The following is a 56,435-nucleotide window of genomic DNA, read 5'->3' as shown; positions in this document are numbered from 1 at the left end:
AGGTCCATGTCTACAACAGCGCCGGGCATGTCCAGCTGATCGCCGACCTGCAGGGGCTGTACACCAACGAGCTGGCGAACGGAGTCGACGACACGCTTGCCCCCTCCGGCGCACCGTTCGTGGCGACCGCGCCCACTCGTCTCCTCGACACCCGCACGGACCTGGGCGCTTCCGCGAAGCCGCTCGGCGCGAACGGCACCCTCACCGTGAAGCTCAGCAAGGTCCCGGCGGGAGCCACCGCCGTACTGGTCAACCTCACGGGCGTCGCCCCGACCGCCGACACCCACCTGACCGCCTACGGCGACGGCACCCTGCCGACCGCGTCGAACGACAACCTCACCGCGGGCCAGACCCGGCCGGTTCTTGCCGTGGTCCCGGTCGGGACCGACGGCTCCATCCGCATCCACAACGCGCTCGGCTCGGTCGATGTCGTCGCCGACCTGGAGGGTTACTACGGCTGAGGCAAGAGCCCCCAGCCCAAAGTCCGCGAGGACACGGCCTTTTGCCTGGGGGCCTGCCCGGAACATCATCCGAGCGGCGGGTCCATGACCCGCCGCTCGGCGCGAGGTCCCGCATGGGCAGACGCGCGCTCGTACGAGGCGCCACCGCCACCGACACCGCCACCGCCACCGACGAGGCAACGGCATCCCGTGCACTCTCGACGGCGCGCTTCAACCGGCTGAGGAGCCCTGCCCTCCAGCACAGGGAAGCGACACCACAGACACGTTGCGCGGCTCCGTGCCCATTGCGTGCCCTTGAGGGCGGACAATCACGGTCACAAGCCGCATACGCGCAGGTCAGGTCATCCAGCTCCTCAAGCTCCGTCGCTTCCCAGGCTGAGAGCGCGAGTTCGGACCGTCGGGCCCCTTCTCGGCGTACCGCTGGTTCGAAGCGTGCCGCAGCGGGCGGGCGATAGCCGATGAGGGGCCAGTGACCGCGACGAGTGCCCCGTGCGCTACGGTGACGTGTTCATGTCGCGCACCTTTGGGGGGTTTGATGCGGCGAACCACAGCAGCCGCGAGTGTCGTCACCGTACTCGTGCCGCTTCTCCTGGCCGGCGCTTCGACCGCGTCGGCCTCGGCCAAGGGGTCGCTCACCGTCAGGACGTTGGACCGGAGCGGCAGGGCGGCCTACGCCCAGGTGGCGGTCTACAACACGAAGACGAACGACTTCCGCTACATCGACAGCAACAAGAAGACGTCGCTGCCCAACGGTAGTTACGAGCTGGTCACATCCTTCGTCGGCGGCAACAGTGTGGATGCCGCTGTCGGCGGTCACAGTGTGAAGGTCTCCGGCGCCACGACGACCACGTTCGACGCCCGGAAGGGCCGTGCGGTAAAGGTCTCGCTCAGCCCGAACCCGGGCGGCGGGTACGACCACATGGTCAGCGCGGCCGTCTGTGCCACCGACAACAGCCCCGCGAACATGAGCATTTCGACTGAGGCCGGGGACCTGTACGTCATTCCGAACAGCAGCCAGGCGTACGAGCTGTCCTACGGCACCACCTACGCGCCGCAGTCGACGACCGGCGGGGACTTCTGGCTGGCGTCCGCCACGCACAGCCGCGGCGTGCCGTCCGGGGTGTCCGCGACGCTCAGGAAGTCCGGGCTGACCACCCTCAAGGTGTCCGCCCGTTCCGGCCCCGACAGCGGGCAGGCGAGGTTCTCGTTCAACGGCGAGCCGACGAGCGGCTACGACTGCTCGGCGTCCATGGACATCCTCGACTTCCAGCGCGACCTGCCCAACTCCTTCAGCGTCCATGTCCCGGCCGGTCAGTGGGAGGTGGGCCAGGAGGGCCACGACTTCATCTACGACGGGTTCCGCAAGTACGCGGCCGGCAAGACCACCTCGCTGACCCTCGGCCACGCGGTCTGGGGGCCAGGCGGGCACCTGCCGTACACCTGGTACCACCAGCTGTACTTCGGGGGCGACAACCCGTTCGCCGACCCCGAGTTCACGGCGGGTGGAGTCCTGGCCTCCGGCACCGTGAAGCTGACCCACGCGGGCAAGACGCTCTACTCGCACAAGTACAGCCCCTCGCAGGAGATCGACGCGCAGCCGCGGATCCCGGGGTCGGGCTGGTACACGATCACCGAAACCGGCCACCGGGCCGGCCTGCCGTCCGGTTCGCTGTCGACCTCCTCCAGCCTCTCCCTGCACTTCTACGCCGACGCCGGCAAGAACCAGCAGATCCGTGACTACATCACCCGGTTCTGGCCCGAGGCGCTGAACTCCAGGAACCAGGCGGCTGCCGGGTCGACCACGACCGTCGACCTGGGCATGCAGCGCCTCGGCACGGACGACAGCACGATCGGCCGTCTGTCGGACAGCGTGAAGTCCGTACGTGCCTGGTACACCACCGACAGCGGCGCCCACTGGACCGCCGCCACCGCGAAGCTGTCCGGCGGCAAGTGGACGGTCGCCGTCCACAACCCGGCCTCCGGCCGTGTCGGCCTACGCTCCACGGTCACCGACACCCACGGCGACAGCTCGACCACCACGGTGTACAACGCGTACGCCGTGAGCTGAGCGCCACCACACCTGCCGCCGCACCAGCCGTCATGGTGGTGGCGGCAGGTGTGACGGCAGGAGCGACAAGAAACATAAATGTCATGCACATGGCCCACCTGCACATGGCCCACGTTCCGGTGACCTCGCTCCTTCTCCCCCGCCGAAGGTCCGGGAAAGCCGGATGACCAGAACACGCGGCAGGCCCACACCCACGATCCCACCGCCGCTGGACCCGGGTCCCGGACCTGCCGACTGCGGGGTCTTCGAGTGTGGACGCGAGCACGGTTTCGGCGTGAGAGGGCAGTGCCACGTCGTTCCGTGGCCGGAAGAGGAGCGCCGCATCGCCGGGGCCGGTCATCCCGGCCGCATGTTCCGGCACCCGGGGGAGGGCGACGCGTTCGTCGCGCCCCCGGTGATGGCATCCGCCCCGGTGGCGGGATCGGGCGGGGCCACCTCGCGTGGGGCCGGCCTGGAGCGGCTGCTCCTGACCGGCCCCACGCGACGTCAGCTTGCGGCGGGGACGGGGGCGTGGGTGGTGGGCACGGGTGTCTCCGTCGGATCGGGCTCGGGTGTCACCGCGGAGGGAGCCGGGGTGGGGGCGTAAGGGATCTCTCCGCGCAGGACGGCCCTGGCGCGGTCCTCGTCCAGCTCGCCCTCCCAGCGCGCGACGGCCAGGGTGGCGACGCCGTTGCCGACCAGGCTGGTCAGGGCGCGAGCCTCGGACATGAACCGGTCGACGCCGAAGATCAGTGCCAGGGCGGCGGGCGGGACGTGCGGCACGGCGCTGAGGGTGGCGGCCAGGGCGATGAAGCCCGAGCCGGTGACGCCTGCGGCGCCCTTGGAGGTGAGCAGCATGACGGCGAGCATGCCCAGTTGCTGGGTGAGGCTGAGGTCGATGCCGAGGGCCTGGGCGAGGAAGACCGAGCCCATGGTCAGGTAGATGGCGGTGCCGTCGAGGTTGAAGGAGTACCCGGCGGGCAGCGTGATGCCGACGACCGGTTTCGAGGCGCCCGCGTGCTGGAGCTTGGCCATCATGCGCGGCAGGACGGGCTCCGTGGAGGAGGTGCCCAGGACGATCAGCAGCTCTTCCCTGATGTAGCGCAGGAAGGGCAGCAGCCGCAGTCCGTTCAGGCGCATCACGGTCCCGAGGACGACCAGGACGAAGAAGAGGGCGGTCAGCCAGAACGAGCCGACCAGCAGCGCCAGGTGGCGCAGGGTGCCCAGGCCGTAGTGGCCGATGGTGAAGGCCATCGAGCCGAACGCGCCGACCGGAGCCAGCCGCATGATCCAGCGGATGAGCGTGAACAGGACCGTGGAGAACTTCTCGACGCCCCGGGCGATGCCCAGGCCGGCCTCCCCGCTGGCGTGCAGGCCGAAGCCGAACAGCACCGACACCAGCAGCACGGGCAGGATCTCGTTGCCGGTCAGGGCGCTGACCAGGGTGGCCGGGATGGTGGCGAGGAGGAAGGCGGCGAAGCCCTCGTGGGCCGTGGTCGCCTCCGGTGGCAGGCCCTTGGTGGACAGGGTCGAGAGGTCGATGTGCAGGCCGCTGCCCGGCCTGACGACGTTGACGACGACCAGGCCGATCACCATGGCCACGGTGGTCAGCACCTCGAAGTAGACCAGCGCCTTCAGGCTCACGCGGCCGACCGCGCGGGCGTTGCCCATGGAGGCGATGCCGTGGACGACCGTGCAGAAGATGATCGGTGCGATGAACATCTTCACCAGCGCGATGAAGCCGTCGCCGAGCGGTTTGAGGTCGGCGCCGACGGATGGCCACAGCCCGCCCACGGCGGCGCCGAGCAGGACGGCGATCAGGCACTGGACGTAGAGGTGGGACAGCATCCGGCGGATGCGGCCCGGTGGCGGGGTGACGGTACCCGGGGCGGCGTCGTTGCGGCTCATGCGGGGCGTCCTTCCAGGACGGGAACGAGGAGTTCGGCTCGGGCGATACGCCGGGCGGCGCGGTGCAGCAGCACCGTGGGGGACGCGCCGTCCGGTGCGGGGACGGCTCGGGTGGTGATCACGCCGGCGGGGGTGCCCAGGCGCAGCGTGCCGTCGGCGGTCCCCCGGGCGACGCGGTGGGCGAGGGTGCCGGGGGTGGCGGCGGCCGTGGCCAGGGCCACGGCGGAGGTCAGGCCGATCGCCGGGTGCGGGGCGTGCATGGAGACCATGCGCACGGCGAGGTCGTACTCGTCCTGGTTGACGAGCGTGCCCTGGGTGGTGCGATAGGGCGCGGGTCGGGCGACGATGCCCACCTTCGGCACCGCGTGGCTGACCGGATCGCCCTCCCGGGCCAGGCCCATGGCCAGCGCCGCCTGGCGGCGCAGCAGGGTCAGCGCGGGCACCGCGGCGGCGAACGCGGTGAGGGATTCCGTGCCGTCGAGGCCGAACGCCTTGGCCTCGAACAGTGCGGCCGGAGCGCCGGCGTCCACCAGGGACGCCTCGACGAGGCCCTCCGGGCCGGTCAGCTCGTCCAGTGCCCGGCCGGTCGGCAGTGCGCGGCCGGTCGTCGAGCCCGCCGGGTCCTGGAACCCGAGCAGGACCGGCACGCCCGGCGCCGAGGTGCCCGGGACCATGGCCGTGCCCTCGTCCGGGGCCACGCCCGCGGGGGTGGGGATCGTGCCGGTGAGGCGGGCCCCGGTGTTGACGTTGAGCATGTGGACGGTGGTGGTGTCCGACGTGATCGGCACGAGACGGTGGTGGACGGCGTACAGGGCCACGGCGGTGGCGCAGTTGCCGCAGTTGCTGGCCCACTCCACGCGCTCGTCGCCGATACCGACCTGCGCGAAGGCGTACTCGACATCCACACCGGCCTGGGTCGACGCCTGTACGACGGCGGCCTTGGAGGTGGTGGAGGAGGCACCGCCCACGCCGTCGATCTGACGGGGGTCGGCGGCGTTGAAGGCGGCGAGCAGGAGGCCGTCCACGTCCACGCCCGTGGCGGCCACGTCGCGCTGGTCGAAGATCCAGCACTTGCTGGTTCCTCCGCGGATCATCTCGCCCTGCAGACGCAGCACAACCGACTCCTCACAGCCAGGGAAGGGGAAGCCCGCCGGCGGTCTCGCCGTGCGTGGTGTCCTCCACGGTGAGTTACGGGAGTGTGAAGTACAATCTCGAAAAACTGGATGGCTATTAAGCTGAAGTGAAACCAGGAGGTGGCGGCATGCTCGACGTCCGGCGCATCCTGTTGTTCACGGAGGTCGCCCGGCGCGGCTCGGTGACAGCGACCGCCCGCGCCCTCAACTACACCCCGTCGGCGGTGTCGCAGCAGGTCAGCCGCCTGGAAGCGGAGGCAGGACAGCCCCTCCTCGAACGCCACGCCCGGGGCGTCACCCTCACCGACGCCGGACGGGCGCTGGCCGAACGAGGGCAGCGGATCGAACGCGAACTGCGGGCCGCGGAGAACGAACTCGCCGACTACGCGGGCCTGCGCGCGGGCACGCTGCGCGTCGGAACCTTCCCCACGGTCGGCGCCTCGCTCCTCCCGCAGGCCGTGATCGCCTTCCGGGACGCCCACCCCGACGTCCGGCTGACCGTCCGCAGCGCCCGCATCGCCGGGCTCTGGACGATGCTGGAGAACCGGGAGATCGAGATGTCCCTCATGTGGGACTACGACTGGAGCCGCATCGACCGGGAGGACATCGTCATCACCCCTCTCCTCGACGACCCTCCGGCCCTTCTCGTCAGCGACCACCATCCACTCGCCGGCCGCGACGCCGCCTCGCTCGCCGACTTCGCCCACGACCCCTGGATCACCCGCGCCGACCATCACCCGGTGGCCGAAGCCCTCGTCCGCGGCTGCCGCGCCGTCGGCTTCGAGCCCCACATCGCCTACGAGGCCCACGACTACCAGGAAGCCCAGGCCATGGTCGCCGCCGGCATCGGCGTCGCCCTCGCCCCGACCCTGGCCCTGGAGGGGATCCGGCCCGGCGTGAACGCCCTGCCCCTCCAACCGCCGGCCCCCATCCGCCGCATCCTCCTGGTGCGCATGGCCGACCACTCCCTCACCCCGGCCGCCCTGACCTTCGCCGGACTCCTCCGCGACGCCGCCGAGGCCCGAACCCCCTGACGCCGGCACGTCTTCGGTCGAAAAAAATTCTCTGGCTCTTCGCGGCAACCTTTTCGGCCTCGCGGACCACTCAGCGTTGTCCGGCCAAGTGGTCCGGTCAGATGCCACGGTTGAAAGAGAGCACAGGCATGCCCCGTGAACGACAGCCCAGACATGTCTCCAGCCCACCACCCGCATCGGTCGCGTCCCGCGCCGACGGTCACGCTCGCGGTGGTCGTCCCAGGCATCGTGGCCGTCGGTTGCTCGAGCGTCGGGGCCTGTGGGCGGCCCTCGTCACGGTGGTCGTGGCCGGCTCGGCCGTCGTGGTCGGCCAGGCTTCGGCGCAGCCGAAGACCCTGGATCTGAAGAAGTGGTACGTGCTGGTCAACCGCAACAGCGGCAAGGTGCTGGACGACCGCGCCTCCGCCAAGAACGACGGCGCGGCGGTGGTGCAGTGGAGCCGTCACGGCGGCCCCAACCAGCAGTGGCGGTTCATCGACGCGGGTGACGGGTACTACCGGCTGCAGAACCGGAACTCCGGCAAGGTGCTGGACGACCTCGGCTGGTCGAAGACCGCCGGCTCCGCCCTCGTGCAGTGGAAAGACCTGAACGGCGCCAACCAGCAGTTCAAACTGGCGAAGTCCTCGGACGGCTACGTGCGTCTGGTCAATCGCTTCAGTGGCATGGCCGTCGATGTCCACAACGCCGCCAAGGCCGACGGGAGCGGTGTCGTCCAGAACCGCGACCGGGGCGGTGCCGATCAGCAGTGGAAACTCGTCCCGGCCGGGAGTGTCGGCAGCTCCCCGTCGGCCACGCCTTCGTCCGCGCCTTCGTCCACGCCTTCGTCCTCGCCGTCTTCCGTGGCCGGTGGCGGCAGCTCGACGACACGCTTCCTCGGCAGCAGCACGGTGCTCATCGGCGGCTCGATGTCCGACGCCTCGGCGGCCGCCGCGCCGTTCGACGTGCGGTACGCCTATGTGCACAGCCAGCCCGCGCCCTCCTCGGACTACTACACGGCAGCGAAATGCCAGGACGGATGGTCGGGCTGGTGGGGCTGCTGGAACGGCAGCACCACGGCGCCCGGCACTTACGTGACCTGGCGGGACGACGTGGTGTCCCAGGCGACGTACAAGGGCAGCGCGCGTCCGCAGAAGATGCTCTGGACCTGGTACTCGTTGCGCGACCTCGGGGACGCGGCGGGCGAGGGCGACGGTCCGGGCGAGGTCAAGGCCATCAACCGGACCGACCTGCTGACCCGTTACCTGAACGACTACCGCTTCTTCCTCCAGAAGATCGGCAAGACGCAGGCCGCGATCGACCTCGAACCCGACTTCTGGGGCTACGTCCGCTCGCTCGGCGATCCGCACCAGGTTGCCGCGCAGGTCAAGAGCTCGAATCCGACGGACTGCGGATCGCAGGAGAACAGCGCCACCGGGCTCGCCCAGTGCCTGATCTCGATGGCGCACAAGTACGCGCCGAACACCGAGGTGGGGATGCACCTGTCCTGCTTCGACTGGGAGACCAACACGCAGGCTTGCGTCACGTCCTACGAGAACTTCGGCGCGAAGAACGCCGACTTCCTGGTCAGCGACGTGTCGGACCGCGACGCGGGCTGGTACGCGCAGGCGGCCCACGGCGGCCGTGACACCTTCTGGACCGACCAGAAGGCCGCCACCACGCTGAAGTTCTGGAAGACGATGGCCGAGTCCGTGGGCAAGCCCGTGGTCCTGTGGCAGATCCCCGTGGGCAACATGGCGCAGAACAACACCCTCAACCACTACAAGGACGACAAGGTGGACTGGTTCTTCGCCCACATGGACCAGGTCGCGAACGCCCACATCGCCGGCCTGTTCTTCGGTCCGGGACAGCAGGAACAGACCTCGGTCGAGACCGACGGCGGAAACCTGATCAACAAGACGATCGCGTACCACAACTCGGGCGGCACAGCACTCAAGTAGGCGAAGCCGACGAGTGCGCCCCCATCTCTTCGATGGGGGCGCATTTCTTGTCACGGTAGGGGACTTGCCGGGGTTCACCGGGTGGGGACGAATCCTCCCCGGACCGACGCGGAGCCGCCCGAACCCCGTGCGTCGACGCGGTAGCCGTCGCCCGCGACACTGCGCACACTGGTGCCGTTGTTGAACTGCGCGGCGAACTCGTGGTTCCCGGCCGGCACGGTCCGGCCCGGCTTGAGGACCCAGAGGTAGACCAGCGTGCCGCCGGCCTCCTGCGTGGTGACGGTGAAGTCGGTACTCGGCAGGGTCTGCCAGGTGCCGGTGTTCTCCACCCCGCCGGTCTGCGCGATCCGGATCTCGATCGTGAGCGAGGTGAGCGGCTGGGTCGTCCTGAGGGTGAGGTCGCTCTGCGTCCAGTAGGCGTTGCTGCGCGCGTCCACCGTGCCGGCCGACGACAACGGTCCGTTCCGGCTCTCGTCGGTGGTCGGCGACGGACTGGTGGCCGACGGAGTCGGGCGCGCGCTGCCCGGGGTGGTGGTCGGGGCCGGCGCGACCGGGGCGGGGTGGGCCGGTGTCGGGTGCGGGGAGCCGACGGTCGGGGACGGGCTGGCAGGCGTGGTCACGGTGGGCGACGGCGACGGCGACGGGGACGCGACGATGGCGGCGACGGCCAGGCCGCCGGTCGCCAGGAGGCCGGCGGCGGCGAGCCCGGCGAGGGCGACCCTGGTCCCGGACCTCGCGAACGGCCGCGCGCGGTGACGGACGGCGGGGCCGGCCATGCCGCGCTGCACCCGGGCCAGCATCCTCGCGCGGTCGGGCCGGTGGGCCTCGGCGGCCTCGCGCAGCTGACGGTCGATGTCCTCGTTCACCGGTTCCTCCTCCCTGGCACCAGGTCCCCGGCCGCTCGTGCGCCCAGTATCCTTTCCAGCTCGGCCATTCCCTTCGAGGTCTGGCTCTTCACCGTGCCGACCGAGATGCCGAGCGTCGCCGCCGTGTCCTTCTCCGACAGGTCGAAGGCATGCCGCAGCACCACGCAGGCGCGCTTGCGGAACGGCAGCCGGGCGAGCGCCGCGCGGACGTCCAGCACGGCCGCCGTGTCCGGCCCCTCCACCTTTTCGGGGCTGCGGGACCAGAACAGCGTGATCCGGCGTCGCTCCCGCACCGCGCTGCGGATCCGTCCCCGCGCCAGGTTGGCCACCACACCGCGGGCGTAGGCGAGCGGGTGGTCGGCCTGCCGCAACCGGTCCCAACGCTGCCACAAGGCGACCAGGGCATCCGCCGCGAGGTCGTCCGCCGCGTCGGTCTCGCCGGTCAGGAGGTGTGCCAGACGGGCGAGTTCGGCATAGTGGCGTTCGAAGAATTCGTGGAACTCCGCGGACGCGTCATCGAGGACCATCCCCCGGTCGCCCTCTCCTGGCAATGATGTGCGCGTTGGTTGCGCGTTTGACAACGGGGAGCGCAGCCTAACAGCGCCCAACCCGGGATTCGAACAGCGGTCGTAATCGGTTGCGGGGCGGTGAAGGCCGACCGACGGTCTGGTCAATGCCGGGCGAACCGGACGCCGGTCGGTTGCGCGGAGTGCTTCGTTTCCCTCATGCCCGTCCATCCGGTGGTTCGACTCGGCCTTCCGGCCCCGGTTGCCTCCCAGTTGCCGCAGCGGACGAGAAGGTTGCCGCCCTTCTCCGGGTTTTTGAGATCCCGGTGGCCGGCGGCCGGTCTTCACGTCCGTAAGGATCACCAGCACTTCAGGAAGCACCTCGACTCGATGAAGCGATCTTGGCACCTTGTCCTGGCGTCGGTACTCGTCGCGGGAGCCGTCACACCGGTGGTCGCGGCGGGCGCCGCGGTCGCCGCGGACGGCGACATCACCCCGGCCGTCCTGGCGAACCGCGACGTCGTCCTGACCGGCGACGCGGTCGTGCGCGTCCCGCCGGGAACCCACACGTACACCGGCGTGATCAGCGGTGAAGGCGCCCTTCGCGTGTCCGGCACCGGCACGCTGGTCCTCGCCAAGGACAGCACCTTCACCCTGCCGCGCTCCCGGCAGCACCGGCGGGTCCGGGTCCCGGGCGGCAACCACCCGTACGTCGTGGTCGGCAGTCCCGACGAGCCCGCGGTCACCGTGGACGCGGGGGCGACCCTCCAGTACGGCACCGGCGGTACGACCGGCCTGATCGGGTCCTTCCCGTACAACACGCCCGGTTACCAGCAGAACCAGGACAACATCCGGGTGGACGGCACCCTGCGTCTGTCGCTGACCCGGCTGTTCAACCTGGGCGTCATCAGCGGCTCCGGCCTGGTCACCCAGCCCCGGAACATGTGGGGAACGCTCCAGATCTGCGGTACCAACCCGTTCTCCGGCATCTTCGACAACGGCACCGGCGTCAACTTCGCGAGCACCACCTGTGCCGCCGCACTGCCAGACGCCCGCTCCGTCGTCAACCGCGGGTCATGGATCATCGACACCCCGCTCGACCACACGGTCGTGGAGCGGCAGAACTTCTACAGCCACGAGTACGGCAACGACGTCAACGTGCACTCCCGCCCGGGCAGCAAGGTGATCCTCACCGGCGTCTACAGCTGGAGTGACAGCGGCGACGGGACGGCGCCGTCGCTGAGCGACCCCGGACTGAACTGGCGGCCCGTGGCCCACCAACTGAACAAGCGCGGCACCAACATCGAGGGCGCCGACGTCCAGTGGGGCGACGGGACCACGCACCAGATCTTCATGCCCGGCACGGCGCAGACCGTCTACATCAACCTGCACGCCAGACGGCAGCGCTCCCGGCTCACCTTCGACTACGACGGACCGGTGACCCTGGGCGCGCCCATCGGCGGCGGCATGTATCACGACACCCTCGGCGCTCCCGGCGCCGGGGACGTCGTCATCGCCGGCACCAGCGGCAACGACGTGACCTTCGCGGCAGCGCAGTACTACGACGGATCCACCACCATCGACAGGAACGCGACCCTCCGTCTCGGCTCCGGGACCGCGGGCGGCGACGGGAGCCTCCACACCGGCGGAGCCCTCGACAAGGTGATCGACGACGGTTCACTCGTGGTCCGCAACACCAGGACACCCACCACCCTCCCGGCGGTGACCGGTGCCGGATCGCTGACGCAGAGCGGAGCCGCCGCCACCACCGTCACCAGCGCCGCCCACACCGGCAACACCACCGTGGCCAAAGGCAGCCTGATCGTCTCCGGGACCTCGCTGCGGACATCCGGCCGGGTCGCTCTGACCGGTTCCTCGGCCGTCCTGGATCTCAGCAAGGCACGCGACACGACCCTGCGCAGACTGCGGGTCGTCACCGGTGCGAAGATCCTCCTTCCCCGGAACTCCCCCGAGCTGACCGTCGGTCCGACGACCGCGAAAGTCTCCGGTACCCGTCTCGCCGTCGGCGGGGCGCACTTCTCCGTCAGCCGGGCCGGCGCCCACACCGTGCTCACCGCTCTCCCCTCCGCCGCCGCGACGACACCGGCGCCCTCCCCGTCCCGGACCGGCCGAGCGGCCACCCCCCTGGGCGCCGCCACCGGCCCCAGGACGGACACCGGCACCGTGGCGGACACCGGCAGCAACGTCGGTGCTGCGTGGGCCGTCACGGGACTGGCGGGCGTCGTTCTCACCGGCGTCGCCGCGGTCTTCGCCTTCGTGCGCGTCCGCTCGCGTCCGCGTACGTCCCCGCGTCACGCCCGCTGATCCCCGGCCGCCACGGTTCCACCGGCCCGCCCATGGCTGTCGGCGCTCACACCCTTACGATGACTTCGCTGCCCCGGTGTGTGCGACACCGACGGCGATCGCCCGAGGGCCCCCGCGACCAGGCTCGGCCGGCGCGAGCGGGGTCGTACCCGCGTCAGGTCGGAGGGAGACCCGATGCCACGGCATGCCGCGCCCGCCGCTGATGTGATAGCCGCGGCCCGGGCCGGCGATCGCGGCGCCCTGGAAGAGCTCAGCTCCCGGACGCTTCCGCTGGTCCACAGCGTCGCGGCGCGCGCGTACCCGTACCGCGACGACGTCGACGACATCGTCCAGGAGACGATGATGCGCATCCTGCGCGGCATCGGGGGACTGGAACGCCCGGAGGCGTTCCGGTCCTGGGTGGTCACCATCACCGTGAACGAGGTCCGCGACCACCTCCGCAGACGCGGCAGGAGGGAGACGACGGGAGCGGCGTTCGACGCGGCCGAGCACCGGCCCGACCCGGCCGCCGACTTCGCCGAGGGGGTCATCCTCGACCTGCGGCTGTCCGGGCAGCGCGAGGAGTCCGTGCGCGCGACCCGTTGGCTCGACGAGGACGACCGGGAACTGCTGTCACTGTGGTGGCTGGAGACGGCCGGCCGGCTCGTCCGCGCCGAGCTCGCCTCCGCCCTGGACCTGACCGGTCATCAAGCCGCTGTACGGGTGCAGCGCATGAAGGAGCGCCTGCACACCTCCCGCGTCATCGTCCGGGCCCTCGCGGCCAGGCCCGCCTGCGGGGAACTGACCCGGCTGACCCTGGACTGGGACGGGGCCCCCAGCGGCCTGTGGCGCAAACGCCTCGGCCGCCATGTGCGGCAGTGCCCGCGGTGCCTGCGCCACGAGGAAGGCCTGCTGGCCCCGGAAGGACTGCTGGCGCCCCTGGCCCTCCTGCCCCTGCCGGCGGCACTGCTGGCCTGGCGCCCGTGGCTGTCCGCGGGAACGCACACGGCGGCGGCCGGCCAGGCCGGCAGCACGGCCACTTCAGGCAGCGGGGGGTCCGCGACGGCGGGGACGGCGGGGCCCGCAGGGACCGCGGGGACCGCAGGGACGAGCCTCACCGTGAAGGCCGTGGTGGGGGCGGCGAGTGCGCTGCTCGCCGTGGGCGGTGGCGTGCTCGTGCACGCGGCCCCGTGGTCCAGCCCGTCGGTGCGTCCGGCCACCGCCCCGACGGCTTCCGGCCGCCCGGCACCCGCGCCCTCGCCCACCGCGGCCTCATCGGCATCGGCTTCGGCATCCGTGGCCGCATCACCGTCACGGTCGGCACCGGTACGGGGACCGGCCGTCTCGCGTCCCTCGCCCCGGCCGCGGTACGGGTCCGTGGTCGACGCCGTGGACAGCGCGCCCCCGCCGGACCGGCCGCCCGCCGCACTGCCCCACCGCCCGGGGACCACGGTGACGATGACGGGGCTGAAGAGACACCTGGACGGCTACCAGCTCGTCCACCGCGGGGACACGGTGGTACTGCGCGGGAAGGGCTACTTCACCGTCCACTGGGACGTGATGTACGGGCTGCGCCCCGGGCTGCTGACCATGCCCTCGTGGACCGGCCTGCGAGGACGGCTGTTCCACGTGGCCTCGGGCGGCGGCCACCGCATGGACGACCGTCAGCCGGGCGCGCCCGCCGACGGCACCTGGATGGGCAACCGGCAGCAAGGACTGGTCACCCTGCCGCCGGGAGCCCAGCAGATGTGGCAGAACGAGTACTACTACCTCGACGGCAGCGTCACACTCCACCTCAACGAGACCCAGGCCGACTACAACCTCGACGTCCTGCCCTCCTCCTGGCAGGAGACAGCCGACGACATCGCGAGTCCGCCGACCCCGCGCTCCGCCGACCGCGAACGGTACGGACTCGTGCGCGACACCGGCCGCGACGACGCCCCCGTACCGCAGTACACCACCCGCTCCACGCCGGCCGACGCGGGCACCGTGCCCCAGCGCTCCGTCGTGTCCTGACCCTGCCGAGTCGTGCCAGGGCGTCGAGGAGGCGCTCGGCCTGCGCGTGGAACAATATCTGTTCCCGTCAAATGAGAAATAGGAGCGGGGTGCGGCGAGTATTCCTCGGCCGCCCGGCGGAGCGGAATTGTTCACCACGCGCGGTCGATCGCCCCGTGCTACTGTCGAACGCGGTTGCAGGTGTGGTTGCCAGACGGTTTTTCCGACGGCTGATCATCACGGCGACACGGAATGCGCACAGTGTGCATTCCCGTACTCCGCCCTCCGAAGGGGAAACAGCATGGCTACCGGCACCGTGAAGTGGTTCAACGCGGAAAAGGGCTTCGGCTTCATCGAGCAGGACGGCGGCGGTGCCGACGTCTTCGCCCACTACTCGAACATCGCCGGCCAGGGATTCCGTGAACTCCTTGAAGGCCAGAAGGTGTCGTTCGACATCGCGCAGGGCCAGAAGGGCCCGACGGCCGAGAACATCGTTGCCGCCTGACGCACCGGCACTGCCGCAGTACTTCGCAGCTGGGGCCCGCACCTGGGGGTGCGGGCCCCAGCTCGTTCGTTTCGGCTCCCAAGGGTATTCGGATTCGATTCCCCCTGCCATTTTTCGACCCGTTCTCGCGATTCTGCACCGGAATCGAGGAATGGTCCGCATGAACCGCGTACCCACCGTTTGAGGGTCCGCCGCAAGTGCCGCAAAGGCCGCCGTCAAGCCGACCAACCCTGACCGAAGGAGACACCTTTGACGCCGGCCCGGACGCAGTACGGCACGCCGCACCCCGCTCCCGAGGCCGCGGTCGAGGACATCGAAGGGCACGGGCCCCGGGTGTGTGACGACATGACCGTCGAGGTGGCTCTGGCTGTCATGGCGAGTGCCCGGGTCGAGTACCTGGCCGTGTGCGACGGGGACGACGAGAGCACAGCTCTGGTCAGCCTGGCCCGGCTAGCCGTTCTCCGCGACAGTTCGTCGTACACGGACCGGATCCGTCTTCGGGACGTCCTCGGCGGATCGCTGCCCTCGTCCGGCGGCCGCTCGGGCGGCGTCGGTGAGCACGGTCGGGTTCCGGGCGCAACCGCCCTCTCGTGCTGATCCGTTAGGGCGCGTTGCGAACGTCCCGTCGTCCGCCCGGAGGGCGGGCCGCGCGGCGTCAGGTGTGTGCTCTGGGGGTCCCCCGGCCGGAGGCTGGGGGAGTGCTGGGCCCTGACCCACGTACTTGATGTACGTGGGTCAGGGCCCGGTGCGGCGAGTGGGGGTCCCCCTCCCCGCGACGCCCCCTGCACGGCGTCATGAGCCGGGTCCTCGCCCGGTACCCGCTCGGCCGCGGCCGCCACCCCGGTGGGGTCTCACTGCTCGAAGTGGATGAGATCTCCGACGGTCCACGCGCTGACGTCCTTGATCGCGACCCGGTACATGCCACCCGTCTCAGGGATCCCGAGGCTGCCCTGCAGGATCCGGGCGAGATGGAAGTGCAGATGCGTGGGCGCCTCGCCGCGCCCGGACCGGTTCCCTCGCGGACCGCGCGCGAAGACGTCCGAGAACGGGCCGAGGCGGTCCGAGTCCTTCAGGACCTCCGCCACCCGCTCCCGCCACACGGCCTCGGGAGCCAGCCGGCCGGTGATGACGGCGCCACCGACGACCACGGTCAGCGACATCTGATTGCTTCGCTCGGACTCCACCGCGGCGGAGATGGCGACGAGCAACTCATCGGGGTTCGACATGACAGCAGAGCTTATGCGGCCCACCCCCACTCGGTACCCGCAGGTGGCTTCCGGCCTCCGGTGAGGGCTGCTCACGCAGAGTTCCTGCTCCGCCGGAAGAGTGAAATCTTCTCTTGCGGGAGTAGATTTTCGTTCGTGGCGTGGGTATGCTCCTACTCGTAGACACGGTCGACGAGACCCGCCAGACACGAACTGGCGGGTGGCTGGATACGAAGTGCTCAGGCCGGTGCGGCTCTTGAATCAGGAGAGCCGCACCGGGCGGCAGACGCCATCAGGACCGCCCGGCCCGAGGAACACTCGGATCGGGTACCGCAAGACCCCGGAAGGGATGGTGGTCCCCGGTCAAGCAGCTGCGATCCCCCCGCACCCCCCTCTGCCGAGCCGGGTAGCGGAAACAGAAGGTCGGCACAGCAGTAGGGCCGACAGATGGTGTTCAATTTCCCTTCGGGGCCCTGGTGCCGCACGGCACCAGGGCCCCTCGACGCGTTGCACAGCGAGGTGACATGACATCGGACAACCCTCTGAATGATCGTCTGGACGACGACGACTACCCCGCGTACACGATGGGCCGGGCGGCCGAGATGCTGGGCGCCACCCCGGCCTTCCTCCGAGCGATCGGTGAGGCCCGGCTGATCACTCCGCTCCGGTCGGAGGGAGGACATCGCCGGTACTCCCGCTACCAGCTGCGGATCGCCGCGCGTGCCCGGGAGCTCGTCGACAAGGGGACTCCGATCGAGGCCGCGTGCCGCATCGTCATCCTGGAGGACCAGCTCGAGGAAGCGCAGCGCATCAACGCCGAGTACCGGCGTGCCGCCGGTGAAGCGGCGGACCGTGCCGGCTCCGGCTCCGCCTGAACACGCGGGCGCGTGGCCGTATCCCGGAACGCCGTCCTGCGGCCGAGGGAGAGCCCGGCTCGGAAAGCCGTCGGCCCGCCGCCGAACCGCCCCCGCCCTCACCCGCCAGGGCCCACATACGCCCAGCACGGAGCCCGTCCGCGCAAGCGCTGACGCCGCCGTCCGCGCCCGCCCGGATGGTGTTCTCGACGACAGACTGGACGTGACGGCCTCGCTGCCGCCGACCGTCCTCAAGGTCCTGCCGCCGGCCCCGTACCGAGTGGGAGATGCCGGAGGGCCGGGACCGCACGGACGGCACACGACAGACCGCGGTTCCGACGGAATTTTCTCTCTGTGTGATCGCCTGAGCGCTCTGGGTTGGTGGTGAACCTCCGCCGGGACCGGTGGATGCCCCGTAGGGGGATGCAGGTGTCACAGGACCATCAGCAGCGTACGAGGGAGCAGGGGGCGTCCGCGCAGCCGGACGCCGCGCCGGACGCCGAGGACCGGCCCGCCGGGATCGACGCGCTGGGTGAACTCGCCCTGGAGGCGGAGGCGGCCATAGCCCGGCTGCGGCAGTCCCTTGCAGCTCTGCCCCGGCCGGGCTTCGCAGTGGCCGAGGGACAGCCCCTGACCGCGGAGGACCTGCACCTGCTTCTCGCCCAAGTGCCCGTCTCCGGGCCGGTACTGGAGATGCGTCCGGGCTCGGGGGTGCGGCCCGAGCAGCTGGCGCGGCTCGACGACTTCGACCCGGACCTGCGCGAGGAACTGAGGCTGCGGGAGGAGCGGGGCGGACTGGTCAGGACCATGGAGACGCTGCCGGGCTGGTTCCTGGTCCTGGGCGACACGCTCGCCCTGGTGCCGTCCGGGCAGGGGTACGACGACACGGACACCGGTGAGGTGTCTGGTGCGCGATCCCGCGGTGGTCGGCGTGGTGCGCGCCGTCTTCACCGACTACTGGCTCCGGGCCCGTCCGTTCTCGCAGGGCCGCTGGCGCGGGTCGCAGCTCGAGGACGTCTCCCAGGAGGTCAACGCCGTCATCATCCGGATGCTGTGTACGGGCGCCAAGGACGAGCTCGTCGCCAAGCGCCTGGGCATGTCCGTACGCGCCCTGCGCCGCCGCATCGCCGACATGCTGGGCGGGCTGGGGGCGGCCAGCCGCTTCCAGGCCGGGTTCGAGATCGGTCGTTCCCTCGGGGACCAGGCGATCTGCGACGCGGAGCGCCGTCCGGACGACGGTTTCGGTATCGTCGGCTGACCGTCAGGTTGCTGACAGTCAGGAAGCTGAGGTCCGGCCCGGTGGATTGAGCCGCCGCGTTCCAGCAGGATGAACAGCGGCGCGTCCTCAACGTTCCTGCACGATCCATCGGTGACGCGGGCACCCGACTTGAGGGCCGACGGGGCAGCGCGCGCAGCACGACGGCCACCGCCGGAACACCGGGACCGCTCCGGCGCACCCCGGCGGCAGGACTGCCTCGGCCTGCGGGACCTGTCGCTCAGGGCGGAGCAGAGCGCGGCTCTCGACAAGCAGTCGACGCAGCATGTCGTGGTTCTTCCTGCCCAGCGTCGAGACGAGCCGCGCATCGACCGCTCGCTCGCGCTCAAGAGCCACCTCGGCCGCCGTCTCATCCCCGCGGGTCATGTCGACGGTACCTTCGCGAAGCCGTCCTCCCGGCAAACCGCAGCACATGGAGCCGAACCCCGGCGCCACACGGCGCTCCGCCGAACGGCGGCCCCGGTATCCGCCGATCGGGGTGCGTGGGCCGCGTGCCGCTACGCCGCGCGGGGGCCCGAGGCGGAGCTCTGTTCCTCCTCGGGCCAGAAGGCTTCGTCCTCCCCGAAGTCCGGGGCTCGGAAGGGGGTCGTCGTGGGAGCCGTCGATGTCGGCGCGGTGTAGCGGGTCTGTTCTTCCAGGGCGGAGAACAGCGAGGTCAGATCGATGAGGGGGCTCGCTTTCGGGGGCGGGGACAGCGGTCCTACAACTTGGTCATCTTGGCGTAGGGGCTCAGGATCCGTACTTGCTCCGAGCCGAAATTCACGAGTACCGCGATGCCGTCCTCGATGCCGACCACCCGGCCGAGGCCGTGCACATCGTGAGTGACCTGGTCACCCACGGCGAAGTGCTTGGGAGACGGCGTGGCCGGGGCCTTGAAGGGACTGGTGGGCAAATGACGCTTCGGTGCAGCAGGCTTTGTCATGTTGCCCCTAGTATGCGCCTACGGACCGCGCCGATGGCTGCCTCGCTGATTGTCGACTTCACCACTCTCAGGCAGGAGCCGAGTCATACGGCGGACGCACATCCTTGGAGGCAATACCTCGTGCTGATCGCTCAGCGTCCCTCGTTGACCGAAGAGGTCGTCGACGAGTTCCGCTCCCGGTTCGTGATCGAGCCGCTGGAGCCGGGCTTCGGCTACACCCTCGGCAACTCCCTGCGCCGTACCCTCCTGTCGTCGATCCCGGGTGCCGCTGTCACCAGCATCCGCATCGACGGTGTCCTGCACGAGTTCACCACCGTGCCCGGCGTCAAGGAGGACATCACCGACCTGATCCTGAACATCAAGCAGCTGGTCGTCTCCTCGGAGCACGACGAGCCGGTCGTGATGTACCTGCGCAAGCAGGGTCCGGGTCTGGTCACCGCCGCCGACATCGCGCCGCCGGCCGGTGTCGAGGTGCACAACCCCGACCTGGTCCTCGCCACGCTCAACGGCAAGGGCAAGCTGGAGATGGAGCTGACGGTCGAGCGTGGCCGCGGGTACGTCTCCGCCGTGCAGAACAAGCAGGTGGGCCAGGAGATCGGCCGTATCCCGGTCGACTCGATCTACTCGCCGGTGCTGAAGGTCACGTACAAGGTCGAGGCGACCCGTGTCGAGCAGCGCACCGACTTCGACAAGCTGATCGTCGACGTCGAGACCAAGCAGGCGATGCGTCCGCGTGACGCCATGGCCTCCGCCGGCAAGACGCTGGTGGAGCTCTTCGGTCTCGCCCGTGAGCTGAACATCGACGCCGAGGGCATCGACATGGGCCCGTCCCCCACGGACGCCGCCCTCGCCGCCGACCTGGCGCTGCCGATCGAGGAGCTGGAGCTCACGGTCCGCTCCTACAACTGCCTCAAGCGCGAGGGTGTCCACTCGGTGGGTGAACTTCTGGCGCGTTCGGAGGCCGACCTCCTGGACATCCGCAACTTCGGTGCGAAGTCCATCGACGAGGTCAAGGCGAAGCTGGCCGGCATGGGCCTGGCCCTGAAGGACAGCCCGCCCGGATTCGACCCCACGGCCGCTGCCGACGCCTTCGGCGCCGACGACGACGGCAGGACGGGTTTCATGGAGACCGAGCAGTACTGAGCACAGCGCCCGGGTCACGGGGAGCGGGGCCGGGGCGTCGTTCACGTCGCCGTGTCGAGGGCCTGATCGGGTTCGACGCGCCTGCCGCGGGGCCGTGAGGGGTGGCGGCGCCGGTCCCGTACCGGCCGGAGCAGGACGTATGCCGTGGAGACGATGACGAAGCCCAGGCGGATCAGGCCGCGGGCCGCGTCGTCGGGGACGACGAAGACCGTGCCGTACAGGGTGATCAGGCCGATCCAGCTCCACCAGGGCACCAGGCGCCGCTGTCCGATCACGTCCCACAGCAGGGTGCCCAGCAGCACGGAGGCGGTGTAGTACGTGTAGACGCTGGGGTCCAGGGCGATCCGGGCGTCGGCGCCGAGGAGGACGACCGCGGGCCAGCGGCCTCGCCAGACCGCCACGCACCCCAGCGCCAGCCCCAGCGCGGCCTGCGCCGGCCGGTCCCAGGGAGGGGTGCGCGGATCGTCGACGCCGAGCCAGTGCAGCGCGGACGCGGGCTGATTGGGGATGGTGAACTGGGCCGCGGTCAGTGACTGCGGGGCGTTGAGGAGGAACGGCAGCCAGGCGAGCGCGACCAGCGCCGCGCACCACAGTCCCGCGCGCAGCCACTGCCTCCTCGGCAGGGCGAGCAGCAGGGGCAGGAAGGTCAGCGCGGTCGGTTTCGAGTCCACGGCCAGGGCCAGCAGGGCGCCCGTCGCGGCGGGGTTGCCGCGGGTGAGGGCGCCCACGGCGAGGGCCGTGAAGAAGAGTGCCAGGACGTCGTCGAGGTGGCCGAACCGGACCGCGACCTCGATCCACATCGGGATGAAGGCCAGGCCCGCGATCAGCACCCGTTGGCGCAGCCGCCGGTGGTTGGTGCCGGTGCCCAGGAGCTGCCAGGCGGCGCTGCGCCCCGCCACCACCAGGATCAGCAGACCGAGCAGGGACATCAGGCCGGCGGCCAGTAACTGGCCGGCGGCCTCGGGCAGGGGGTCGAACAGGCCCGCCGCCAGGAAGCTGACCGGGCCCATCTGGAGTTCCGGGTGGTGCGCGTACAGGTTCAGGCCGCCGTCCGCCCTGCCCGAGCCCGCGTAGAGCAACTCGCCGCCCGTGCGCAGGTAGTGCCAGGAGAACCCGCCGTGCGGCTGGACCACCACGAACCAGAGGGTGGTCCAGGCGGTGAGCAGCAGCAGGTGTACCCGCTGGCTGATGGCCGACACGCTTTCTCTCACTTCCGGTTCTTGTCGCCTCGCTCGTTTCCCCCGGCGTCATGCGCCCCTCTCTGAGATGGCCGGAAGGCAGGACAGGTTCTCGAAGTGAGGTAAGAAGCGGCCGACCCCAGCCACGGGCCACGGGCCACGAGGGTGTGGGTGTCGCCTGGGCGAGGCGGGCGAGGACGACTCCATTGGGTGCTGTCCGGCCCGGTCACCTCGTGGTCGCTCACCCTCACCTCGGTCCAGAGCGGCGCGAACGGCCGAGGCCGATCGGCCCGGGAGCCGGAGCCGTTCGGCCCATGGCGGGGGCGTCGGCCGGGGACGAGGCTCGGATACGAGCGGCGAAGCCGCAGGACGGGGGCCGCCTCGTACGGCGGGACCCTCCACGAAGCCCCGGTCGCGGGCCGGAACCTGTTCCCCCTCATCGTGCGGCGACGCCCGGGACCGCGTCGCGTGCCCCTCACAGGTGATCCGTACGAGGCGCGGCCGTCCCTCTCGCACCTTCCTACGGCGCGAGAACAGGCAAGAAAGGTTCAGCCATGCACACTCAGCGCGCGAAGCGCCTCTTCGCGGCCGCCGCTGCCGGCGCCCTGCTGGCCGGCGGAGCCGCGATCGGCGCGGCCGGGACCGCGGTGGCGGCTCCGGCTCACGATTCCTCCTATTCCCACCACTTCAACCGTGACTGTGGCGACTGGTGGGGCAACGACTGCTACGGCGGTGACCACGGCGGTTACGGCGGTGACCACGGTGGCTACGGCGGTGACCACGGCGGCGGTGGTGACCACGGTGGCGGTGGTGACCACGGTGGCGGTGGTGACCACGGTGGCGGCGGCGACCACGGCGGTGGCGGAGGCCACGGCGGTCGTTGACCGGATGACGCAGAACGCGGTGTGCGGTGCCGGTGACGGTGCCGCACACCGCGCCGCGTCGGCCCCCGCGGCGGCAGGCCCTACGCTGATCCCCGTGAGGCAGGCAGGCGCGGGGAAGGACGAGCGGAGATGACGCCCCTGAGCAGCGGCGACCCGCGCTCCATAGGCGGGTACACCCTTCTCGGCCGGCTCGGGGCGGGCGGCATGGGGGTCGTCTACCTGGGGGTCTCCGCCTCGGGACGGCAGGTCGCGGTCAAGCTCGTGCACGAGCCGTATGCCCAGGAGGACGAGTTCCGGACGCGCTTCCGGCAGGAGATCGCGGCGGCGCGCAGAGTGAGCGGCGCCTTCACCGCGCCGGTCCTGGACGCCGACCCGGACGCCGACCGGCCGTGGATGGCGACGCTCTACGTGCCGGGGCTCAACCTCGCCCAAGTCGTCGAGCGGGACGGCCCGCTGGGCGGACCGGAGCTGCGCGCGCTGGGGCTGGGGCTCACCGAGGCGCTGCGCGACATCCACCGGGCGGGCCTGGTGCACCGGGACCTCAAGCCGGGCAACGTCCTGATGACCGGGGACGGTCCCCGCGTCATCGACTTCGGCATCTCGCGGGCGGCCGACAACCAGCGCCTCACCACGACCGGGCAGATGATCGGCACCCCTCCCTTCATGTCGCCGGAGCAACTGTCCTCCCCCCGGAACGTCACCCCGGCCTCGGACGTGTTCTCGCTGGCGTCGCTGCTGGTGTTCGCGGCCGTCGGCACCGGGCCGTTCGACGCCGACAGCCCGTACATCACCGGCTATCAGGTGGTGTTCGGGACCCCGGACCTCGGCGGGGTGCCCGAAGCGCTCCTGGGTGTCGTCGAGCGCTGCCTGGCCAAGGAGCCCGCGGCACGGCCGGAACTGACGGACGTGCACCGCATGCTCAAGGAACTGCCCGAGTCCGACGCCGCCTGGTCCCGCACGCCCCGGCCCCCGAAGCGCCGGGCCCGTCCCGCGGCGCAGGGCGCGGCCACCACCGTGCCCCGCACCGGCGGACGGCGCCGCGCCCGGCTGCTGCTCACCGGGCTGGGTGCGGCGCTGGGCGTCACCGTGCTCGGGGTCGCGGTGGCCGCCTTCGGGTCGGATCCGCAGAGCACCGCCGCCACCGCCCGTGCCGCGACGCTGCCCGACGGCTGGCGCCCGTGGCAGAAGCAGCTGCGGTACGAGGTGCGGGGCGTCCCGCTCGACTACGGCGGCCCCGGATGCGTCACCGACGAAGGCGCCCTGTTCTGCGGCGGTACCGGCTTCACGGCGGCCAGGATCGACCCGGCCTCCGGCCGCACCCTGTGGCGCAGCGGCACCCGCCCGCAGGGGGCGCAGCCGGTCGGCGTCCGCGGCGGCCTGGTCTACGTGTACGAGGAACCGGACGACCGGACCAGGCGCGTGGTCGCCCTCGACGCCGGTACCGGGCACCGGCGTTGGCAACGCGACATCAGTCGTTCCGAGGACGCGGTGCTGTACGGCGGCGGCCTGCTGACCCTGTCCCCCGACCAGACGTCGTTCGTGGCCTACGGACCCTCCGGAAAGGAGCTGTGGCGGGCGCCCTCGCTGGACGAGTACTGCACGCCGTCGGCGCTGGGCGGCGTCCCCTACGCGCTGTGCTCGCGGGGCACGGAACCCGGCCAGGCCCCCGTCGAGCTGATGAGGATCGGGCCCGGCAGCCTGAGCGAGACCGCCACCCTGCCCGAGAAGGCGCAGGCGCTCGGTGCGGTCGGCGGGCAGCCCCTGTTCCTCGCCCCCCAGACCGCCGAGGACGTGTACGAGTCCGGGTACGAACGGCCGTACAACGCGCTGCTGCGGGTGGTTCCGGAGACCGGGCAGGTCAGGCGGACACCGCTGGCCCGTCCGCTGACCGGCGCGGCCACCCTCGTGGACGGCGTCGTCTACTTCGTCCGGTCCGACGGGTCGGTCACCGCGGTGTCGGCGGACAGCGGCAGGCAGCTCTGGCAGCGGGTGACGGACGTGGAGAGCCTGTCCGCGCCCGCGGTGTCGACGACGTACAAGCGGGTCTACTTCGCCAACCGCTTCGGCCGGCTGCTGGCGTTGGACAGCCGCACCGGGGCGGAGATCTGGCGCACCTCGGCGCTGGCCGACCCCGGGGACAAGGCGCAGGCCGATCCGCCGCGCGTGCTGCTGGTCGGGGACGCGATCGTGGCGATGGCCGGCGACACGGCCTTCTCACGGAGCCCGGCCGGGCCCGGCTGACGGGCCGTCCGCGTGCCCGCCGCTCGTCACGCCCGGTGACCGGGCCGGAACGTGCTGCGTCCGTGTGGTGCGTCGCGCCGTTCGAGGGGTGATGTCGCCTGACGCCTTTGGTGTTATATGAGCGGTATGCACCCACAGCTCCGGCGGTTGTGGTCCCGGCACGGGATACGCAGCGTCGCCGGCCAGATGTTCGGTCTGCAGGTCGCGGTCGTCCTCGTTCTCGTGGCGGCGGCGGTCGTCGCGCTCCTGCTGGAGTCGCGCAGCGATGCCGAGCACGAGGCGCAGAAGCGCTCACTCGCCGTGGCGGCCTCCGTCGCCTCGGACCCCTCGGTGCGGCGGGCGCTGACGGACGGCGGTCGTCCGGGCGCCGTGCTCCAGCAGCAGGCCGAGGAGACCCGCAAGCTCTCCGGCGTGGACTTCGTCGTCGTGATGAGCCCCACCGGCATCCGCTACACCCACCCCGACCCCGCCCGGATCGGACAGCACTTCATCGGCAGCATCTCGGCGGCGCTGCACGGCGGCGTCGTCACCGAGACGTCCGCCGGAACGCTGGGCCCCTCCGTGCGGACGGTGGTCCCCGTGACCGGCCCCGGGGGGAAGGTGGTCGGGCTGGTGGCCGCGGGCATCACCGTCCACCGGGTGACGCTGGCGGCCGGCCGGGAGATGCCGCTCGTCCTGACGGCCGCGGGCCTCGTGCTCACGGCGGCCACCGGGGGGAGCGCCCTCATCGGCAGGCGCCTGAGCCACCAGACGCACGGTCTCGGACCGGTGCAGATGACGCGCATGTACGAGCACCACGACGCCGTGCTGCACGCGGTACGCGAAGGTGTCCTCATCGTCGACCCGCGGGGCCGGCTGCTCCTGGCCAACGACGAGGCCAGGCGCCTGCTCGGGCTCGGGGCCGACCTGGAGGGCCGGCCCGTCACGGACCTCGGGCTCGACCCGGTGGCCGAGCAGCTGCTGCTGTCCGGGAGGGTGACCACCGACGAGGTGATCGAGGTCGGCGACCGGCTGCTGGCCGTCAGCCAGCGCCCCGCGGCCCCGGCGGAACCGGCCGGCTGGGTCGCCACACTGCGGGACACGACCGAACTCAGCGCCCTGATGGGCCGGGTGGAGCTGGTCCAGGGCCGGCTCAGGCTGCTGTACGACGCCGGGATACGCATCGGCACCACCCTCGACGTGCACCGCACCGCCGAGGAACTGGCGGAGTTCGCCGTGTCCGGGTTCGCCGACCACGTCACCGTCGACCTGACGGACGCCGTGCTGCACGGCGAGGAACCCACGGCCCCGGACGCCGTGGAACTGCGCCGGGTCGCCCTGGGCGGTGCCCGGCCGGACATACCGTTCTACCCGGCCGGTGACCTCGTCCGTTTCGGCGCCTCGACCCCGCAGGCGGCGTGCTTCGGTTCCGGGCAGCCGGCGCTGGAGGCCGACCTGGCGGCTTTCTCCGGCTGGCAGGCACAGGACGCGGACCGCGCCCGGCGACTGGTGGCCCACGGTGTCCACTCCATGGTCACGGTGCCGCTGCGGGCCCGCGGCGTGATCCTCGGCGTGGTCACCTTCTGGCGTTCGAAGGAGCCGGCGGCCTTCACCCACGAGGACCTCTCCCTGGCGGAGGAACTGGTCGCCCGTGCGGCGGTGAGCATCGACAACGCCCGCCGCTTCGCGCGGGAGCACGCCATGGCGGTCACGCTGCAGCGCAGCCTGCTGCCGCACGCCCTGCCGGAGCAGAACGCGGTCGAGGTGGCGCACCGCTACGTCCCGGCCGAGGCGTCTCTCGGCGGTGTCGGCGGCGACTGGTTCGACGTCGTCCCGCTGCCCGGGGCGCGGGTCGCCATCGTGGTGGGCGACGTCGTGGGACACGGGCTGCACGCCGCCGCCACCATGGGCCAGCTGCGTACCGCCGTCCAGAACCTGTCCACGCTCGACCTGCCGCCCGACGAGCTCCTCTGGCACCTGGACGAGCTGGTCACCCGCATCGACCAGGACCGGGAGGGGGACGGCGGCACACCGACGCTCACCGGCGCCACCTGCCTGTACGCGATCTACGACCCGGTCTCCGGCCGGTGCACGATGGCCAGGGCGGGCCACCTGGAACCCGTCCTCGTGCACCCGGACGGCCACGCCCGCCTGTCCGGGGCGGCGGCCGGGCCGCCGTTGGGTCTGGGCGGGCTGCCGTACGAGAAGACCGACGTGCTCCTGCCCGAGGGCAGCAGCATCGTGCTCTACACCGACGGTCTGGTGGACGACCGGCGGCACGACATCGACGAGCGCATCGAACGGCTCCGCCGTGCCGTCGAACCGGCGGGGCGCACGCCGGACCAGATCTGCCGGGCGGCGATGGACACCATGCTGCCCGGACCGCCGCGTGACGACGTGGCCCTGGTCGTGGCCCGTACCCGGCTGCTCGACGAGGAGCACACCGTGTCCTGGGAGGTGCCGTCCGACCCGTCGGCGGTGGCCGGGGTGCGTGCGGCCGCCGCCGGGGTCCTGCGGGACTGGGGTCTGGAGGAGGAGGCGTTCACCCTGGAGCTGACCCTCAGCGAGCTGGTCACCAACGCCATCCGGTACGGGAGAGGCCCCATCGGTGTCCGGCTGATCCACGACCGCAGCCTCATCTGCGAGGTCTCCGACGGCAGCAGCGTGTCCCCGCACCTGCGCAGGGCCACCAGCATGGAGGAAGGCGGCCGCGGCCTCTTCCTGGTAGCCCAGTTCGCCGACCGGTGGGGGACCCGCTACACCGCCGAGGGCAAGGTCATCTGGACCGAACAACGCCTCGCCGCACCGTCCTGACGCGTGGTCAGGGCCCGTCGGCGGCGGGGCCGTCCGGGAGGATGGGGAAGATCTGGTCGAGGCCGACCATCCTGAGCACGCGCAGGGTGTGGGCGGGGACGGCGGCGAGTGCGATGCCGGCCCCGGCGGCGAGCGCGTGGTTGCGGGCGGCGATCAGGGCGGTGATGCCGCTCGAGTCGCAGAACTCCATCCCGGCCAGGTCCAGGACCAGGTCCTGGCCCGGTCGCAGCGGGAGGGCGGCGACCAGGTCGCTCAGGCGGGCGGCGGTGGCGTGGTCGAGTTCGCCGAGGACTTCGAGTACCGGGCCCGCCGGGGTGTCGCGGGTGGTGAGGTGCAGAGGGCTCATTTCGTGTTCTTCGTGGTGGGCGCGGCGGTGGGGACGCCGAGGGCGAGCAGGGCGGTGTCGTCGTCGAGGCCGTCACCGAAGCCGTCCAGCAGGCCGGTCAGGGCCTGGACGACGGCGCCCGGGGACCGTCCGGCGTGGTCGGCGACGAAGGCACGGAGCGCTTCGTCGCCGTAGAGGGAGCCGCGGTCCGCTCCGGTCCTGGCCTCGGTGACACCGTCGCTGTACAGGAGGAGGGTGTCCCCCGGCCCCAGGGTGGTGGTGGCGGTGGCGAAGTGCGCGGCCGGCACGATGCCGACCAGGAGGCCGCCGGGGGTCGGCAGGAAGTCGGCGGTGCCGTCCGCCCGCAGCACGAGGGCCGGGGGGTGGCCTCCGGAGGCGAGGGTGACGGTGGCCCGTCCGGTCGCGGGATCGGGCTCGGCGACGCCGAATATGGTGGTGCAGTAGCGCGGATCGCCGCCCGTGTACCGCTCGTGGAGCACCTTGTTGAGGGTGGTCAGGGCGGTGACCGGGTCGGGGTCGTGCAGGGCGGCCGCGCGCAGGGTGTAGCGGGTCAGCGAGGTGACCGCGGCGGCCTGCGGGCCCTTGCCGCACACGTCGCCGAGGAAGAAGCCGAAGCGCTTGCCGTCCACGGGGAACAGGTCGTAGAAATCGCCGCCGAGCCGGTCGGGGGAGGCGGCGCGGTAGTGGGCGGCCGCCTCCATGCCCGGCACCGGGGGCAGGGAGTCGGGCAGCAGCGACTGCTGGAGGACGGCGAGGGCGTCCTGCAGCCGGGCGCGGTCGGCCTCGGCCTGTTCGCGTGCCTCCTCCGCCGCGCGGCGGGCGCGCAGCAGCTCCTCCTCGTAGGCGCGGCGGTCCCGGGCGTCGAAGACGGTCGTACGGATCAGCTGGGGCAGGCCGTCCTCGCCGTGTTTGACCACGGACGACACCAGCACCGGCATCCGGGTGCCGCCGGGCTGCCTGAGCTCCAGGGCGATGCCGCCGATCTCGCCCCGCATCCGCAGCAGCGGCGCGAAGTGGGTCTCGTGGTAGAGCCGGCCGCCCACGGTCAGCAGGTCGGTGAACCGCATCCGGCCCACCACCGCCTCCCGGTCCAGGCCGAGCCAGCCCAGCAGCGTGGCGTTGATCTTGGCGATGGTGCCGTCCATCAGCGTGGACAGGTATCCGCACGGGGCGTTCTCGTAGAGCTCCTCGGCGCTGTCCTCCAGCAGGGCGGCGAACGCGGCGTTCGCGGCCTGCCTGCCGTCCGCGTCCTGGGGGTCGGGCTGCTGCTGCCCGGCCCGGCACATCATCGCAGGCCCGCGAGGAAGGCGATGATCGCCTGGTTGGTGGCCTCCGGTGCGGACAGGTGCGGGCAGTGCCCGGTGGCGTCGAGGGTGACCAGCGTCGACCCGGGGATCGCCCGGTGCACGAAGGCGCCCACCTCGCGGGGCGCGATGGCGTCCTCGGTGCACTCCAGTACCAGCGTCGGCACGCTCACGGTCTTGAGGTCGTCCCTGGAGTCCGAGAGGAACGTGGTCCGGGCGAAGACGCGCGCCATGTCCGGGTGGGTGGCGCAGAAGCTGTTGGCCAGCTCCTCCCCCAGCTCGGGGCGGTCCGGGTTGCCCATGATCACCGGTGCCGTCGCCGTCGACCAGCCCAGGTAGTTCGACTCCAGCGAGGCCAGCAGCTCGTCGATGTCGTCGGCGGTGAAACCGCCCCGGTAGCCGTCGTCGTCGATGTACCGCGGCGACGGGGCGACCATCACCAGGGCACCGATGCGTTCCGGAGCCAGACCGGCGGCCAGCACCCCGATCATGGCGCTGACCGAGTGCCCCACGAACACCGCGTCGCGCAGGTCGAGAGCCGCGCAGACCTCGGTCACGTCCTGGGCGTAGCCGTCCAGCGAGGAGTAGCGGTCCGCCGAGAACGCCCCCGGGTCGGAGCGGCCCGACCCCACGTAGTCGAAGAGCACCACCCGGTGGTCCTCGGCCAGGGCGGGCACCGTCAGCCGCCACATGTTCTGATCGCAGCCGAACCCGTGCGCCAGCACCACCGTCGGTCCCTGCGGGTTCCCGACGACCGTGACGTTGTTCCTGCGACTGACATCCATGACCCCACCTTTTCAGACTCCTCGTCGTCCCCGGTGGGTGCCCCGTTTCGGCAGGGGCAGGCGGGGCACCCGCGAATTCACCGCGACAGCGGCACCGACGTCCAAGAGGAGGCATGTTCCATGACTGCCGGCGAGAAGGCCAAGGCGAAGACCGAGCAGGCCGAGGGGAAGACCAAGGAGACGCTGGGCAACGCCGTCGGCAACGACCGCATGGCCGCCGAGGGACAGGCGGAGAAGAGCAAGGGTGACGCTCGGGAGGCCAAGGAGAAGACCAAGGACGCGTTCAAGCACTGAGGTCTCCGCAGCCACGCCCAGGGCCCTCCCGGAACGATCCGGGAGGGCCCTGTTCGTTTCTCCGGCACCGGCCGTATCACCGGCCACCGCCCATGAACAAGGTGATTTCGGGTAAATGAGCTGAAGCGAAGGTAAGAGTCCGCGACGAGAGCACCCGGGAGGCAAGGAGGGCAGAGGACACGTAAGGCAAGGACGCCAAGGACGACCCACGGGAAGAGTTCTATGGTCACCCCGCTGAAGAACCGGGCATCCGACGAACAGGAACCCGCAGCGCCCCTGCATTACAGCGTCGCCTGGGACGCGGCGGACGTATCGATCGCGGACGCCCGGGCCGCGGTGCGCACGCTGCTGGCCCGGGCCGGACACGACCCCGGCGACCGGCCGAGCCAGGACGCCCAGCTCGTCGTCAGCGAACTGGTCACCAACGCGCTGCGGCACGCGCCCGGCCCCGCGGCCCTGGCGCTGGAGGTGTCACCCGACGCCGACCTGCTGCGCATCACCGTGAGCGACAGCTCCCCCCGACCACCCGAACTGCCCGCCCACGACGCCCGCCGCGTCGGCGGACACGGACTGCACCTGGTCACCCGGCTGTGCGGCCCGCTGCACACCGTCCCGCAGGCGACCGGCAAAAAGGTCGTCGCCCACCTCCGCCTGCGCGGGTCCGCGGCCTAGGGACGTCAGCGGCGGGTGGGGCGGGCCGGGTCGGGGCGGCCGACCGTCAGCGGGGCCGGGCGGTACGGCACGTACGCCGCCCCGTCCAGGCCCAGTGCGGTGGCCGACCTCTGGAGCGCGGCCGGGGTCGCGGCGTCGTCCCAGCGGCCGGTGTCCACACGGTGTTCGAGGGCGTGCAGGGCGGCCACCGTCTCGGCGGTGGTGAACGCACAGTGGCCCTGGCGCTCGACGTACGCCTGCCGCAGCAACGCGCCGTCGCCGGCGGCTCGCACGCGGGCGGCGAAGCGGTTCTCCTGCTGCACCGGGACCAGGTTGTCGGCGGTGGTGTGGACGTCGAGCAGCGGCACCCCGAGTCCCTGGCCCGCCGAGGACGTGCGCTGCGCGGTACGGACCGCGGCGGGATCGGCGGCGTAGTCGGCGCCCTCGGTCAGCGTCCGCAGGTCGGCGTCGAGGGACAGCCCGGCCGCCCGGTACAGGGCGCGGACCTGCGGCGCGTGTTCGGAACCGGCGAGCAGCCGGGCGTAGTCGACGCCCCGGTTCCAGGAGTTGTCGCCGCCGACGGACTGCTCGACGGCGTACCGGCCGCCCTCGACGAACGCCAGGATGCCCTGCGCGAACCAGTCGTACTGCTGTGCCTCCTGCCCCGCCCAGTCGGTCGCGGCGGGGCGGGTCTTCCCGGGCGACCAGGCGGGCAGGTTGAGGAAGGCGGCGGCGAGCGCGATCCGGGCGCGGCCGTGGGGGGTGCCCTGGGCGGCGGTGACGGCGGCGGTGAGCCGGTTCGCGGTGGCGGCCGCCTCGTCGGCGGAGCCGAACCGGACCAGCTTGACGTCCTGCGCGGGCAGCAGCAGCCGGGCGATCGTGTACTCGGCGTCCAGCTGGTAGTTGTCCAGGTCCGTGGCGCCCGCGACCAGGCCGCACTGGCCGAGGGCGCCGTCGATGCGGCCGGCGCCGTCGCGGGCCAGCTGCGCGTTCACCAGGCCGCCCATGGACTGGCCCACGGCGATGGTCCGCCGCGGCTCGCCGATCTTCGCGGTGACGGCGTCGAGGGTGGCGAACTGGTCGCGTTCGGCGCTGTTCAGGGCCCACATCGAGCCGTGCGGGTCGTAGGACGAGCCCGCCAGCGCGTAGCCCTCGGCCAGCAGTTCCGTGCGGACGGCGTCGGTGGGCGCGTCCCTGGCGACGGTCGGGCCGAAGCCGTGGCTGAACAGCAACAGGGTGCCGTTCCAGTGCTCGGGTACGTCCGCCGTCCAGGTGGCGCCGTCGGACAGGGTGCCGGTGAGGTTGCCGGCGGCCGGGGCGGCCGCCTCGGCGGCGGGCGCGGGCAGGGCGGTGAGGGTGGTGGTGGCCAGCGTGGCGAGGGTGGTGAGGGCGATGCGCAGCCGGGTGCGGACGGGCATGGGAGCGGCTCCTTGCGGGTGGGGGGCGGGGAGCGGGTGCCGAGCCAGGACACCGAGGAATGTAGGGCTGATTTCTTACCGCCGTCAACGCATTGCACAACAATAGGCCGGAGTGGACCGCTGCCCCGTCCGGGTCCGGACGGGCGCCGCGCGGTCAAGGCCCCCCCGAGCCCTGACCGCGCGGCCGCTTGGGACTACTGTCCGACCGGGTTCAGGTAGGTGCCCGGGTGGGTGGCGCCGTCCTGCTTGAGGATCTGGCCGCCGAACGGCCACTTCAGGGTGAAGTGCTTCGTCTCGTTGGGCGGGGTGACCAGGAACTTCGCCGGGACGAACTTCTCCTTCTGCGGCGTGGACCTGGCCACCGGGAGCAGGTTGACGCTGAAGTCCGTGGTGTCCCCGCGGCCCAGGGTGATCTTCGTGGGCCTCTTGGAGGAGCGCATCAGGGACCAGGTGCCGTCGGTCCGCTGGGCGCCGACCATGTCGACACCGGCGAAGCCGGACAGGGTGCAGGTGTGGTTGCTCTTGTTGGTGAACCAGATGAACGCCTGCGTCTGCTTCCCCGCCTTCCCCATCTCCGGCTTCGCGTCGTCCCCGGTGGCGAAGCCGGCCTTCAGGTCGGCGGTGTGGCAGCGCGCCGGCGCGGCCTTGGCGGTGGCGGCCGAGGCCGGGACGGCGGCGACGGCGGTGCCGGCGGCGACGATCGCCGCAAGGGCCACGGCGGTCATTTTGGTCTTCATGGCGTGTTCGGTTCCCCTCGAATACGACTCGGTGCGCGAGGTCGGCGCGCACTCACGCACCTGTAGACGCTCGATGTCCGGCGGAGGTTCGGTGCGGGGACGACCTTTTCCGCCGCGTACGGTGGGGACATGGCGCCGCCTCTGCCCGGGCCGTTGGCACACCTGGCCCCGCTGCTCACCCACTACGGCTACTGGGCCGTCGGTGCCGTGGTCCTCGTCGAGGACTTCGGGGTCCCGGCGCCGGGGGAGACCATCCTGATCGCCGCGGGGATCTACGCGGGCGCCGGACAGCTGAACATCGTGGCCGTGGCGGTCATCGCCTTCGTGGCCGCCGTGGCCGGGGACAACATCGGCTACCTGATCGGCCACACCGGCGGCCGGGCCGTCGTGCACCGCTGGGGCCGGTACGTGTTCCTGACCCCGGAGCGCTTCCGGGCCGCCGAGGAGTTCTTCACCCGCCACGGCGGCAAGATCGTCGTCGTCGCCCGCTTCGTCGAGGGACTGCGTCAGGTCAACGGCATCATCGCGGGCACCAGCGGGATGCCCTGGCGCCGTTTCCTCGTCTTCAACGCCCTGGGCGCCGCGCTGTGGGTCGGCCTGTGGGTGAGCCTGTCCTACGTGGCGGGCGCCCACATCACGGCCGTCTACGACGAGATCGCCCGCTACCAGCTCTACGCCCTCGTCGCCCTGGGCGTCCTGGTCGCCGCCCTGATCCTCCGGCACGTCCGGCGCCGCCGGCACCGCAACGGCCCCGACGACCGGCTCACTGGAGACCGAGACGGCTGAGGGCGGTGGTCCAGTCGGTGACGATCGCCTGCTGCGCGGCGGCGAGGGTGATCCGGCCGGCGCAGACCGCGGTGTGCAGCTTGGTCTCCACCGGGTCCTTCCTGTTGTTCACCCCTTGGCTGTCCTTGTGGCCGGGGTCGGCCGGTTCGACCCACAGGTTCCGGTCGTCGTTGGGATCGCCGCCCAGCTGGAGGCTTATGAGGTGGTCGTACTCGGCCTCCGACATCTTGCCGGAGTAGCCGTACGAGGCGGCGTTGAGCTTCTTCTCCTTGCCGGTGACGTACGCGGAGGGGCGTACGCCGGAGGTGTAACCGCCCTTGCGGCATATCGTCGACTTCAGGTTCGCCTGGGTGACGGCGGGGGAGACGGCGCCGGGCGTGCACTTCGGGTCCTCCAGCGGCTCCCCGTGCTCGTAGCGGTAGTGGCACGAGCCGGGCGCCGGCTGCTGCTGAACGGTGTAGTGCCGCTGCGGACCCGCGCCTTTCGCGATGGCCGGCGCCGAGCCGGCCTTCCCCGGTGCCCCGGCCCCGGGGCTGCCGCTCCCGGACGGCGTCGAGGCGCCGAGCGAGGTGGACTTGCAGCCCGCCAGCAGGAGGCAGGCGAACACGACGGGCGGTACGAGACGGCGGGCAGAACGCATGACGACCCCTCAAGGGCAGGCGACGACTGAGGGGATAATCCCCTACCGGGTCCTGGCCCTACCGCCCGGGGCACCGCGTGAAGGACGCACCCGACGCACAGCGCGGGACACCCCCGGGTGGCGTGAGCCCCCGGGGAACCGGTCCCCGCCCGGAAGCTGACGCCTCGTCACCCCGGTGGACCCGCTATTGCACACCTGTGACAGCGAGCGCACAGCGCTGTCACCGGGTACGGGGAGGCTTCTTCCATCAGCGTCATCCACATGCCTGGGGGAAGCCCGATGTCCGCTCGTCGCCGTAGGACCACCAAAGCCGCCACCGTCACGGGCGTCGCCGCGCTGCTCGCCCTGTGCGGTGCGGCCGCCACTGCGACGGCCGCCCCGGCCGCCCGCGCGGTCACCGTGCCGAGGGGGCTCACCCTCAGCGACGGCACCCGGCACGTCCTGGTCGGCGGCAGGTCGATCGACTTCGGCACCACCGTCCGCGACCTGGCCTGGAACCCCAGCGGCAGCAAGGCCGCCTTCGTCGACGGGCACGGCGACCTCGTCGTCTCCGACCCCGACGGCAGCCACCGCGTCACGGTCGCCGTCAACCCGGGCGGCCAGACCTGGTCCCACCCCACCTGGCAGGTGACCGCCGCCGACCGGGCGAACCGGATCCCCGCCAAGAACAACCTCATCTTCTCGGCCAGGATCCACGGCAGCACGGTCCTGGAGGGCATCAAGGCCACCAGCAACCACGGCAGGCCCGCGAAGATCAGCCTGAACGGCGACCCGGGCGACGGCGCCGTCCCCCAGACCGGCAACACCTGGCCGAACGTCGGCGGCGGCTACGGCACGTCCGTCTACGAGAACACCCGTACCGGCGAGGTCTACATCCGCGACGACTACCTGCGCCAGCAGGGTGGCGCACTGACCAAGGGTTCCGAGCCCGCGCTCGCCCCCGACGAGGAAGAGGTCGTCTTCGTGCGCTCGGTGCACGGGCACGACCACCTCTTCGTCGAGGAGTTCGGCGGCTCCACGAACGTCGTCAAGGACGTCACCCCGAGCGCCACCACCGACTACACCGAGCCCGCCTGGTCGCCGAACGGCAAAACCATCGCCTTCCGCGCCCCGAACGGCACGTACACCGTCACGAAGACCGCCCACGGCTTCGGCAGGCCCGTCAAGGTCTCGAACCACACCGGTCTGCCCGCCTACCGCGGCTGACCGCTCCCGCCCAACCGGCCGCCGGTGCGGCCCAGTTCGGCCTGGAGCTCCGGCAGGTGCTGGTCGGCCGTGTCGTGCGGCAGGTACTCGACCACATCCAGGAAACGGAACAGGACCTGGGTCCTGGTGACGGCGAACTCGTAGTCGCCGTACCCCACCACGGCACCCATCTCCCCCCGCACGGCGCCCCGGACGACATGCGCGGTCATGTCGTCCGGGTGCTGTGCCGTCAGCCCCCGGCGCGCGTTGGGGCGCGCCAGGTACGGGCAGACCATCGAGGCGTAGAGCATGCACGCGCGGTGCCCCGGGGCCTCCAGGGTCGCCGCCATGTTGCGGTACGGCCGTCCGGCGGCGAGCGCCTCGCGGATCGCCGCGCTCTCCGCGGCGCCGACCACCCGCCACACCGGCCCTCTGGGGATCAGGGTGTTGCAGACCGAACACAGCCGCTGCCGCGCGCACTCGGCGCTGCGCCCGTAGTCGGTGAGCGCGAACTGGGGCTCGTCGCCCTCCCACGGGGTGATGGCGGGCACCGGGTACCCGCGGCTGTCACGGGGCCGGGCCTCGACGGCCGCCGGCATGGGCACGGAATCGAATCGCACACCCCATGGTGGACCAGACGGCCCCGGCGCCGCGACGGTTGCCGGGTGTGCGTCAGCCGGCCGGGCAGCCGAACCAGTTCACCGTGGAGTGGTCGACGGTGTAGCCCAGGCACCTGACGGTCCTGTCGTGCAGGGTCTCGGTGCGCTCGACCGCACCGGTCTGGTAGTCCGTCCGGTAGTGCGGCTGTACGAGGGTGTCGATCTCGACGGTGTACCAGCGGCGCTTCTCCTCCGGCAGGCTGCAGCTGTGGCCGGTGATGTTGCGGCTGGGGCCCTGGTCCTTCCAGACGGGCCGTTCGGCGCGGTCGCAGTGGGCCTCCGCGGCACGGGCGCCCGCGGGTACGGCGCCGGTGCCGACCAGAGCCGTCATGCCGGTGGCCACCGCGGCGGTGACGCCGAGCAGGCGCTTGAGGGTGGGGTTCATCGAGTGGTCCTCCTGCCGACTGTGGTGACGGTCCGAAGTCGCCTGTCACCGTAGTGTGATCGTCACATCTGTCGGGCGGTCCGGCGCGTCGGCCGGACGCGCGCTCGTCCGACCCGGTGACGGCACCCCCTGGCCAGGTAAAGGGTTCGGCATCGTCGGTTCAACGGTCTTGATATGCGCATGACCTCTTCGATGGGATGCGCGAGACCATCCTCGGGATACCAAGCAGGGGGATCCATGCACATAGCCCTTACCGGGCGGGGCGTCGCGGCTGCCACGTCCGTCGCCGCCCTCGCGGTCACCGCACTGGCGACCGCCGCCCCCGCCGCCGCACCGCACACCCTCGCGGTGCCGGCCGTCGTCGGGCACACCCTGGTCCACGGCGTGAGCGACCCGCTCTCCAGCGCCCAGTGCCAGGCCAAGTGGCACATCAACTGCTACGGGCCGCTCCAGTACCGCACCGCGTACGACCTCAACCCCCTCTACCACAAGGGGATCACGGGCAAGGGACGCACGATCGTCATCGTCGACTCGTACGGTTCCCCCACCGTGCAGCACGACCTCGACGTGTACAGCAAGCAGTACGGGCTGCCCAGCACCAAGGTGAAGGTGGTCAAGTGGGGGCACGTGCCCGCCTTCGACCCCAAGAACTCCGACATGACCGGGTGGGCGGGCGAGACCACCCTGGACGTCGAGATGGCGCACGCGGTGGCACCCGCCGCCAAGATCGTGCTGGTGGAGACGGCGGTCTCGGAGACCGAGGGCACCACCGGTCTGCCGGAGATGATGAGCGCCGAGAAATACCTGATCGACCACGGCGTCGGCGACGTCATCAGCCAGAGCTTCGGCGCCACCGAGAACACCTTCCCCGGCTTCGACAAGGGGAACTTCTCCAGCATCAAGAACCTGCGGTACGCCTTCCAGGACGCGAACCGCAAGCACGTCACCGTGCTGGCCGCCTCCGGCGACGGCGGCGCCACCGACCTCCAGGCGGACGGCAAGACGTACTACAAGAAGCGCGTCAACTCCTGGCCGTCCTCGGACCCGTTGGTCACCTCGATCGGCGGCACCCAGCTGCACCTGAACGACAAGGGCGAGCGGGTCAAGCCGGACAGCGTCTACAACGACAACGGCTCGGGCGGCGGCGGCCAGTCCCACGTGTTCACCCGCCCGTCCTTCCAGAACGGCGTGAAGAAGGTCGTCGGCACCCGCCGCGGCACCCCGGACATCTCGATGGCCGCCGCGGTCAACGGCGGCGCCTGGATCTACTCCAGCTACGACCCGACCGCCGTCGGCTGGGACGTCACCGGCGGCACCAGCGAGGCCACCCCGCTCTTCGCGGGCATCGTCGCCCTCGCCGACCAGGCGGCCGGCCACCGGGTGGGCGACATCCAGCAGGCCCTGTACCGCCTCGCCGCCCACGCCAGGGCGAACGGCATCGTCGACGTCAACGACGGCACCGACAACTCCTACCAGGGCGTGACCGGTTACAAGGCGGTCGACGGCTACGACCTCGCCACCGGCGTCGGCACCGTCGACGCCCTGCGCTTCGTCCCGGCCCTCGCGAAGGCGAGCCGCCACGGCTGACGCCCCTCGCGGTACGCGGACGGCGGCCCGGGTTCCGTACCCGGGCCGCCGTCCGGCCGTGCGGGGCCGGGCAGGTCACGTCGGTTCCGGCTGGAGCTCCGGTCGTGGCACCGGCACGGGCTTCGGGTCCCACTGGGCGACGGTCCGCACGAAGCCGTAGACCACCGAGGCCATCGCCAGCACGAGCAGCGGCCCGGCCAGCCACGGGTGCTCGGCCATCGGCAACGGCAGCCAGCGGTAGGCGACCAGCAGCGCGACGAAGACCGTCGTGCCGTAGGCCACCAGCCGCAGCCCCGCCCGGTCCCAGCCGCGGTCGAAGGTGCGCAGCGCCGCCTCGACCGTCAGCGCGAACACCACGCCGGCGACGAGGTCGGCGCCGTAGTGGTAGCCGAACCCCAGCGTCGCGGTGAGCGTGGCGACCAGCCAGAACGCGCCCGCCCAGCGCAGCGGCCGCGGACCGCCGCGGGAGTGCACGAAGATCGTGACGGCCCAGGCCGTGTGCAGGCTGGGCATGCAGTTGCGCGGGGTGACCCCGTCGAACCCCATGGGGTGCGGGGGAGCCACCGGCGGCGGGGTGCCCGGCCACAGGTCGGCCACCTCGAAGTGCCCGCCCGAGGGCGGTGTGGCCTCCGGCCACAGGCTGAGCGACGACCAGTGCTCGACGCCGGTGCCGTACGCGAAGATCGGCCCGACCACCGGGAAGATCATGTAGACGGCCGGTCCGAGGAGGCCGATCGCGAGGAACGTGCGCACCAGGTGGTGGCGCGGGAAGCGGCGTTCGGACGCCACGTTCCGCAGCTGGTACAGCGCGACGACGACCGCGGCCACGGCGAGCTGGCTGTAGACGACGTCGAGGAGGTTGTAGCCGACCGCGCCGGTGGCCGTGACCAGCCGGCCCACCAGCCAGGAGGGGTTGCCGAGCGCGTGGTCGGCGGTCGCCACGTACTGGTCGAGCACCGTGGGCCGGGTCCTGGAGGTGATGATCAGCCAGATGTCCCCGGTCTTGCGGCCGGTCACCAGCAGCAGACCCAGACCCACCCCCTTGAGCAGCAGGACGCGTTCCGGCCCGGTCCGGCGGGTGACGGCGAGGACCCCGATGCCGAGGATCACCCACAGCGCGCCGTTGCCGAACGGGTGACCCTCGGTCACCTCGGTGCCGGAGGCCCAGCGGACCACCCAGAACACGAGGTCGATCCCGATCGCGGCGCCCAGCGCGACGAACCGCTGCCGCCAGGTGAGCACCGTCATCGTCAACGCCATGCCGGCGTACAGCAGGAAGCCCGATTTCGGGGCGAACACCACCTCCCGTGCCTGGTTGGTCAGTGGCCCCGGCAGGCCGTGACGGCGCGCGACGAATTCCAGCGTCACGAGGAATCCGAGGGCCACGACACCCGCCACGGCCCAGGGTCTCGCCGTGCCCGTGCTGTTCGTCCGCGAAGAAAACTGCCTAGGTATGTATCTCAATTTTCTGTCGCTGCCACCTTCCGGTCGCGATCCGTTCTCCCCCGGGCCAGGGACCAGCTTGCCCGAGAGGAGAAGACGGCTGGACCGCGCCCCGGGTTGTGCCGGTCGGCCACCCCGCCCCCGGCAGGACCGGCGGAGCCGTCCACATTGAAACCGTTCAATTGTGAACTGGGCGCGCCGGGAAAAGCGTTGCACGACGATTGACCCCGGCCTCGCACCGATCTACGTTACCCACGCCTCTCCTTTTTGAATCGATTCATCCTTCCGTGCAAGTGAGGAGTCGTAGTGATCAACAGGAGGAACATGCTCGTGACCGCGGCCACCGCGGTCGTGGCGGCGGTCGTCGACGGCGGCTCGGCGACAGCCGTGCCCGGGGTGGGACCGGTGCGGGGCCGGGCGCGGGGCGCCGGACTGCGGGTGGCCGGGGCCGGCGTGGAGTACGTCCGAAACCCCCTGGGCCTCGACGCCCGGCGCCCTCGGCTCAGCTGGCCGCTGGCCGCCGACGGGACGGCCGTGCGGCAGAGCGCCTACCAGGTCCGGGTCGCCACCAGCGCCTCGGCACTGGCGCGTCCGGACGTCTGGGACAGCGGGAAGGTCATGTCCGCCGAGTCCGTGCTGGTGCCGTACGCCGGGCCCGAACTGCGGCCCCGCACCCGCTACCACTGGTCGGTGCGGGTGTGGGACGGGGACGGCCGGGTCTCCGGCTGGAGCGAGCCCTCGTGGTGGGAGACCGGGCTCATGGACACCGGGCAGTGGACCGCCGACTGGATCTCCGCCCCCGCCGCCCTCACCGACGCGCCGTCCTTCGAGGGCGGTTCCTGGATCTGGTTCCCCGAGGGCGACCCGACGAGCGGCGTGCCGGCGGCGACCCGCTGGTTCCGCGGCCGGGCCGCCCTGCCCGACGGGATCACGGCGGCGACGCTCGCCATCACCGCGGACAACGTGTACACCGCCTCCGTCAACGGTGTCGAGGTCGCCCACACCGACCTCGACACCGACAACGAGGACTGGCGCCGCCCGGCCGTCGTCGACGTACTGGACCAGGTGCGCGCGGGGGACAACCTTGTCGCGGTCTCCGCGACCAACGCCACCGCCGGTCCGGCGGGCCTGCTCGCCGTCCTCGTGGTCCGTACCGCCGCCGGTGAGCAGAAGGTCTTCACGGACGCCTCCTGGAAGACCACCGACCAGCAACCCGCCGACGGCTGGACCGGGGCGGACTTCGACGACGGCGGCTGGCAGGCCGTCAGGGTGGCGGCGGCCTGGGGTGACGGGCCGTGGGGCCGGGTCGTCCCGGTGTCGTACGCCGCCACCCAGCTGCGGCACTCGTTCCGGCTGCCGCGCAAGAAGATCGCCCGCGCCCGGCTCTACGCCACGGCGCTCGGTCTGTACGAGGCCCACCTCAACGGCAGCCGGGTGGGCACCGACCAACTGGCGCCCGGCTGGACCGACTACCGCACGCGGGTGCAATACCAGACGTATGACGTCACCGAGTTGCTGAGACCGGGCGCCAACGCCCTCGGCGTGCACCTCGCCCCCGGCTGGTACGCGGGCAACGTGGGCATGTTCGGACCCGGCCAGTACGGCCCGCACCCGGCGCTCCTCGCCCAGCTGGAGGTCGAGTACGCGGACGGGACCAGCGACCGCGTCACCTCCGGCACCGACTGGCGGGCCGCCGCCGGGCCGATCGTCACCGCCGACCTGCTCAACGGCGAGACGTACGACGCCCGCAGGGAGACCCCCGGCTGGACCTCGCCCGGCTTCGACGACGGGAACTGGCTCGCCGTGCGCGGCGAGGGCGACATCGGACCCGGGCTCGTCGTCGCCCAGGTGGACGGACCGGTCCGCGTGGAACGGGAGTTGACGCCCAAGGCGGTGACCCAGCCGAGGCCCGGAGCCTTCGTGTTCGACCTGGGGCAGAACATGGTCGGCTCGGTACGGCTGCGGGTCTCCGGTGCCGCGGGGACGACCGTGCGGCTGCGGCACGCCGAGGTGCTCAACCCCGACGGCACCGTCTACACCGCCAACCTGCGCAGCGCGGCGGCGACGGACACGTACACCCTCAAGGGCCACGGCGAGGAGGTCTACGAACCCCGCTTCACCTCCCACGGGTTCCGGTACGTCGAGGTGACCGGGTTCCCCGGCACGCCCACCGCGAAGGCCGTCACCGGACGGGTCATGCACACCGACGCCCCCCTCACCCTCGACTTCGAGACCGACGTGCCGATGCTGAACCAGCTGCACCGCAACATCACCTGGGGGCAGCGCGGCAACTTCCTCTCCGTGCCCACCGACACCCCCGCGCGCGACGAGCGGCTGGGCTGGACCGGCGACATCAACGTCTTCTCGCCGACCGCCGCCTACACGATGGAGTCGGCCCGGTTCCTGTCCAAGTGGCTCGTCGACCTACGGGACTCGCGGACCCCGGCGGGCGCCTTCACGGACGTGGCACCGGTGGTCGGCACCCTCGGCAGCGGCACGGCAGGCTGGGGCGACGCCGGTGTCACCGTCCCCTGGGCCCTCTACCAGGCCTACGGCGACCGGCAGGTCCTCGCCGACGCCTGGCCGTCGGTGCGGGCCTGGCTCACGTACCTGGAACAGCACAGCGACGGGCTGCTGCGGCCGGCCGAGGGCTACGGCGACTGGCTGAACGTCGACGACGACACCCCCAAGGACGTCATCGCCACCGCCTACTTCGCCCACGTCGCCGACCTCGCGGCCCGGATGGCCGGTGAACTCGGCGAGGACGCGGCGCCCTACACCGGGCTCTTCGGGCGGATACGCACGGCCTTCCAGAACGCCTACGTCACCTCCGACGGCCGGGTGCGGGGCGACACGCAGACGGCGTACGTCCTCGCGCTCTCCATGGACCTGCTGCCGGACGCGTCCAGGAAGGCGGCCGCCGACCGGCTGGTGGCGCTGATCGAGAACCGGGACTGGCACCTGTCCACCGGCTTCCTCGGCACACCCCGGCTGCTGCCCGTCCTCACCGAGACCGGCCACACGGACGTCGCCTACCGCCTGCTCCAGCAGCGTTCGTACCCCAGTTGGGGCTACCAGATCGACCGGGGCGCCACCACGATGTGGGAGCGCTGGGACTCGATCCGGCCCGACGGCAGCTTCCAGGACCCGGCCATGAACTCCTTCAACCACTACGCCTACGGCTCGGTGGGCGAGTGGATGTACACGAACATCGCCGGTATCGCGCCGGGCCGTCCCGGCTACCGGGAGATCGTCGTACGGCCGCGTCCGGGCGGCGGTGTCACCTCCGCCCGCGCCACGTTCACCTCGGTTCACGGGCCGGTCTCCACCCGGTGGCGGCTGCGTTCCGGCCGCTTCACCCTGACCTGCGAGGTGCCGCCCAACACGACCGCGGAGGTCTGGGTCCCGACGTCCGACCCGGCGGCCGTCACCCACGACCACGGCACGTTCCTGCGCACGGAGGACGGCTGCGCGGTGTACCGGGTGGGCTCCGGCACCCACAAGTTCACCACCTGACCCCTGCCTGCCACCGAGGAGGCGCGCCCGGCCCCGGGCGCGGCGTGTCCTGCGGTGGGCGGGGCGCGTCTGGATCTCGGGTCGGCGGGCCCTTCGGCGGGTGGGTGGTGCTCGGCGCTCCCGTGGGCGTTCGCTGCCCGAGCGGCGGCCCGGGGTGATAGTGGAGGCATGCTTCCCGCCGCCGGTTCCCGCGTGGTGATCGTGATGGGGGTGTCCGGGTCCGGTAAGTCCACCGTGGGAGCCGGACTCGCACAGCTGCTCGGTGTGCCGTTCCTGGAGGGCGACGACCTCCACCCCGCGGCGAACCTCGCCAAGATGGCGTCCGGACACCCGCTGGACGACGCCGACCGGCGGCCCTGGCTGGCGGCGATCACGCGGTGGATCGAGGCCACCGCGGCGAGCGGACACGGCGGTGTCGCCTCCTGCTCCGCGCTCAGGCGCGCGTACCGCGACCGGTTCCGGCGTACCGGGGCGGACGTGTGGTTCCTGTACCTGCAGCTCGACCGTGAGGTGGCGGTGGCCCGGCTGGCCCGGCGCACGGGCCACTTCATGCCGCCCGAGCTGCTCGACTCCCAGTACGCCACGCTCGATCCGCTGCACCCCGACGAGCCGGGCGCCACCGTCGACGTCAACGGCGCGCAGAGCCCGGCGGACGTCCTGGCGGCCGCCGTACGGGCGGTGCGGGCCGGATCCGGGCCGACGAGCCGGGGCGGGAGCACCGGCTTACGCTGAGCGAGGGGGTGCGTTCGGGTGACTCGCACGCCGGAAGGGGCGCCCCGATGGACGACTACCCGCTGATCGAGAACCACGGGCTGATCGGCGACCTGCAGACCGCCGCCCTGGTGACCACCGAGGGAGCGGTCGACTGGTTCTGCTCGCCGCGGTTCGACTCGCCGAGCGTGTTCGGGGCCCTGCTGGACAAGGAGAACGGCGGCCACTGCACGGTCCGGCCGACCCACCCGACCCATTCGACCAAGCAGTTGTACCTGCCGGACACGGCGATCCTGGTGACCCGGTTCATGACCGAGGCGGGGGCCGGCGAGGTGCTCGACTTCATGCCGGTCACCGGTACGACGGCCACGTCCCGGCACCGGCTGGTCCGCCTGGTCCGGTGTGTGCGCGGCACCATGACCTTCGACGTGGAGGTGGCCCCGCGGTTCGACTACGGGCTCATGAAACACGAGGTGCACATCACCCCGCACGGGGCGGTGTTCGCCGCGGAGGACGGCACGACGCTCACCGTGCACCCCGTCAGGGAACCCGAGGACGAGCGGCTCTCGGACCTGCTGACCCACCGGGACGCCGACCTCCAGGTCTCGCTGACCCTGCGGGCGGGCGAGCAGCGCGGGCTGGTCCTGGAGATGGGCGCCGACGGGCCGCCCCGGGAGATCCGCCGCGAGGAGCACGAACGGCTCTTCGACGAGACGGTGGCGTTCTGGCGCGCCTGGCTGGCGCAGTCCCGCTACACCGGGCGCTGGCGCGAGGTGGTGGAGCGGTCCGCGATCACGCTGAAGCTGATGACCTTCGCCCCCAGCGGTGCCCTGGTGGCCGCCCCGACGGCGGCCCTCCCCGAACAGCTGGGCGGCGAGCGCAACTGGGACTACCGCTTCACCTGGATCCGGGACGCCTCGTTCTCCGTGTACGCCCTGCTGGGGCTGGGTTTCACGGAGGAGGCCAGGGCGTTCATCATCTGGCTGGGCGACCGGGTCAAGGAGCGGGCCGGCCGGCACGGCACCACGGGCCCGCTGAACATCATGTACAAGGTCGACGGCTCCTCCGAACTGGACGAGCGGATCCTCGACCACTGGGAGGGCTACGAGGGTTCCGCCCCGGTCCGGATCGGCAACGGCGCCGCCACCCAGCTCCAGCTGGACATCTACGGCGAGGCGTTGGACAGCATCTACTTCGCGCACCGGCACGGCTTCACGGTCGGGCACGGCGGCTGGACCTCGCTGCGGACGGACCTGGAGTGGCTGGCCGACCACTGGGACCAGGCGGAGGAGGGGATCTGGGAGACCCGCGGCGGCCGTCAGGACTTCACGTACGGGCGGGTGATGTCGTGGGTCGCCTTCGACCGCGCGCTGCGCCTGGCCGAGGCGACCGGATGGCCGTCCACGCCCGGACGCTGGCAGGCCGAACGGGACGCCGTCTACGAGCAGGTCATGGCCAAGGGCTGGAGCGAGGACCGGCAGGCCTTCGTGCAGCACTACGGCGGTGAGGTGCTGGACTCCTCGCTGCTGCGGATGGCGACGGTCGGCTTCGTCACGCCCGGGGACCCGATGTGGCGGACGACCCTGGACGCCATGGAGCAGGAGCTGGTCAGCGACAGCCTGGTCTACCGGTACGACCCCAGCGCCTCGCCGGACGGCCTGCGCGGCTCGGAGGGCACCTTCTCGCTGTGCACGTTCATGTACGTCGACGCCCTGGCGCGGGCCGGCCGGGCGGACCGGGCGAGGCTGGTCTTCGAGAAGATGATGGGGTACGCGAACCACCTGGGGCTGTACTCCGAGGAGATCGACCCGACGGGCCGTCAACTCGGCAACTTCCCACAGGCGTTCACCCACCTCGCGCTCATCGACTCGGCCATCACCCTCAACGACGCCCTCGACGGGCGGTAGTACCGGCGACAGTCAGCCCTCGTCGCCGCCGCGCCGCAGGTCGGCGTCGGTGAGGCCCTCCAGTTCGCCGTGGGTGTCGAGCCAGTACAGGAGGACGACCGCGGGGACCACGAGGACCACGGCGACCAGGGTGACCAGCCCCAGCCAGCGCAGCGTGGTGGGGGCGCCCGCGCCCTCGGCGACGGTCAGCGAGGTCGGGACGAGGTAGGGGCGCTGCGCCATGCCCCAGCCGATGATCGACGAGGCGACCACACCGACCGCCGTGACCCGCGACCAGGCCCCCGAGGGACGGGTCAGCAGCCACACGGTGGCGAGGGTGGCCAGCGCCGCCACGATCACGAAGACGAGACCGACGCCGTGGGTCAGGCCGTGCCACACGTGGTGCGCGTCCCCGTGCGTGACGAACAGGGTGACGACGGCGAGTACGGCGACGGCGGCGAGGGCGCCGAAGGCCCGGCGGCGGAAGTGGCGGTCCAGGTCGGGCGCGGCGAAGCGGCGGGCGTCCGCGGCGAGGAAGACGGCGCCCAGCATCGCGGTGGCGGCGACGGCGAGCAGGCCGAACAGCAGGGAGGTGGGGTTGGCCCAGGCGTCCGTGGACGCCGTCGTGGTGGCGGTCACCCGGCCCGAGGCCACCCCGCCGGCCGCGGCGCCCAGGAAGAACGGCGTGAGCAGCGAGGAGACGGCGAACACCGCCCCGTACAGGCGCCGCCCGGCCAGCCGCCGTACGGGCCTGCGCAGGGCGAAGCCGGCGCCGCGCAGCACGATGCCCACGGCGGCCAGCGCCAGCGGCAGCCACATCGTGGTGAACACCCGCTGGAAGAGGACCGGGAAACCGGTCCACATGATGACCAGGACGAAGATCAGCCAGACGTTGTTGACCTCCCAGACGGGCTCCATCGCGTGGTCGATCAGCCACCGCGGACGCTTGCCGCGCTCGGCGCCGCCCGCGGTGAGGTCCCAGAAGCCGGCGCCGTAGTCGGTGCCCCCGCCGCAGGCGTAGGCGGCGATCGCCAGCAGCAGGACGGCGGCGATCACCCCGGCGATCACAGCCGGCTCCCGCCGGCGCGCGGCCCGTACGGCGTGTCCGTCTCTGGTGTCTCGTGCTCCGGGGTCTCCTTCGGCGGCCGTGGCCCGCCCCGTTCGTCGGCGAGCCGCCAGCGGGAGCGCATCTTCAGGAGCACCGCGAGGAACGACCCGAAGACGAGGACGTACACGACGACGACCACCGCGAACATGATCCACAGACTGGTGGAGCGGGTCGCCGTGACCGCCTCGGCGACCCGCATGTTCTGGTAGACGATCCACGGCTGGCGGCCCACCTCGGTGGTGATCCAGCCGCATTCGACGGCCGCCACGGAGGCCACGCCGGCGCACGCGGCGGCGCGGAAGAACCACGGGGAGGCGGGCAGCCGGCGCCGCCGGAGCCACAGGACGCCGTACCAGAGCGCGAGCAGGAGCAGCAGCGAGCCGATCCCGACCATGGTGTCGAAGGCGAAGTGGGCGATGGTGGCCTGGGTGGCCGTCGGACGGTCGCTCGCCGGGACCGAGGTGAGTCCGGTGACCTGGGTGTCCGGGCGGAAGCCGGCCAGGACGGAGTCGAGCTGCGGGATCCGGATGCCGCCGGAGACGGTGCCGTCCGGGTGCAGCCGTCCGTACAGGTACTCCGGCTGGTGGGTGGCGGTCTTCCAGACGATCTCCATGCCGGCGAACTTCACCGGCTGCTTGTGGAAGACCTGCCGGGCGATGGAGTCGCCGAGGACGAACTGCACGGGCGTGCACACGGCGGCGAGGGTGAAGGGGACGGTGAAGCCGAGCCGGTGGTAGCGGTCCCGGCGGCCGCGCAGCCATCCGACGGCGTAGACACCGGCCACCACGTATCCCGCGGTCACGAACATGGCGAAGACGAAGTGCCAGTACTCCGGGCCGAACATGGGGGTGAAGACGGCCTTCCAGATCTTCACGTCGACCGGGTTGCCCGCGGCGTCGAGGGTGAAGCCGCGCGGGGTGTTCATCCAGGAGTTGGCGGCCAGGATGCCGAAGGCGCCGAGCAGGGCCACCAGCGGCAGGGGCAGGCCGAGCAGGAAGTGGGTCCTGGCGGGCAGCCGGCGCCAGCCGTAGAGGTAGATGGCGATGAGGACGGCCTCCAGGAAGAACGCCCACGCCTCGACGCCGAAGCCGATGCCGAAGACGTCGCCCCAGCGGCCCATCATCCCGGGCCACAGCAGCCCGAACTCGAAGGACAGCACCGTGCCGGTGACCACGCCGATGGCGAACTGCACCGCCATGACGGCCGACCACCGCCTCGCCAGCAGCAGGGCGGTGGCGTCGCCGCGGCGCAGGCCGCGGCCGTGCATGACGAGCGTGATCAGCGGCAGCGCGACGCCCAGGGGGACCAGGATGATGTGGGAGGCCAGGGTGAAGGCCATCATCGACCGGGCCGGCAGCGTCTGCGCCGGCGCGCCGGCGAGGGATCCGGCGAGGGCCAGGGCCGTGTGCACGCGTCAGCCGCCGGTGGCGAAGCCCGGGAAGAGGGTCATCCCGCCGTCGACGTAGAGGGTGGCGCCGACCACGTAGTCCATGAGGTCGGAGGCGAGGGCGACGGCCGCGTGGCCGATGTCCTCCGGGTCGCCGACCCGGTCGTAGGGGATCAGCTTCAGCAGGTCCTGCTGGGCCTGGGGGGTGTCCCAGGCGCTGCGGTTGATGGGGGTCCTGATGGCTCCGGGCGCGATCGCGTTCACGCGGATCTTCTTCGGGGCGAGCTCCTGGGCCAGCGTCTCCATCATCATCTGCACGCCGCCCTTGGAGGAGGCGTAGTTGACGTGCCCGGCCCACGGGATGACCTGGTGCACGGAACTCATGCAGATGATCTTCCCGGCCGCCCGGGACACCTCCGGCACGACCCCGCGCCGCAGGAACTCCTTGGTCGCCTCCCGCGCGCAGAGGAACTGGCCGGTGAGGTTGACGTCCAGGACCTTCTGCCACTGGGCGAGGGTCATCTCGGTGAACGGCGCGTCCCGCTGGAGTCCGGCGTTGGCGACCAGGATGTCGATCGTGCCGAACTCCTGGACCATCCGGTCCATCATGGCGACGACCTGCTGCTCGTCGGAGACGTCCGCCTCGTAGGCGGCCGCCTTGACCCCGTGGCCGGTGATCTCCTCGACCACCTTCTCGGCCTCGTCGGCGCCGGCCACGTAGTTGACGACGACATCGGCCCCGGCCCGGCCCAGGGCGATGGCCGTCGCCTTGCCGATCCCGGAGTTCGCGCCGGTGACCAGCGCCTTCTGGCCCTTCAGCAGGTGCCCGGGGACCACGTCCCGGGGTGCGCCCTCGGTGGAACTCACGATGTCCCGCTCCTCCACTGCGTGCCGTCTCCGCCGGGCCCGTCGCCCGGCGGTCCGGGCCCTCAGACAAGCACCGGCGGGCGGCGGCGGCACGCCCTGGCGGACCGCGTTGCGCTGCCCGGCGGAGGATCTTCGCCCGGTCGGGGGCCGGGTGCCCGCGCGGGCCTAGGGCCCTTCTGATGGATCTCCGCGGCGTCGCGACGCCCGGCACGCACGCTCGACGCACGGCGCGAAGGGCCAGGTGGCTCCGCCACATGACCCTCCGCACCGCACGCCGATCGCACGCACCGAACGCCGCTCCTTCTGCCACGGAGATCCAGCAGAAGGGCCCTAGCCCAGTCGCTCCAGCAGGTGGTCGCCGACGCGCAGCGCGTTCGCGATGGCCGTCAGGGACGGGTTCACCGCGCCGATGCTCGGGAAGAAGCCGGTGTCCACGACGTAGAGGTTGTCCAGGTCGTGCGCCTTGCACGTGACGTCCAGGGCCGAGGTCGCCGGGTCGGTGCCGAAGCGGACCGTGCCGGCCTGGTGGGCGGTGGCGCCGATCGGCATGCCCTTGTGCAGGTAGATGCTGCGGGACAGCAGGTGGTGCTCGTGCATGCCCAGGTGGCCGAGCATGTGCTGGAGCTTGTGCCGCAGCCGCTTGAGACCGGCGGTGTTGTTGCCCTCGTCGAGGGTGAGCCGGATCCGGCCGTCGTCCTCCAGGGTCACCCGGTTCTCCGGCTGCGGCAGGTCCTCGCCGCACAGCCAGAAGTCGACGGCGTGATGGGCCAGTACCTCGAACGGCATGTCGGGCGTGACCGCCCCGGCCCAGCGGGGGGCCTCGCCGTGGATCTGGTCGGCGTCCGACTTGCCGAGCATCTGGATCCCGCCGAGCGGGAACTCCCAGTCGTCCGCGCCCAGGTACCAGTCGTGCAGCGCGAGGGTCTTCTGGAACCGGGTGTCGTTGGGTTCCTTCGAGACCGCCATCAGCGCCAGGTTGTTGTGGCGCATGTAGTACCGGCCGACCACGTCGGAGCTGTTCGCCAGCCCGTGCGGATGCCGGTCGTTCGCCGAAGCCAGCAGCAGCGCCGCCGAGTTGACGGCCCCGCAGGCCACGACCACCACGTCGGCGGAGAACCGGGCCTCGCGTTCACCGGGGAGCTCGGCGACGACGGAGGTGACGCTGCGTCCGGTGGGGTCGGTCTCCAGACGGGTCACCCGGGCGTTGGTGACCATGTCCACGTTCGGATGCCGGAGCGCCGGCTCCACGCAGATCACCTGCGCGTCGGACTTGGCCCGCACCAGACAGGGGAAGCCGTCCACGCGGTTGCAGCGGATGCAGGCGCTGGAGTGGGTGGCCCGGCCGTCCTCGTCCTGGGTGAGGTCGACCCCGATCGGCAGGTGGAAGGGGTGCAGCCCCTGTTTCTCCAGGTCCAGGCTCAACTGCTCGATGCGCGGCTCGTGTTCGACCGGCGGGTAGGCGTACTGGGCGCTGCACGGCCCCTCCCAGGGGTCCTCGCCGTGCCGGCCGTGCACCAGGTAGAGGTGCTCGGCCTGGGTGTAGTACGGCTCCAGGTCGTCGTAACCGATCGGCCAGGCCGGGGAGATGCCGTCGTGGTGGCGGAGTTCGCCGAAGTCCTCGGGGCGCAGCCGGAACAGGGCCGCGCCGTAGAACTTGGTGTTCCCGCCGACGTAGTAGTTCACCTCGGGCGGGAACTCGTGGCCGTGCCGGTCCAGCCAGAACTCCGGCGCCCGGTACTTGGCCTTGACGAACACGGCGGTGGAGTCCCAGTTGTCGCGCTCGCGGGGCAGGTAGTCGCCGCGTTCGAGGATCAGCACCCGTTTCCCGGACGGCGCCAGGCGATGGGCGAGGGTGCCGCCGCCGGCACCGGTGCCGATCACGATGACGTCGTACGGGGGCAGGGCGTCCATGGCAACCACCGTTCGTAGTCTCTGATGCGAACGTACGCGCCGTGCGCGGGCCCGGCACCCGGAGCACCGTGGCCGCGTCCGGGTCAGAGCACGGCGATCGGGTTCACCGGGGAGCCGGTCGCCGCCGGGAGCCGCAGCGGGGCGACGACGCACAGGAAGTGGCGGCCGCCCCGCTGCTCGCACAGCGTCGCGAGCTCCTCCAGGTCGAGCCAGTCCAGCAGGTGCAGGCCCAGGGCGTTGACGGCCAGGACGTGCACCGGGAACCCGACCCCGGCGACGGCGCTCGGCGCGGCGTCGCTGTTGCCGTCCGAGCCCAGGACCGACACGCCCCGCGCGGCCACGAACTCCATCGCCGTCGGATGCAGGCCCGCCCGGTCCCGCGTCACGTCCCAGGGTCCGAGGGTCCGGCGTCGCAGCCGGTGCCCCACCCGTACGAACAGCAGGTCACCCGGTCCGACCGGGGACTCCTGCGCGGCCTCGGCCGCGGCGAGGTCCTCGGCGGTCACCTGGTCGCCGGGCTCCAGCCAGCGCACCCCGCGCAGCCGCGGCAGGTCGAGGAGGACACCCCGGCCGACGATCCCGTCCCGCACCAGGTCGAGCGAGAGCGCCCCGGCGCCGTCCGCCGTCACGGTGCTCGCGGGGAGACCGCCGTACAGCTCGCCGTCGAAGATCACGTGGCACAGCGCGTCGAGGTGGCTGTCCACGTCGTTGTGCACGTTCATGGCGAACCGGTCGCGGGCGAACACCAGACCGGGCGCCGTGGTCTCGTCGTGGGCGGGCCCGATCATCCGGTGACGCGCGGGCTCCGGGCTGTCCGGGGCGGGCCGGGTCTCGACGGTCGCGGCCAGTGACACGGTGCGCCCGGAGCGGACCTCGGCGGCGGCCGCCACGACCCGCTCCGGCGTCAGCCGGTCCAGCCCGCCCCGCCGGCCCGCCCCGCTCTCCCCGGCCCGCTCCCGCAGCCGGCGGTACAGGTCACGGAAGGCCTCCTCGGTCAGGGGCCGCGGCGGCCCGGGACGGGGGGACACGGACTGTTCCGAGGCCATCGGGAAACCTCCTGCTCCGGGCGGCACCGCGCCCGCCACCGCACCACGACTCCCCTTCCGCCACCGAACCATCCGGACGGCCGGGCCACCCGCCGGGCGCGGGCGGAGCAGGCCGGTCAGCGGCGGGTGACCGGGCCGTGGGCGCCGTTCTCCGGGGTGCGGCGCAGGTGGGTGCGGCATAGGCTGACCGGGTGAAACGCGAGGATCTCCGGGCGTCCCACCGACGCCGTGGCGGTTCTCGTGCCGACACCGATCCCTTTCCGCGATGACCAGCGTGACCTGAGTGACCAGCTGCTTCTCGCGATGACCAGTCGTTCCTGCGGAGACCCGGCAGAGGCGGTGCGGCTCGCGCTCCCGCGCCGGAGCGCTGCCGCCCCAAGGGTCCGCAGCTCGCAGTCCTGTGGAGGCCGGGATGAGAGTGGTCGTAGATCTTTCCCGATGTGAGGGGTACGCGCAGTGCGCCTTCCTGGCTCCGGACGCGTTCCGGATGCACGGCGAGGAAGCGCTGATGTACGACCCGAGCCCGGACGAGGCCCAGCGCGAGCGGGTGCTGCGGGCGGCGGCGGCCTGCCCGGTCCAGGCGATCCTGGTCGACCGGCTGGAGGGACGGCCGCAGGGGCGGGACGTCCCGGTGGAGGCGACGACGTCATGACCACTGCCGACAACCTGCGCGCGTTCCGGAGCGACGGCCGCATCGTGATCGTCGGGGCGTCACTTGCCGGACTGCGGGCCGCGGAGTGCCTGCGCGACGAGGGGTTCACCGGCTCGCTGACGATGATCGGCGACGAACTGGGCGAACCCTACGACCGTCCCCCCTTGTCCAAGCAGGTGCTCACCGGGTGGGTGCCGGCCGACGCCACCGCGCTGCCGCGCCGGCGCGAGATCGACGCGGAGTGGCTCCTCGGCGTGCCCGCGACCGGACTCGACCTGGCCGCCAACCACGTACGGCTCGCCGACGGACGCGAGGTCCCCTTCGACCGGGTGCTGATCTCCACCGGCGTACGGGCCCGGCCCTGGTTCGTGGAGAGCGAGGCGGGGCTGGACGGCGTGTTCGTCGTACGGACCCGCGAACACGCCGAGGGTCTCCAGCAGGCGCTCGCCGCCGGTCCCTCCCGGGTGCTGGTCATCGGCGCCGGGTTCACCGGCTCCGAGATCGCCTCCATCTGCCGCGAGCGGGACATCCCGGTGACCGTCGCCGAACTCGCGCCGGCCCCGCTGGTCGGCGCGCTCGGCGCCATGGTCGGGGACGTGGCCGCGGACCTGCAGCGGGCGCACGGCGTCGACCTGCGGTGCCGGGTGAAGGTGACCCGGCTGGAGGGCGACGCGCAGGGCCGGCTGCGCCGGGCCCACTTCGACGACGGCAGCACCCTGGACACCGACGTGGCGGTGGTCGCGCTCGGCGGCATCCGCAACACCGAGTGGCTCCAGGGGTCGGGACTGGCGGCGGGGGTGTGGGGCATCGCCTGCGACACCGGCTGCCGGGCCATGGACCTCAACGGCCTGGTCACCGACAACGTCTTCGTCGCGGGCGACGTGGCCCGCTGCCCGAACCCGATCTACGAGTACCGGCTCATCTCGCTGGAGCACTGGGCCAACGCGGTGGAGCAGGCCGAGGTCGCGGCCCACAACATGGTCCACGGCCAGGCCGACCGCTGGCCCCACCTGTCCGTCCCGCTGTTCTGGTCGATCCAGTTCGGCGTCAACATCAAGTCCGTCGGCGTGCCGACCTTCGCCGACGAGGTGATCGTCACCCAGGGGTCGGTGGCCGACCACCGGTTCGTCGCCGCGTACGGCTACCGGGGCCGGGTCACCGCGGCCGTCAGCTTCAACAACGCGAAGTGGCTGGACCACTACCGGCGGCTGATCGAGACGGCCGCGCCCTTCCCGCCGCCCTGCCCCACGCCCGACCAGCCCGTCGACATGAAGCCGGTGCCGGTCGACTTCCCCGGCCCCACGCTGCTCGCCCAGGGCGCCACCGTGGTCGTCACCGGACACGACCCGGGTGAGCGGCGCGTCACGGCCGCGCACCAGCACCACCGGTAGCGGCGGAAAGGAAGCGAGATGACCACCACCCAGGCGCCCGACACGCTGCACCGGATCCTCGACTACTCCTCCCGGTCCGACCCGTACCCGCTCTACGCCGAACTGCGCAGGACGCCGGTGGCCCGGCAGGAGGACGGCAGTTTCGTCGTCAGCACCTACCGCGAGCTCGCCGAGCTGCTGCACGACCCGCACGTGAGTTCCGACGTCCGCAACCTGGCGCATCCGATGCCCGGCAGGGAGTCGGAGACCACGCCGGCGTTCATCAACCTGGACCCGCCCGAGCACGACCGGCTGCGGCGGATGGCGATGCGCCACTTCGGGCCCCCGCACACCCCGGGCCTGGTGGACGGCCTGGAACCGGTCCTGACCGCGACCGTCGGCGAACTGGTCGACGGCATGTCGGGCAAAGAGCAGATCGACGTCGTCGACGACCTCGCCTACCCGTTCCCCGTCACGGTGATCTGCCGGCTGCTCGGCGTGCCGCGCGAGGACGAACCGAAGTTCCGGCTGTGGGTGAACGACCTCATCAACTCGATCGACTACAACCCCGCCACCGACCCGAAGGAGAAACTGGAGAAGGGCGTGGCGGCCCGCCAGGACCTGCGGGAGTTCCTCGGCGGGCTGGTGGCGCAGCGCCACGGCCACCCGGGCGACGACCTGCTGTCCCGGCTGGCCAACGACGACGGGCCGGACGGGCGGATGACCGACGAGGAGATCATCAGCACCGCGAACCTGCTGCTGATCGCCGGTCACGAGACCACCGTCAACCTCATCGCCAACGGCATGCTGACGCTGCTGCGCCACCCCCAGGTGCTGGACCGCCTGCGCGGCGAACCGGAACTGGTGGTGCCGCTGGTCGAGGAACTGCTGCGCTACGAGCCGCCGGTGCACATCATTCCCTGGCGGGCGGCGTACAGCGACGTCACCGTCGCCGACACCGTCATCCCCAAGGGCTCGCAGATCATGCTGATGCTGGCCTCGGGCAGCCGCGATCCGCAGCGCTTCGTCGAGCCCGACCGCTTCGACCCCGACCGCCGCGACAACCAGCATCTCGGCTTCGGCAGCGGCATCCACCTGTGCTTCGGCGGCCCGCTGGCCCGCCGGGAGGCGCAGATCGCGCTCGGCGAGATGGTACGGCGCCTCGACGGACCCACCCTGGTCGCCGACCCGCCGCCCTACCGGCGCAGCCCGGTGCTGCGCGGGCCGATCCATCTGCGGGTCCGGCAGAACGGCGGTTGACGGCGGCGGTCGGCCGGGCCCCTCAGGTGAGGATCGTGATGCCGTCGCCGACGAGCTTGAGGCCGAGCACGAAGAACAGGACGGCCAGGACGGCGACGTTGTGCCGGGCGGCCCACTCCCGCCAGTTCGCGAGGAGGCCCCTGGCGCGGTCGCCCATGACCAGGTAGACGGCGAGGGGCGCGAGCACGCCCAGGGACGCGATCACCACGAAGACCGCGAGGGCGCCGATCTGCTGGGGCACGGGAATCCCGGCGGAGCTGATCGAGGCGGCCGCTGCGATGGTCAGGGGCGCGTTCTTGAGGTTGCCCGCCGAGAGCAGCAGGCCCAGGCCGGTGATCTTGACCGGGGTGAAGCGGTCGATCGCCTCCATCCACTTCGGCAACCGGGCCTGGGAGGGGTCTTTGGGGCGGCGCCGCCACTGGAGGGCGCCGAAGACGGCGAGCAGGACGCCCAGGGCGAGCTTGAGAGCCCCGACCCAGGTGGCCGGGTGCTTGTGGGCCGAGGCGTCGCCCGTGCCGCCCACCGCCAGCATGACCGCGCCGAGTCCCGCCAGCCCCACCAGCCAGCCGAGGGCGAACAGGCTTCCGTTGCGGCGCCCCCGCGGGGTGGCCAGGATGAGGATGATCGCCACGATCGGCAAGGGGCTGACCGCGACACCGGCGGCCAGTCCCAGCACGTCCCCGACAGCGTGTCCCACTGCGGCCTCCGGCGGGGCGAGAGAAACGGGTGATCCCCGGCCATCGTGGAGGCCCCCCGCCCCACCGGCCACCGGCGCCCGACGAACGGGTGATCCGCTCGGGGTCGAGGAGCCGGGTGAGCGGTCTTCGGCGCATTGCTGTTCCCCTACTTTCCCTTCACAAACAAGGCGTTGTCGTGCATGCGGGAATCAATGCAGGGCACACGGCGGTCAGGAGGTTGATAACTATGGTTCCCTTGCTGCTCGTTCTGCTTCTCGCCCTGATCCTTTTCGGGGCCGGTTTCGCTCTCAAGATCCTCTGGTGGGTCGCGGTCGTCGTCCTGGTGGTGTGGCTGCTGGGCTTCGTCATGCGCTCCACCACCCCAGGGGGTGGCCGCGGTCGCTGGTACCGATGGTGACCCGACCGTCGTAACCATCCGCACACGCGCAGGGCCCGGCCGCCCCGACGGCCGGGCCCTGCGCGTGCCCGCGCCCGCCCCCAGGGGCTGTCCGGCGGATCAGGTCGCAGGAAAGCAACGGTGACTCGTCGGCCGAGGTGAGCGGGGTCTGGTGCGTCCGGCTGCACGGCGGAGGAGCCGTGGCCGATCAGCCGCTGCCGCGGCGGGCGACGCG

The 56,435-nt window shown here is 71.8% G+C and carries 49 protein-coding genes (1 of these 49 running past the window's edge); 26 read left to right on the top strand and 23 right to left on the bottom strand.

Features of this window, described 5'->3' with window-relative positions; translation table 11 throughout:
- Nucleotides 1-461, top strand: the final stretch of a protein-coding gene (locus ACZ3KP_RS17250; RefSeq protein ID WP_467500391.1) for a PKD domain-containing protein. Its footprint begins 2,356 nt before the window's first position; the window shows 461 of its 2,817 coding nt (coding positions 2,357-2,817); the start codon falls outside the window, past its left edge; it ends in the stop codon at nucleotides 459-461.
- A gap of 577 nt (nucleotides 462-1,038) precedes the next feature.
- Nucleotides 1,039-2,529 carry a hypothetical protein gene (locus ACZ3KP_RS17245; RefSeq protein WP_467500389.1) on the top strand — a complete coding sequence of 497 codons (1,491 nt, stop codon included), beginning with the start codon at nucleotides 1,039-1,041 and terminating at the stop codon, nucleotides 2,527-2,529.
- A gap of 486 nt (nucleotides 2,530-3,015) precedes the next feature.
- On the opposite strand, the gene dctA is transcribed toward ACZ3KP_RS17245, so the two are convergent.
- Nucleotides 3,016-4,416, bottom strand: a complete 1,401-nt coding sequence (dctA, locus tag ACZ3KP_RS17240) for a C4-dicarboxylate transporter DctA (protein ID WP_467500387.1) — start codon at nucleotides 4,414-4,416, stop codon at nucleotides 3,016-3,018.
- Entirely contained in the window at nucleotides 4,413-5,531 is a 1,119-nt protein-coding gene (locus tag ACZ3KP_RS17235) for a PrpF domain-containing protein (protein ID WP_467500385.1), read from the bottom strand. Before ACZ3KP_RS17235 ends, dctA begins: the two co-directional genes overlap by 4 nt.
- A 146-nt stretch (nucleotides 5,532-5,677) precedes the next feature.
- Here ACZ3KP_RS17235 and ACZ3KP_RS17230 point away from each other — a divergent pair, with 146 nt between their 5' ends.
- Both ACZ3KP_RS17230 and ACZ3KP_RS17225 read left to right on the top strand, forming a co-directional pair.
- Entirely contained in the window at nucleotides 5,678-6,583 is a 906-nt protein-coding gene (locus tag ACZ3KP_RS17230) for a LysR family transcriptional regulator (protein ID WP_467500383.1), read from the top strand.
- A gap of 239 nt (nucleotides 6,584-6,822) precedes the next feature.
- Nucleotides 6,823-8,520 carry an RICIN domain-containing protein gene (locus ACZ3KP_RS17225; protein ID WP_467500381.1) on the top strand — a complete coding sequence of 566 codons (1,698 nt, stop codon included), beginning with the start codon at nucleotides 6,823-6,825 and terminating at the stop codon, nucleotides 8,518-8,520.
- Between the two features lie 74 nt (nucleotides 8,521-8,594).
- Here the strand turns inward: ACZ3KP_RS17225 and ACZ3KP_RS17220 are convergent, their stop codons facing one another.
- Nucleotides 8,595-9,386, bottom strand: coding sequence for a hypothetical protein (locus ACZ3KP_RS17220; RefSeq protein ID WP_467500379.1), 792 nt, complete (start codon nucleotides 9,384-9,386; stop codon nucleotides 8,595-8,597).
- Entirely contained in the window at nucleotides 9,383-9,913 is a 531-nt protein-coding gene (locus ACZ3KP_RS17215) for a SigE family RNA polymerase sigma factor (RefSeq protein WP_467500377.1), read from the bottom strand. Before ACZ3KP_RS17215 ends, ACZ3KP_RS17220 begins: the two co-directional genes overlap by 4 nt.
- Before the next feature lie 369 nt (nucleotides 9,914-10,282).
- On the opposite strand from ACZ3KP_RS17215, the gene ACZ3KP_RS17210 reads away from it, so the two are divergent.
- The 4 genes from ACZ3KP_RS17210 (at nucleotide 10,283) to ACZ3KP_RS17195 (ending at nucleotide 15,293) form a co-directional block, all read left to right on the top strand.
- Nucleotides 10,283-12,217, top strand: coding sequence for an autotransporter (locus tag ACZ3KP_RS17210; RefSeq protein ID WP_467500375.1), 1,935 nt, complete (start codon nucleotides 10,283-10,285; stop codon nucleotides 12,215-12,217).
- A gap of 174 nt (nucleotides 12,218-12,391) precedes the next feature.
- Nucleotides 12,392-14,212: a sigma-70 family RNA polymerase sigma factor gene (locus ACZ3KP_RS17205; RefSeq protein WP_467500373.1), complete on the top strand. Its 1,821-nt coding sequence runs from the start codon at nucleotides 12,392-12,394 to the stop codon at nucleotides 14,210-14,212.
- Nucleotides 14,213-14,492: 280 nt separating this feature from the next.
- Entirely contained in the window at nucleotides 14,493-14,696 is a 204-nt protein-coding gene (locus ACZ3KP_RS17200) for a cold-shock protein (protein WP_358986919.1), read from the top strand.
- A 249-nt stretch (nucleotides 14,697-14,945) separates the two neighbouring features.
- A complete protein-coding gene (locus ACZ3KP_RS17195; protein ID WP_467500371.1) occupies nucleotides 14,946-15,293 on the top strand; it encodes a CBS domain-containing protein in 348 nt (115 codons plus the stop codon).
- A 254-nt stretch (nucleotides 15,294-15,547) separates the two neighbouring features.
- Here the strand turns inward: ACZ3KP_RS17195 and ACZ3KP_RS17190 are convergent, their stop codons facing one another.
- A complete protein-coding gene (locus tag ACZ3KP_RS17190) occupies nucleotides 15,548-15,922 on the bottom strand; it encodes a hypothetical protein (protein WP_467500369.1) in 375 nt (124 codons plus the stop codon).
- Nucleotides 15,923-16,425: 503 nt separating this feature from the next.
- Here ACZ3KP_RS17190 and ACZ3KP_RS17185 point away from each other — a divergent pair.
- The gene (locus ACZ3KP_RS17185) at nucleotides 16,426-16,776 is read left to right on the top strand and encodes a MerR family transcriptional regulator (protein WP_358986910.1); all 351 of its coding nucleotides are present in this window, start codon (nucleotides 16,426-16,428) and stop codon (nucleotides 16,774-16,776) included.
- A 411-nt stretch (nucleotides 16,777-17,187) separates the two neighbouring features.
- Here the strand turns inward: ACZ3KP_RS17185 and ACZ3KP_RS17180 are convergent, their stop codons facing one another.
- On the bottom strand, nucleotides 17,188-17,421 hold the full coding sequence (locus ACZ3KP_RS17180) for a hypothetical protein (RefSeq protein ID WP_467500366.1): 234 nt from the start codon (nucleotides 17,419-17,421) through the stop codon (nucleotides 17,188-17,190).
- 241 nt (nucleotides 17,422-17,662) lie between these two features.
- Between ACZ3KP_RS17180 and ACZ3KP_RS17175 the strand changes: the two genes are divergently transcribed.
- The gene (locus ACZ3KP_RS17175) at nucleotides 17,663-18,013 is read left to right on the top strand and encodes a hypothetical protein (protein WP_467500364.1); all 351 of its coding nucleotides are present in this window, start codon (nucleotides 17,663-17,665) and stop codon (nucleotides 18,011-18,013) included.
- A 718-nt stretch (nucleotides 18,014-18,731) separates the two neighbouring features.
- On the opposite strand, the gene ACZ3KP_RS17170 is transcribed toward ACZ3KP_RS17175, so the two are convergent.
- Nucleotides 18,732-18,953 carry a hypothetical protein gene (locus ACZ3KP_RS17170; RefSeq protein ID WP_358986908.1) on the bottom strand — a complete coding sequence of 74 codons (222 nt, stop codon included), beginning with the start codon at nucleotides 18,951-18,953 and terminating at the stop codon, nucleotides 18,732-18,734.
- A 120-nt stretch (nucleotides 18,954-19,073) separates the two neighbouring features.
- Between ACZ3KP_RS17170 and ACZ3KP_RS17165 the strand changes: the two genes are divergently transcribed.
- Nucleotides 19,074-20,096 carry a DNA-directed RNA polymerase subunit alpha gene (locus tag ACZ3KP_RS17165; RefSeq protein WP_467500362.1) on the top strand — a complete coding sequence of 341 codons (1,023 nt, stop codon included), beginning with the start codon at nucleotides 19,074-19,076 and terminating at the stop codon, nucleotides 20,094-20,096.
- Between the two features lie 41 nt (nucleotides 20,097-20,137).
- Here the strand turns inward: ACZ3KP_RS17165 and ACZ3KP_RS17160 are convergent, their stop codons facing one another.
- Nucleotides 20,138-21,295 carry a hypothetical protein gene (locus ACZ3KP_RS17160; RefSeq protein ID WP_467500360.1) on the bottom strand — a complete coding sequence of 386 codons (1,158 nt, stop codon included), beginning with the start codon at nucleotides 21,293-21,295 and terminating at the stop codon, nucleotides 20,138-20,140.
- A 533-nt stretch (nucleotides 21,296-21,828) separates the two neighbouring features.
- Between ACZ3KP_RS17160 and ACZ3KP_RS17155 the strand changes: the two genes are divergently transcribed.
- The 3 genes from ACZ3KP_RS17155 to ACZ3KP_RS17145 all read left to right on the top strand — a co-directional run bounded on the left by ACZ3KP_RS17155 (nucleotide 21,829) and on the right by ACZ3KP_RS17145 (nucleotide 27,192).
- A complete protein-coding gene (locus tag ACZ3KP_RS17155; RefSeq protein WP_467500358.1) occupies nucleotides 21,829-22,158 on the top strand; it encodes a hypothetical protein in 330 nt (109 codons plus the stop codon).
- 129 nt (nucleotides 22,159-22,287) lie between these two features.
- Nucleotides 22,288-24,399 carry a protein kinase domain-containing protein gene (locus ACZ3KP_RS17150; protein ID WP_467500356.1) on the top strand — a complete coding sequence of 704 codons (2,112 nt, stop codon included), beginning with the start codon at nucleotides 22,288-22,290 and terminating at the stop codon, nucleotides 24,397-24,399.
- A 117-nt stretch (nucleotides 24,400-24,516) separates the two neighbouring features.
- Complete coding sequence (locus tag ACZ3KP_RS17145) at nucleotides 24,517-27,192, top strand: SpoIIE family protein phosphatase (protein ID WP_467500354.1); 2,676 nt, start codon at nucleotides 24,517-24,519, stop codon at nucleotides 27,190-27,192.
- Nucleotides 27,193-27,199: 7 nt separating this feature from the next.
- Here the strand turns inward: ACZ3KP_RS17145 and ACZ3KP_RS17140 are convergent, their stop codons facing one another.
- The 3 genes from ACZ3KP_RS17140 to ACZ3KP_RS17130 are packed head-to-tail and all read right to left on the bottom strand — an operon-like array spanning nucleotide 27,200 to nucleotide 29,627.
- Nucleotides 27,200-27,538, bottom strand: a complete 339-nt coding sequence (locus tag ACZ3KP_RS17140) for an STAS domain-containing protein (RefSeq protein WP_467500352.1) — start codon at nucleotides 27,536-27,538, stop codon at nucleotides 27,200-27,202.
- Nucleotides 27,535-28,824: a PP2C family protein-serine/threonine phosphatase gene (locus tag ACZ3KP_RS17135; RefSeq protein WP_467500945.1), complete on the bottom strand. Its 1,290-nt coding sequence runs from the start codon at nucleotides 28,822-28,824 to the stop codon at nucleotides 27,535-27,537. Before ACZ3KP_RS17135 ends, ACZ3KP_RS17140 begins: the two co-directional genes overlap by 4 nt.
- Nucleotides 28,824-29,627, bottom strand: a complete 804-nt coding sequence (locus ACZ3KP_RS17130) for an alpha/beta fold hydrolase (RefSeq protein ID WP_467500350.1) — start codon at nucleotides 29,625-29,627, stop codon at nucleotides 28,824-28,826. Before ACZ3KP_RS17130 ends, ACZ3KP_RS17135 begins: the two co-directional genes overlap by 1 nt.
- Nucleotides 29,628-29,747: 120 nt before the next feature.
- On the opposite strand from ACZ3KP_RS17130, the gene ACZ3KP_RS17125 reads away from it, so the two are divergent.
- A complete protein-coding gene (locus tag ACZ3KP_RS17125; protein WP_132889636.1) occupies nucleotides 29,748-29,921 on the top strand; it encodes a CsbD family protein in 174 nt (57 codons plus the stop codon).
- 222 nt (nucleotides 29,922-30,143) lie between these two features.
- Nucleotides 30,144-30,593 (top strand): ATP-binding protein, encoded by a 450-nt coding sequence (locus tag ACZ3KP_RS17120; protein ID WP_467500347.1) that lies wholly within the window; start codon nucleotides 30,144-30,146, stop codon nucleotides 30,591-30,593.
- A 5-nt stretch (nucleotides 30,594-30,598) separates the two neighbouring features.
- Here the strand turns inward: ACZ3KP_RS17120 and ACZ3KP_RS17115 are convergent, their stop codons facing one another.
- Nucleotides 30,599-31,990: a DUF6351 family protein gene (locus ACZ3KP_RS17115; protein ID WP_467500345.1), complete on the bottom strand. Its 1,392-nt coding sequence runs from the start codon at nucleotides 31,988-31,990 to the stop codon at nucleotides 30,599-30,601.
- A 194-nt stretch (nucleotides 31,991-32,184) separates the two neighbouring features.
- Entirely contained in the window at nucleotides 32,185-32,727 is a 543-nt protein-coding gene (locus ACZ3KP_RS17110; protein WP_467500343.1) for a DUF4232 domain-containing protein, read from the bottom strand.
- Between the two features lie 129 nt (nucleotides 32,728-32,856).
- Here ACZ3KP_RS17110 and ACZ3KP_RS17105 point away from each other — a divergent pair, with 129 nt between their 5' ends.
- On the top strand, nucleotides 32,857-33,513 hold the full coding sequence (locus ACZ3KP_RS17105; RefSeq protein WP_467500341.1) for a DedA family protein: 657 nt from the start codon (nucleotides 32,857-32,859) through the stop codon (nucleotides 33,511-33,513).
- Here the strand turns inward: ACZ3KP_RS17105 and ACZ3KP_RS17100 are convergent.
- A complete protein-coding gene (locus ACZ3KP_RS17100; protein ID WP_467500339.1) occupies nucleotides 33,491-34,153 on the bottom strand; it encodes a hypothetical protein in 663 nt (220 codons plus the stop codon). The two genes, ACZ3KP_RS17105 and ACZ3KP_RS17100, sit on opposite strands and share 23 nt — an antisense overlap.
- A 279-nt stretch (nucleotides 34,154-34,432) precedes the next feature.
- Between ACZ3KP_RS17100 and ACZ3KP_RS17095 the strand changes: the two genes are divergently transcribed.
- Entirely contained in the window at nucleotides 34,433-35,359 is a 927-nt protein-coding gene (locus ACZ3KP_RS17095) for a TolB family protein (protein ID WP_467500337.1), read from the top strand.
- Here the strand turns inward: ACZ3KP_RS17095 and ACZ3KP_RS17090 are convergent.
- Nucleotides 35,347-35,937 (bottom strand): hypothetical protein, encoded by a 591-nt coding sequence (locus ACZ3KP_RS17090; RefSeq protein ID WP_467500943.1) that lies wholly within the window; start codon nucleotides 35,935-35,937, stop codon nucleotides 35,347-35,349. The genes ACZ3KP_RS17095 and ACZ3KP_RS17090 overlap by 13 nt on opposite strands.
- 73 nt (nucleotides 35,938-36,010) lie before the next feature.
- The gene (locus ACZ3KP_RS17085) at nucleotides 36,011-36,382 is read right to left on the bottom strand and encodes a hypothetical protein (RefSeq protein WP_358979085.1); all 372 of its coding nucleotides are present in this window, start codon (nucleotides 36,380-36,382) and stop codon (nucleotides 36,011-36,013) included.
- Nucleotides 36,383-36,619: 237 nt separating this feature from the next.
- Here ACZ3KP_RS17085 and ACZ3KP_RS17080 point away from each other — a divergent pair, with 237 nt between their 5' ends.
- Nucleotides 36,620-37,969 carry a S53 family peptidase gene (locus ACZ3KP_RS17080; RefSeq protein WP_467500334.1) on the top strand — a complete coding sequence of 450 codons (1,350 nt, stop codon included), beginning with the start codon at nucleotides 36,620-36,622 and terminating at the stop codon, nucleotides 37,967-37,969.
- Between the two features lie 75 nt (nucleotides 37,970-38,044).
- On the opposite strand, the gene ACZ3KP_RS17075 is transcribed toward ACZ3KP_RS17080, so the two are convergent.
- The gene (locus ACZ3KP_RS17075; protein WP_467500332.1) at nucleotides 38,045-39,367 is read right to left on the bottom strand and encodes a phosphatase PAP2 family protein; all 1,323 of its coding nucleotides are present in this window, start codon (nucleotides 39,365-39,367) and stop codon (nucleotides 38,045-38,047) included.
- A gap of 351 nt (nucleotides 39,368-39,718) precedes the next feature.
- Between ACZ3KP_RS17075 and ACZ3KP_RS17070 the strand changes: the two genes are divergently transcribed.
- From ACZ3KP_RS17070 to ACZ3KP_RS17060, 3 genes are all read left to right on the top strand, one after another.
- Entirely contained in the window at nucleotides 39,719-42,928 is a 3,210-nt protein-coding gene (locus ACZ3KP_RS17070; protein WP_467500330.1) for an alpha-L-rhamnosidase, read from the top strand.
- A gap of 168 nt (nucleotides 42,929-43,096) precedes the next feature.
- Nucleotides 43,097-43,660 (top strand): gluconokinase, encoded by a 564-nt coding sequence (locus ACZ3KP_RS17065; protein ID WP_467500328.1) that lies wholly within the window; start codon nucleotides 43,097-43,099, stop codon nucleotides 43,658-43,660.
- 47 nt (nucleotides 43,661-43,707) lie between these two features.
- Complete coding sequence (locus ACZ3KP_RS17060) at nucleotides 43,708-45,546, top strand: glycoside hydrolase family 15 protein (RefSeq protein ID WP_467500326.1); 1,839 nt, start codon at nucleotides 43,708-43,710, stop codon at nucleotides 45,544-45,546.
- 12 nt (nucleotides 45,547-45,558) lie between these two features.
- Here ACZ3KP_RS17060 and ACZ3KP_RS17055 read toward each other — a convergent pair whose 3' ends face one another.
- From ACZ3KP_RS17055 to ACZ3KP_RS17035, 5 genes are all read right to left on the bottom strand, one after another.
- Nucleotides 45,559-46,593 carry a cytochrome d ubiquinol oxidase subunit II gene (locus tag ACZ3KP_RS17055; RefSeq protein ID WP_467500324.1) on the bottom strand — a complete coding sequence of 345 codons (1,035 nt, stop codon included), beginning with the start codon at nucleotides 46,591-46,593 and terminating at the stop codon, nucleotides 45,559-45,561.
- Entirely contained in the window at nucleotides 46,590-47,975 is a 1,386-nt protein-coding gene (locus tag ACZ3KP_RS17050) for a cytochrome ubiquinol oxidase subunit I (protein WP_467500941.1), read from the bottom strand. Before ACZ3KP_RS17050 ends, ACZ3KP_RS17055 begins: the two co-directional genes overlap by 4 nt.
- Before the next feature lie 72 nt (nucleotides 47,976-48,047).
- Entirely contained in the window at nucleotides 48,048-48,887 is an 840-nt protein-coding gene (locus ACZ3KP_RS17045) for an SDR family oxidoreductase (protein ID WP_467500322.1), read from the bottom strand.
- A 330-nt stretch (nucleotides 48,888-49,217) separates the two neighbouring features.
- A complete protein-coding gene (locus ACZ3KP_RS17040) occupies nucleotides 49,218-50,798 on the bottom strand; it encodes a GMC oxidoreductase (RefSeq protein ID WP_467500320.1) in 1,581 nt (526 codons plus the stop codon).
- A gap of 83 nt (nucleotides 50,799-50,881) precedes the next feature.
- The gene (locus ACZ3KP_RS17035) at nucleotides 50,882-51,844 is read right to left on the bottom strand and encodes a cyclase family protein (protein WP_467500318.1); all 963 of its coding nucleotides are present in this window, start codon (nucleotides 51,842-51,844) and stop codon (nucleotides 50,882-50,884) included.
- Nucleotides 51,845-52,256: 412 nt separating this feature from the next.
- On the opposite strand from ACZ3KP_RS17035, the gene ACZ3KP_RS17030 reads away from it, so the two are divergent.
- The 3 genes from ACZ3KP_RS17030 to ACZ3KP_RS17020 are packed head-to-tail and all read left to right on the top strand — an operon-like array spanning nucleotide 52,257 to nucleotide 55,126.
- Nucleotides 52,257-52,496, top strand: a complete 240-nt coding sequence (locus ACZ3KP_RS17030) for a ferredoxin (protein WP_467500316.1) — start codon at nucleotides 52,257-52,259, stop codon at nucleotides 52,494-52,496.
- The gene (locus ACZ3KP_RS17025) at nucleotides 52,493-53,887 is read left to right on the top strand and encodes an NAD(P)/FAD-dependent oxidoreductase (protein ID WP_467500314.1); all 1,395 of its coding nucleotides are present in this window, start codon (nucleotides 52,493-52,495) and stop codon (nucleotides 53,885-53,887) included. The genes ACZ3KP_RS17030 and ACZ3KP_RS17025 overlap by 4 nt, the downstream gene beginning before the upstream one ends.
- Nucleotides 53,888-53,905: 18 nt before the next feature.
- On the top strand, nucleotides 53,906-55,126 hold the full coding sequence (locus tag ACZ3KP_RS17020; RefSeq protein WP_467500312.1) for a cytochrome P450: 1,221 nt from the start codon (nucleotides 53,906-53,908) through the stop codon (nucleotides 55,124-55,126).
- 22 nt (nucleotides 55,127-55,148) lie between these two features.
- Here the strand turns inward: ACZ3KP_RS17020 and ACZ3KP_RS17015 are convergent, their stop codons facing one another.
- A complete protein-coding gene (locus ACZ3KP_RS17015; RefSeq protein ID WP_467500310.1) occupies nucleotides 55,149-55,823 on the bottom strand; it encodes a GAP family protein in 675 nt (224 codons plus the stop codon).
- A gap of 227 nt (nucleotides 55,824-56,050) precedes the next feature.
- Between ACZ3KP_RS17015 and ACZ3KP_RS17010 the strand changes: the two genes are divergently transcribed.
- On the top strand, nucleotides 56,051-56,221 hold the full coding sequence (locus tag ACZ3KP_RS17010; protein ID WP_358979059.1) for a hydrophobic protein: 171 nt from the start codon (nucleotides 56,051-56,053) through the stop codon (nucleotides 56,219-56,221).
- The last annotated feature ends 214 nt before the right edge of the window (nucleotides 56,222-56,435 follow it).

This window comes from Streptomyces sp. NPDC020958 (assembly GCF_055562175.1).
This window is presented reverse-complemented; position numbering and strand designations above follow the sequence as displayed.

What these genes read in the sequence shown, in the direction of transcription:
- ACZ3KP_RS17185 (WP_358986910.1), top strand. Translation starts at nt 16,426, where the DNA reads ATGACATCGGACAACCCTCTGAATGATCGTCTGGACGACGACGACTAC.
- ACZ3KP_RS17200 (WP_358986919.1), top strand. Translation starts at nt 14,493, where the DNA reads ATGGCTACCGGCACCGTGAAGTGGTTCAACGCGGAAAAGGGCTTCGGC.
- ACZ3KP_RS17100 (WP_467500339.1), bottom strand. Translation starts at nt 34,153, where the DNA reads ATGCGTTCTGCCCGCCGTCTCGTACCGCCCGTCGTGTTCGCCTGCCTC.
- ACZ3KP_RS17140 (WP_467500352.1), bottom strand. Translation starts at nt 27,538, where the DNA reads ATGAGCCCTCTGCACCTCACCACCCGCGACACCCCGGCGGGCCCGGTA.
- ACZ3KP_RS17025 (WP_467500314.1), top strand. Translation starts at nt 52,493, where the DNA reads ATGACCACTGCCGACAACCTGCGCGCGTTCCGGAGCGACGGCCGCATC.
- ACZ3KP_RS17035 (WP_467500318.1), bottom strand. Translation starts at nt 51,844, where the DNA reads ATGGCCTCGGAACAGTCCGTGTCCCCCCGTCCCGGGCCGCCGCGGCCC.
- ACZ3KP_RS17230 (WP_467500383.1), top strand. Translation starts at nt 5,678, where the DNA reads ATGCTCGACGTCCGGCGCATCCTGTTGTTCACGGAGGTCGCCCGGCGC.
- ACZ3KP_RS17010 (WP_358979059.1), top strand. Translation starts at nt 56,051, where the DNA reads ATGGTTCCCTTGCTGCTCGTTCTGCTTCTCGCCCTGATCCTTTTCGGG.
- ACZ3KP_RS17065 (WP_467500328.1), top strand. Translation starts at nt 43,097, where the DNA reads ATGCTTCCCGCCGCCGGTTCCCGCGTGGTGATCGTGATGGGGGTGTCC.
- ACZ3KP_RS17155 (WP_467500358.1), top strand. Translation starts at nt 21,829, where the DNA reads ATGCACACTCAGCGCGCGAAGCGCCTCTTCGCGGCCGCCGCTGCCGGC.
- ACZ3KP_RS17050 (WP_467500941.1), bottom strand. Translation starts at nt 47,975, where the DNA reads ATGATGGCCTTCACCCTGGCCTCCCACATCATCCTGGTCCCCCTGGGC.
- ACZ3KP_RS17170 (WP_358986908.1), bottom strand. Translation starts at nt 18,953, where the DNA reads ATGACAAAGCCTGCTGCACCGAAGCGTCATTTGCCCACCAGTCCCTTC.
- ACZ3KP_RS17125 (WP_132889636.1), top strand. Translation starts at nt 29,748, where the DNA reads ATGACTGCCGGCGAGAAGGCCAAGGCGAAGACCGAGCAGGCCGAGGGG.
- ACZ3KP_RS17210 (WP_467500375.1), top strand. Translation starts at nt 10,283, where the DNA reads ATGAAGCGATCTTGGCACCTTGTCCTGGCGTCGGTACTCGTCGCGGGA.
- ACZ3KP_RS17080 (WP_467500334.1), top strand. Translation starts at nt 36,620, where the DNA reads ATGCACATAGCCCTTACCGGGCGGGGCGTCGCGGCTGCCACGTCCGTC.
- ACZ3KP_RS17190 (WP_467500369.1), bottom strand. Translation starts at nt 15,922, where the DNA reads ATGTCGAACCCCGATGAGTTGCTCGTCGCCATCTCCGCCGCGGTGGAG.
- ACZ3KP_RS17020 (WP_467500312.1), top strand. Translation starts at nt 53,906, where the DNA reads ATGACCACCACCCAGGCGCCCGACACGCTGCACCGGATCCTCGACTAC.
- dctA (WP_467500387.1), bottom strand. Translation starts at nt 4,416, where the DNA reads ATGAGCCGCAACGACGCCGCCCCGGGTACCGTCACCCCGCCACCGGGC.
- ACZ3KP_RS17215 (WP_467500377.1), bottom strand. Translation starts at nt 9,913, where the DNA reads ATGGTCCTCGATGACGCGTCCGCGGAGTTCCACGAATTCTTCGAACGC.
- ACZ3KP_RS17115 (WP_467500345.1), bottom strand. Translation starts at nt 31,990, where the DNA reads ATGCCCGTCCGCACCCGGCTGCGCATCGCCCTCACCACCCTCGCCACG.
- ACZ3KP_RS17060 (WP_467500326.1), top strand. Translation starts at nt 43,708, where the DNA reads ATGGACGACTACCCGCTGATCGAGAACCACGGGCTGATCGGCGACCTG.
- ACZ3KP_RS17030 (WP_467500316.1), top strand. Translation starts at nt 52,257, where the DNA reads ATGAGAGTGGTCGTAGATCTTTCCCGATGTGAGGGGTACGCGCAGTGC.
- ACZ3KP_RS17130 (WP_467500350.1), bottom strand. Translation starts at nt 29,627, where the DNA reads ATGGATGTCAGTCGCAGGAACAACGTCACGGTCGTCGGGAACCCGCAG.
- ACZ3KP_RS17085 (WP_358979085.1), bottom strand. Translation starts at nt 36,382, where the DNA reads ATGAACCCCACCCTCAAGCGCCTGCTCGGCGTCACCGCCGCGGTGGCC.
- ACZ3KP_RS17205 (WP_467500373.1), top strand. Translation starts at nt 12,392, where the DNA reads ATGCCACGGCATGCCGCGCCCGCCGCTGATGTGATAGCCGCGGCCCGG.
- ACZ3KP_RS17145 (WP_467500354.1), top strand. Translation starts at nt 24,517, where the DNA reads ATGAGCGGTATGCACCCACAGCTCCGGCGGTTGTGGTCCCGGCACGGG.
- ACZ3KP_RS17040 (WP_467500320.1), bottom strand. Translation starts at nt 50,798, where the DNA reads ATGGACGCCCTGCCCCCGTACGACGTCATCGTGATCGGCACCGGTGCC.
- ACZ3KP_RS17120 (WP_467500347.1), top strand. Translation starts at nt 30,144, where the DNA reads ATGGTCACCCCGCTGAAGAACCGGGCATCCGACGAACAGGAACCCGCA.
- ACZ3KP_RS17105 (WP_467500341.1), top strand. Translation starts at nt 32,857, where the DNA reads ATGGCGCCGCCTCTGCCCGGGCCGTTGGCACACCTGGCCCCGCTGCTC.
- ACZ3KP_RS17090 (WP_467500943.1), bottom strand. Translation starts at nt 35,937, where the DNA reads ATGCCGGCGGCCGTCGAGGCCCGGCCCCGTGACAGCCGCGGGTACCCG.
- ACZ3KP_RS17150 (WP_467500356.1), top strand. Translation starts at nt 22,288, where the DNA reads ATGACGCCCCTGAGCAGCGGCGACCCGCGCTCCATAGGCGGGTACACC.
- ACZ3KP_RS17095 (WP_467500337.1), top strand. Translation starts at nt 34,433, where the DNA reads ATGTCCGCTCGTCGCCGTAGGACCACCAAAGCCGCCACCGTCACGGGC.
- ACZ3KP_RS17110 (WP_467500343.1), bottom strand. Translation starts at nt 32,727, where the DNA reads ATGAAGACCAAAATGACCGCCGTGGCCCTTGCGGCGATCGTCGCCGCC.
- ACZ3KP_RS17135 (WP_467500945.1), bottom strand. Translation starts at nt 28,824, where the DNA reads ATGTGCCGGGCCGGGCAGCAGCAGCCCGACCCCCAGGACGCGGACGGC.